The organism is Flavobacterium sp. RSSB_23, from assembly GCF_051547145.1.
In the GTDB taxonomy this organism is placed as follows: domain Bacteria; phylum Bacteroidota; class Bacteroidia; order Flavobacteriales; family Flavobacteriaceae; genus Flavobacterium.
Genome location: NZ_JBPTTO010000002.1, coordinates 230,686 through 288,356, shown reverse-complemented (window position 1 = coordinate 288,356; position 57,671 = coordinate 230,686). Strand labels below are relative to the sequence as shown.

The following is a 57,671-nucleotide window of genomic DNA, read 5'->3' as shown; positions in this document are numbered from 1 at the left end:
CTCTTATAGCTGATGGATAAGGATTACCAACCAAATTCAATTCGTTTGCTCCTACTGCAAAAGAATAGTTCCCATTATTTGGAGTTCCTTTGAAAGCTACCGGTTGTGGATATGTAAGACCTGACCAATTATCGGGTGCTGGTGAACCTGGCTTAGGAACACGAATGATATAACCTACACCAGGAATCATTGTACTAGTAGTTGGATTATTATAAAGAACCCAATCATTTGCTGAACCACTAAATCTAAAATATTTATCCGCCAAAGTATTGGGAGACAATGTAACAATGTTTTGTCCTGTTACTGGCGATGACCAATAGGTGTAATCAAAGTTTTTCATCGGCTTAGAAATACGACGGTATTCTATCGCTCCTGTATTTGTAGCATTGGTGGTTTGTACCAAACTTGCATTGTTTTCAAAAATTAATTGCCCGTTGGTTGTGACTGCATTTGTTATCGTTAACGTAACTCCTGATGGAACCGTAGCAGTAACGCCATTATTAATCGTTAATGCACAACCAGTTAAATTAGCAGCAAAAGGAACCCCTGATGAAGAAGCTATGATAATGTTTTTAGTAGCATCAGGTACACCATTAGTCCAAGTAGACCCATTCCAAGTGGTACTTGAAGCGTCTACAATGGGAACATTTAATGTAGGCGATGAAGTACATCCGCCCCTACTTACTGTAAAAGTATACCCCCCAACTGCTAATCCTGTAACGGTATAACTCGTGCCTGAACCCAAATAAGATGAGCTATTAGTACCACTTTGATTGATTGTCCAAGATCCTGAAGGCAAACCGCTCAATACAACACTACCTGTAGTTGAAGAACAAGTAATATTAGTAATTACGCCAACTGTAGGGGCAGAAACCGATGGATTGGTCGTAATTGCAATTGAAGCTGTACTATAAACACAGGCCGCTGAACTGGCGGTTGACCCAAAAACATTTCTTTTATAATAAATAACAGTTGATGTGCTGGGATTAGTTGCTGGTACCGTGTAATCTTCAGCAGTTGCTCCAGCAATATTCGTCCAATTAGAATTATCTGTCGAAGATTGCCATTGATACTTTACGGGATCAATTGTGTTGTTTCCTTTTGTTGCAACGACTGAACCGTCTAAAAGCGTAGTCGTGCCAACGCAACGATTAATTGGTCCACTAGTTACGATAGTGTTGAGACTAGTTATAGAAGTTGAGGCTGGTCTTATATTGAAATTAGAAACGTTACCTCCATTTTTCTCATAATAATCAAATACCAGTTGACTGGAACCATTCAAATATACCAAGACATTATTATAATTTGTGGTTGATTGTTGTCTCCAAGAATTAAACACCAATACACCATCAATATACAATCGCACACCATCGTCACCCGCAATATTTACTAAATAACAACCTGCTGGATAAACAGTAGGTGTAGTGTTCATTCGGTATCTTACAGCGAAAGTATCAGTTCTGAAAGAATGCGCTGTGCCACCAGCTATAAAAGAATAACAATTATTTTCACCACCGTAGTTATTATTAAATGAAATTGTTGATCCTGAAACTGTATTAGACTGGGTAAAACTTCCCAAATAATTGGCAAAAGCATTAGCATCGCTTGGAGGTACTGGCACGATATCCGGATTATTAGTAAAATCATAAACGTGGCCAATCCATGAATCAGTACCAGCTAAATTGGGATTATCAGCAGTATTGCTACCACCAATAAAAGTAGCTGTTAACGTATCTGTATTGGGATTTGTTTGACAATTTGTAGCTGTAAATTCAATTCTCAAAACACCTGTAAACGAAGCGGTCCAATCCAAAGAGGCGCTACTAGTGGTACTACTAGCCGAACTACTGCTCAATGCTGTAGCTGGAGCGGCATTATTGTATAGCGTTATTTTTTTTACCAACCCAATATCACTCGCAGTAGTAGCTATTCTATACTGCAATCCTTGAATCACATTAAGTGTTACATATCGATTAAAAGGAACTGCTGAAAAAGTAACTCCTCCCACATTTGGGCTAGCTACTTCCCGATTATAACAGATGGTTGCTGTCGAACCAAAAGAAGTGGTTAACGTAGCATTAACTGTGATTATTCCAGTGGCACTAACTGTTCCACATCCACCAACTAATGGAATTGAATAATTAAACGTTCCACTTACCGTTGGAGTACCTGAGATAGTAATCGTATTGGATGCAAAAGTAGCAATTACTCCTGCTGGCAACCCTGAAGGAGTTCCAATATCACTTGCACCTGTAGTCGTGTGAGTTATGTTTGTTAAGACTGTATTAATGCATAAAGTTGGACTTGAAGATGCAGCTGACACAGTATTGACAGGAGTAACTGTAAAAACATCTATAGAACTGGCTGTTCCTACACCATTAGTTACCGAAACTACTCCTGTAGAACCTGATCCTACCGTAACTGCAACACTTGTAGCCGAAGTACTTACAATAGTAGCCATAGTACCTCCAATCGTTACTGATTGAACACCAGCCAAATTCGTTCCATTGATAACCAAATTGGAACCAGAACAACCCGACAAACTTGACAGAGTACTAATTGTTGGTGCACTCTCATCATTTTTAACCCACAAACCAAATCCAACATTATCGTTCACATTTCCTGAAGAAAAAGAAATTTTACGATCAGCATTTACGGGTATCCATGTAAATCCATTACTAGCTCCACACACATGAAAAACACTAGAAGACAAATCATCTAAAAAAGAAGTGGTACATGTTGCATCCTCAATCAACGAAACGGCAGAAGAGCTTCCAATCCAAGAATCATTAATAGTATTATCTGACACCCCTTGATGAAGCGTTTTTCCTTGTTTTATTCTAGATATGAGCGCTGGATTTTTACTTTCTGCACGAACAGCACCATCACTAGATCTTATTACGATAGTAGTAATATTACCTAAATTAGCTAAAACAGAAGTCTCTAATCTTCCTCTTGTACTTGTATTGAGTGAAGATGTTGTGGATAAAACCTGAGACATGGGTGCTCCTACATCGTTAACTATCAACAATTCTCCATTTTCAACAGTAGTAGCAAAACTAGTTCCACTAAAATTAAAATGATAAAAACCATTAGGGGTCGTGTCGGTAACTTGATTGATATTAGTAAAAGGATTTCCAACAGTCCCATCTTGAGCATAAATAGTACTCCCTGCTCCTATAAAAACAAGCAACAATAGGAACACAAACATATTGGAGAAAAATAAATAATCTATTTTTTTTTTATGAAACGGAAGATTAAACCTTAAAATTTTATTCATTTTCATTGTACTGAAGGGTTTACCAAGGATATGGTTAATTATTTGCATGTCAATAAAGAATTAACTAAGTTTTGTAATTAATTCTTTATTCGAATATTTCAAGAACAAAACACGCTATTGTTACATTTTTTCACAAATTTAAAAACTTATAAGCCAAAAAAGTAAAATACTTTTTAATTAAATTTCAAAATTACTAACAGAAGTATTTTTGAGTGTATATTTTATATCAAAAAAATATTACTTATAGGCTAAATACTAAAAATGAAGGTGTAAAAGTTAATCCAAATAGAACGCTAAGTTTTAAATTACTTTCTAATTATTAAAAAAAAAGATTTACTTAGAAATAAAGGTTCAATGGCAAAGTTTTCAATGGCATACATTGAGGTCGCGAAGTTAAAGGCATTGCTTTGTATAGCTTCGTGCCTTCTTTGTGTTGCTTTGTGGTAAAAAAATTTAACCGCAAGGACGCAATGACGCAAAGTTCAATAACATTCCTTTGCGTGTCTTCGTGACTTCTTTGTGTTGCTTAGTGGTAAAAATCAAATCGGATACAGTTTAAACAGTTAACCGATTAAACGATTAACCAATCTATCTGAAAAGAAAAACCCTTTCAAAGCACTTGACTCTGAAAGGGTTTTTAGTTGAAAAGCTATTTCTTTAGTAAATAATCTTATTGTTACTGATGGCGCCGTTGGCCAAAGTAGTTTTCACTATCAAGGTTTGTTCACTCGAAGACAAATTCGAAATTGACCATTCCTGTGCATTGATTTTTGATTTATCGTATACTTTTCTACCCAACAAATCAAATATTTGTACTTGTGTTATCGCTTCTGCTGAAGAAGTAAGGGTGATTTTTTTGTTTTTCACACTTACGATAAGCGATTTATCTGCCACTTCATTATCATCGGTGCCCAAAGTTTTATTGGTGTACTTCAACACAAAACGGTCGTTCTCTACTCCATTAATTGCGGTAAACATATATTTCCCTTTGCTCAACTCGTGAAGCGTATTCGTCTTTTTGTCCTCTAACCAAATCTCTTGACCCGCCAAAGCACCGTCTCTGTTATCGATGCTAATATCGAATGGCCCAGCAATTGTACTTCTGTAACCCAAAGGCACTACATCAGTATCTACGAATGGTAAAGCGCGTCCTTGAATGGTTAAGTTTTTTCCTTGGTTAACACTATAGAAATCTACAAACTCTTGTCCATCAAAAGTTGGTCCATCATACAAATTATCCCAATCGTTGGTTGCTCCTGTAATGTAACCCACTAACAATTGTTTGAAAGCCCCTTTGCTATTGGTCAAGTTCAGCCAAACACGATTTTTCTCTACAGTTGCTGTTTTCTTGGTATTGGCTTGTTTGAAAAACTGTGAATTATTACCTGTTGCACGCATCGCATTGGTAAACTGAAAGCCTCCCGCTATTGAATTCTCTACAAAAAAGGATTGGCCTGCGGCAATTTTTCCAAGTGGTCTGTTGGAGGTAACTTCGAAGGTTGGCAAGTCCAATTTATTATTATTATTCACATCATTCCATTCACCAGATTCAAACACATTATTGTTATTCGCATCAACCCACTCAGGTAGTTTGTCTAGAAAACCATTCCCATTCCTATCTGTAAATTCTCCAGAATCTACAATTTGATTACTGTTAGCATCAACCCATTCAGGAACAAAATTTCCAACTCCAACTCCAGTTCCAGTACCACCGGTTAAGGTATAACTTGCATAATCATCGGCAGTATATTCATTATTTGTAATCGCGGTATTGTGCGTCCAGAAATATAATGCCCCATTAATCATAGGAGCATTATTCGGATTGGTTATAAACAAATCGGCATCAATTGCAGAAGGATATGGATTTCCTATTAAATTAAATTCACCTACCCCTGCAGTAAAGGTATAATCCCCATTATTTGGAGTTCCTTTGAAAGCTACCGGTTGTGAATAAGTAGGTGTATTCCAATTTTCACCATTTGGATAAGTAGTACCTGGCTTAGGTACACGGATAATGAACCCAACACCAGGTGTCATTTCTCCATCATCAAAAACCCAATCACTTACTGCAACATTACCATTAAATCTAAAATATTTATCCGACAAAGTATTGGGCGAAAGATTTTTGGCCGTTTGTTTTGGAACAACAACACCATCTCCCCAAACTGGCGATGACCAATAGGTGTAATCAAAATTCTTCATCGGTGAAGAAATACGACGGTATTCTATAGCTCCTGTATTTGTAACATTCGTGGTTTGTACCAAACTGGATTTATCATTAAAAATTAAAGTTCCACTACCTGCCACTGTGATTTTATCAACCACAGTAAGTGTACGTAAACTATTTATAGTCAAGGAAGCGTTAGCATCTACTTGAAGAGTATTAGCATTTGCATCTGCACTTAAAGTAGTAACAATAGGGTCATTGGTTTCATCTGGAATAACTACACAGTCTGAAACTGTAGGTACACCAATTGGGCTCCAGTTAGAATCTGTATTCCAATCAGTACTGGTTGTTCCTGTCCAAGTTTTAACCTTTTGTGGATCGATAGTTACTAATGTTGGCAATGATATACAGCCTGTAGCATTATCTACAGTAAAAGAATAATCTCCTGGATTAGCAGTTACTAGTCCAGTTCCTGATATACTTAGAATTGCTGGATTAAAAGCATAGGTTCTTGCCGAATCGTAAGCTGTGATTTGAAAACTACCCGTTGCCACTGTACAAGTTGGATGGGTAATTGGACCAATTGTTGGGGCTGAAGGCAATGGATTTACTGTTATTGTACCTGTTGCATTTAAAACACTTCCACAACCTCCATCCAAAGCAATACTATAATTAAATGTCCCAGATGCTGTTGGTGCACCACTAATTGTAATGGTATTTGATGCCCAAGAAGCTGAAACCCCAGCTGGTAATCCTAATGCAGTTCCTATTCCTGTAGCTCCTGTAGTGGTATGAGTAATGCTAGTCATTAAAGTACCAATACACAAGTTAGGTGATGACGAAGGGGATCCAACAGTATTGTTTGGACTTACTGTTACTGTTGTAGATGATGAATTGGCTTCTAAACAAGCGCCACTTTTAACCACCGCTCTAAACTGCGTGGTTTGTGTTAATGTCCCTGAAGTATACGTTGAATTTGTATTAGCAATAGTAGTCCATACAGTAAAAGGACTAACCGAAGACTCCCAACGTTGTACAGTTCCCGTGGCTCCTCCTAAAGTTAATAATCCACTGGTGGAACCAGAACAAATTGTGGTTCCCCCTGTAACAGAACCTCCTACAGTAGTTGGATTTACTGTAATAGTAGCTGAAGCTCCTGTAAATCCTGTGGTGCGAGCGCAACCATTTGATCCTGTTACCGATACTAAGGTATAAGTAGTGTTAGCCGTTACTGGCGTAGTAAATGTCGCAAATGCGGTCCCACTAGTCACATTATTTCGTGTACGATTAGAAACACCATCATTATAAATAACAGTGTAAGGACCCGTTCCTGCTGTTGCTGTCCAAGTTAGTTGTCCAGCCCCTGTCACACAAAAAGGACCATTTGCCGTTAAGCTTCCTTGCGGGGATGGATTTATTACAAAATTTGCAGCGGTTCTACAACCTGAAATTGATGGAAAACCTGCATAAAATGTTGTTGTTCCCGCGGTATTAGTATTGGACAATCCTGATCCTGGAACACCAACTGGATTAAATGGAGAGCCTGTACCAATAGCTGAACCACCAGTTGCTGTAGTGTACCAACTTGGCGCAACAAGATTCCCGCCTGATGGAGGTGTCACAGTCCAAATAAACGAATCATTTGTTGTTGTTGACCAAGTTGTTGTAACTAATGTATAGGTAACACCTGCTGTTAAAGGAACGTTGAACATTGAAGGCTCATCTGTCGTTACTGTTCCGAAAACTCTTGTATCGTCATCACCTCGAATAAAAGTTCCACCACCCGAACAATTTCCTGGCACAAAATTTCCACGATAAATATACCCCATTCCATCATAATTATCATTATTTGTCATAACAAACGAATAATTACCAGTAGTTGTTACCTGAAAACTTGTAGCCACGTAACTACGCACCTGCCCTGCAATAAACAAACAAGTTGTTGTATCATCAAAAGGTCCACTTGTCTCACCTCCTGGCCTAACAGCTGTAGGATTTATAGTGGTGTTCCAACTTCCTGAAATAGTTTTTGTTGCACCTGTAGTAATAGTTGTCCCAGCATTCAAACTACCTGAACCTCCTTGACAAATTGTTGTACCTGTAACAGACAAATTTGAATTGCAACTAACAGTGCCATTAAAAGTAAAATCATTAATACCAAAAGTACCAGCGTTTGACCCTGAACGATAAGCATAAATTCTGAATGTGATTGCTGAAGTAATATTTTGATAAGCGGCACCGGATAGATTTATTGTTGTTCCAGTAGCCGAGGGAGTTACAATATTGGTAGCAAATCCATCAATACTTGAACGAAATGCAAAACGCGTTGGTTGGTTTGTTGCTGAAACTGTACTCGTATAAACAAAACTCGTGAGATCAATTTCATAACCAGCATTTGGAGTTAATGTAAATTCAAAATAATCATTGAGATCAATACCATTACTTGTATTCCATCCTGTTGCATCATATCGATCATTTGTAGCTATAGCGGTAATACCACTTCCTCGACCAATTCCACTAACAGCAATATTAGAATCAACTATTTGCCCTGTTGTATATGGATTAGAAGTACTAGGGTTTGTTCCAGTTATAGGATTTGTCCAAATACTAGTCTGCCCAAACCCAAATTGAACCATCAAAAAAACCACAAAAAGTAAAATTCTTTTCATAAAAAAATGTTTAGCAATTGTAAAAACTAAGTTTAAAAAACGTAAGACCAAAATAAGGTTACGCCTACTTAAAATAGTTCAGCGCAAAAGTAACCAATATTGGCTAAATCACAAGTAAAAGCTTCATTTATAGTGCTTAGAAATTTTTTTTTTACTAACCTATTCCTAACCTAAATTATCAAAGGGAATTATGTGGCTATAAATCGCTATTTTTGTAGGCAAAAGACCTACAAACCCAACAATTACAAGATGGCAGCAGCACTCACCCTTCTTCAAGCCCAACACAAAATAGAACAGTATTGTGCCTATCAAGAGCGCTGTCACGAAGAAGTGGTAACCAAATTGAGAAGTATGCATTTAGAATCCCACGAAATCGACCAGCTTATTGTGCACCTTATCGAACAGAACTTCTTGAATGAAACGCGTTTCGCTTGTAGTTTTGCCCGTGGCAAACACCGCATCAAACACTGGGGAAAAATCCGCATTACCAACGAACTCAAAATGCGCCACATCAATAATACTTTGATTACACTTGCCTTAAAAGAAATCTCAGCCGAGGAATATTTGGAAACTTTTAATACTTTAGCTGAAAGGAATTGGCACTCTATTTCGGAAAAAAATACGCTTAAAAAAAGGAAGAAGTTTTGTGATTATATGCTTCGTCGTGGTTTTGAGAGTAACTTAGTTTATGAGAAAGTAAAAGAATTGGAGCTTGGGAACGCGGATGACGCGGATTTTTTATAATAACAAACCTTTAAAATTTGTGTCTAAAAATTAACCGCAAGGAGCGCAAAGATTTACGCAAGGGACGCAAAGTTTTAAATAATTAACCATTAACCGATTAAACCCTTTTTAAAATCCGTATCATCAGTGAAATCCGTGGCAAAAATTTAACCGCAAGACTCGAAAAGATTTACGCAAGGGACGCAAAGTTTTAAACGATTAAACCCTTTTTAAAATCCGTTTCATCAGTGAAATCCGTGGCAAAATTTAACCGCAAGGCTCGCAAAGATTTACGCAAGGGACGCAAAGTTTTAAACGATTAACCATTAACTGATTAAACCCTTTTTAAAACCCGTATCATCAGTGAAATCCGTGGCAAAAATTTAACCGCAAAGTTCACAAAGTTTTACGCAAGGGACGCAAAGCTTTAAACGATTAACCATTAACCGATTAAACCCTTTTTAAAATCCGTATCATCAGTGAAATCCGTGGCAAAAAGCTTTAACCGATTAAATAGTTAACCAAATTTTACAAACTCAACAACACCGAAACAGCATTACCTCCAAAACCAACAGCGTTAACGAGCACCTTACGAATCGCTCTTGAATCGGAAGTTTGATTAAAAAATGGGGTGGAAATAAACTGCTTGTGTTGCAACATCAAAATAGCCATTTCGACACTTAAGATTCCAGAGGCACCAAACGTGTGGCCTATTTTCCATTTATTGGTAGTAAGTAGTGGCAACTGCTTTCCGAAAATTTTTTCAATGGCACGATATTCTGTCAAATCGCCTTTGATGGTGCCTGGCGCGTGCATTACAATAGCATCTACTTCGGATAAAGGCGTGTTTTGCAAAGCCATTGCCATCGATTTTTGAAAACAAATAGCTTCTGCCGAAATTGAAATGTTATGTTCCAAAATTTCTGTGGCGTAACCTATGCCTTCTATAAAAGCCAAGGCGTTTTCCTTCTTTCCTAATTCTAAACAACATACTGCTGCACCTTCTCCCAAAACCATTGTGTTTTGCTTTTTATCCAAATCCAAAGCACGGTTGGGGTACTCTTCTTTATTTTGAGTATAAATCTTCAAAGCCCGCATCTGACCTATCGTAAAATCAGTCAAGGGTGCTTCGCTACCACCTACCAAAAATTGATTCGCCATTCCCGCTCGCAACCAAGCGACTCCGTTGAGTAAAGCATGCAAAGCAGTAGAACAAGTAATGGAATGCGAAATTTCAGGACCCGTACTTTGCAAATCATGCGCTACCCAAGACGAAATATTCCCCAAAGTAGTCGTGGGAGAAGCTAAAGTTTGGGCTTTCCCCGTGGTTAAATATTCCTGAAAATGTTTTTCGAACAAATCGGTGGCACCTCGAGACGAGCCGATATTGATGCCAAAACTGCCTCCTTTTTCCCAACCTGCCTGCGCCATCGCTTTTCTTGCCGCCACCATAGCATACAACACCGACTTGTCTAATGACTTGTACTTAATATCCGTTTGTTGTAGAGCCAAAACTTCTTGTTGTGAAGCGGCATCCAAAGCAGCCACCCAAGTCTTTTGATGGTCTAAAAATTGCTCCGAAAAACAAGTTGAAGGATGTTGATAGTTTTCCCAAATGGTCTTCGGGTCATTGCCCAAAGGGGAAATGGAGGACAAGGCGGTTATAGAGATAATTTGTGACAAAATAGACAATTGTAATTTAACCGCAAAGGTCGCAAAGAATTACAGAAAGTCCACAAAATAATTAAAAATCTATACAAATTGATTTTAGCTATACGCATAAATGGAACACGGATGATGCGGATTTTTTATTGTACAACACAGATTGCACAAATTTGCACAGATTGAAATTGAAAGACTATCGTGATGGGAACACGGATGACACAGATAAAGCGGATGGACGCGGATTTTTTTTGGTAATGAAGATGATAAACACATATTGCACAGATTTACCTCAAAGAGTAAAACTTTGCGAACCTTGCGTAATCCTTTGCGTGCCTTTCGGTTAAAACTAACAACATAATTGGAACATGGATAACGCAGATATAATTATACCAAAATAAAAATCTGTGAAAATCTGTGGAATCTGTGTCTTTTTTACCTCGAAGGCTCTACAGTTTTAATTTGTGTCAATTCGTGAAATTCGTGTTTAAAAAACTACACTATTTCCAAAGCATTTTCAACTACTTCATAGACTTTTTGCAACTGTGCATCGGTAATAACATAAGGAGGCAAAATGTAAACTATATTCCCAACTGGACGCAGAATTACTCCATTTTCAATAAAAAAATCGTAAAGCCTATTGCGCAATGAGCCGTAATAACTAAAGCTGCTATCTGTCTTGATTTCCAAAGCGAAAATCACCCCAAAAACTCTAGTAGTGCTTACTTTTGGATGTGTTCCGATATGCTTTTGAAAGTCCAAATGGCGTTGATGAATGCGCTGAATGTTGGACTGCATCGTTTCGGTTTGCAACAGTTCGATACTAGCTAGAGCCGCAGCGCAACCCGTTGGATTTGCCGTAAACGTATGGCCATGAAACAAGGCTTTATTGATATCATCATCATAAAAAGCATCAAAAATCGCTGTAGTGAAAGTCGTAATCGCCATAGGAATAGTTCCTCCAGTCAAGGCTTTAGACAAACACATCATGTCTGGCAACGTTTTCAAATAATCGCAGGCAAAGTTTTTTCCGGTTTTCCCAAAACCCGTCATCACTTCATCGGCAATGGTCAATACTTGGTTTTCTTTGCAAATTTGAAGCAAGTTATCCAAAGCTTCAGGTGCATACATCACCATTCCTGCGGCACCTTGTATTAAGGGTTCAAAAATAAAAGCCGCACAATTTTTATCCGTAATTGCTTTTTGAAGAGCTGCTATACTTTCCGCTTCCTTTCCTTCCACAGGAACTGGAATCCTTACGACATCAATCATCATTCCTTGAAAAGCTTCGGTAAAGAAAGAAATCCCACTTGCCGCCATAGCCGCAAAGGTGTCGCCATGAAAAGCATCTTCAAAAGCAATAATTGTTGTTTTTGAAATTCCTTGGTTAAAGTTATACTGCAAAGCCACTTTTATCGCAATTTCGACAGCGGTAGAACCATTATCCGAAAAAAAGAGTTTTTGCTGATTGCTAGGTAAAATTTCGACTAATTTTTCGGATAAAACAACAGCGGGTTCGTGCGTAAAACCTCCAAAAAGTACGTGCTCTAAGGTAGTAAGTTGTTTATAAATCGCATCCGCAATAAAGCGATTCGAGTGACCATAAGGATTGACCCACCAAGAAGCAATGGCATCGATATATTCTTTACCACTTTCGTCCCACAACAACGCCGCTTCGCCACGGACAATTCCAACTGGTAAAGCCGCTGTTTTATGTTGGGTGTACGGATGCCAAAGGTGTTTCTGGTCTCTTTCTGTAAGCTTCATTGTTTCGGAAGAAGGAATATTTGTTGTATTCATAATTATAAACTCAATAATTGCTCTCGAAACAAATCGGCATATTCTGCGATGACGTTCGTATCAAAATAGGGTTCTTGGTCAATTCGTCCAATACATTTCAATCCTGTTTTGCTTAAAATAATCGATTCGGTTGCTTGATTTTCATCTCCAGAAAAAACGATTCCAGCCACCGCAATGTTTCGGTTTTGCAACGCCTCGATAGTCAACAACGTATGATTGATACTCCCCAAATAATGACGGGAAACCACAATCACTTTGTAATCGGGCTGAATCAAATCGGCAATCGTATTAGTTGTGTTCAGAGGAACTAAAATTCCACCAGCGCCTTCAATCACCAAATGATTTTCGGTTACTGGCTCTTTAATCTGAGTTAAATCAATGGTGATTCCATCTATTTCTGCAGCATAATGCGGGCTTGCAGGCGTATGCAAAGCATAACTGTTGGGATGAAAAACAGTCTTTTGATTAGAGACGTATGCCTTTACTTTATGACTATCGGAATTATCTAAATCTCCTGCCTGAATGGGTTTCCAATAATCGGCTTCTAAAGCTTGAGTAATGATAGCGGCTGCAACGGTTTTACCTACATCGGTACCTATTCCTGTAATAAATAATTTCATGTTTTTTGAGCTTATTGAACCGCAAAGTTCGCAAAGAATTCACAAAGTTCACTATGATTGTAACACAAAAAAAGCAACCCGAAAGTTGCTTTATATTTATTCTTCTTTTAACTCGTCTAAAACGGTTCGGATTTCTTTGGCGTATTTACCGTAAAAAAAGTGTACCCACCATTCTAAAGCTACCCCCATAAACAACATACTAAACAAAACCGAAACAAACAGTGCTATACTATTGGTACTATCGGTAAATAATGTCGCGCCATTAGGCAATGTAAAATATAAAACCCCTACCAAAAACAAAATCATAAAGGGCGTTAAGGCAAAACCAAAGGTCTTGTAGAGTTCCATATTCAAGCGAATATCAAAATAGGTTTCGTATAAATTGTCTTTGGTATTCAAAGCTGTTTTGTTTAATCGTTTATAAAAAATAAACAACTTAATTAGATAATAAGCACTAACCGCTACAAACAAACTGAACAACAAATAAAAGGGAGTGATGGCTTGCTCTGGAAATCCATTTAAATAAGGCGCAAATCCTATAAGAACAATTGATACAATTTGATAAATAAATTCATTTTTCAAATTTTTCTTAATCTTATCTAGCGGTGTATTGGCCTGTTGTACTTTCTCTAATTGAGTGGGAACAACCACATTTTTTGTGTTTTCGTTGTTCCAAGCTGATTGTATATCGTTAAAATCCATATCCTTGATTTTTTATAATTTCTTTTAATTTTTCTTTGGCTCTATTCAATTTGACTCTAGCATTTCCTTCTGAAATCCCTAGGTTTTCTCCAATTTCTTTATGTGAAAACCCCTCGAGTTGGTAAAAAATAATCGCTTTGTCTATCTTATCCAATTTTTGAACGGCTCTATAAAAGTGTTCCAATTGCCGCTCTTTGATATCGGCATCCCCTTCTTCGTCGGGAATATTAGTAGATGACAATTCGTATTTGTCTACTTTCTTTTTTTCTTTTTTCAGAAAAACAATAGCAGTATTGATGGCAACACGATACATCCAAGTAGAAAACTGACTTTCTCCTTTAAAACTATCGTTGGCTTTCCATAATTGGCAAATGATTTCTTGAAACAAATCTTCTTGGTCGTCTCGGTTGTCCATATACATTTTGGAAACCTTGTACAAGATGCCTTTATGCTGCTCGATTCGGGATAAAAATTCTTGCTCTTTTGTCTTCAAAGTCAAATTAGTTGGTTATGGGTTGTACCTTATATCCTGCTTTTTGCAATAATTGAATCACTCCTTTTTCTCCACCTAAATGCGCTGCTCCTACCGCAAAAAATACACTTTCATTTTTCATCATAGCTGGCATATCTTTAACCCAATTACTATTGCGATTATCCAACATTACAGGTTTGCTTTTCTCATCCATAAATTTAGGGTCATTAACCATTTCATAAATGGCCTTTAAATCTTCACTTTTATAGGTTTGAGTTAATAAATCGAAATATTTTTTATCATAATTGCTCAACTGCTCTACCATTACTGGCGGTGAAAAAGTAGCATCCATTGCCGCAAACTGTACAGCAACTTTCTCTAAACCTAAAACTTCCATCTTTCTTTTTTGAGCCATTTGAAAAAACTCCAATTCATACATTTTAGGATTGCAATGTAATGCTTTAAACATAACCATACTCATTAAAGTGCTTAAACTTGTATGCTCAAATTGATTCGCTCCTGCTCCAACCCTTTCTTTCAAAAGAACATCTAATTTTTTATAATCTGCAGGAGTCAGAAGAGTACTCAAAGCTACTTTACTAACACTCATTTCTTGCATCGCTTTTAGTTCTGACGGGTCGTCATAGTCAATTTCTAAGGCCAATTTTGATGATGCATCAAATGCTTTTTTTACTTTTTCTTTGATGACAAAATCACTTTCACACATCATGTGTAAGGTTCCGTATACATAAGAAGGACGTGTTAATCCGTTTCCTGAAATTTCCCATAATAAAGAATTTTCATTTGCTTTTTTGGTTTGTGCTTGTTTTGAAAAACTAAAGCTTGTTACCGCTACTAAACCTAAAATAAGTGTTTTAATTGTTTTCATGATTTTTGATTTTTTGATTGATTGATGATTGATTAATAATGATTTGATTGATGTGATTGATTGATTTGATTGATGATAGTTTTTAGCCTTCTATTTATTCTTTGTTGAGGAATTACTGGCTAACAAACAGCATGCAGTGATTAGTAATAAACCGTTTTCTGGTTTGTCAAATACGAACTCTTTTACTAGACTATACCCTAAGCTAATTCCAGCTAAAAAAAGTAATACGTAAAGGACTGGGTTTTGGGATTGTGTTCTTAAATTTTTCATGATTTTTGATTTTTTTTGATTAATGATTGATGATTAAAAACGATAGCTAAATATTTGATTACGACTCGTAAGTAAACAACAACTAAAAACGTTACAAACTTTTTTTATTTTTTTTAAAAAACCCAGAAAACACGAGCCTTATGAAGTGTATTTTTTTTTCAATCAAACACGAATTGCACTAATTGACACGAATAAGCATCTAACTTAACCGCAAGGTTCGCAAAGATTTACGCAAGGTTCACAAAGAAAAAACTCAAATGACCTTAAATGTCTTATATGGTTGAAAATATCCGCAAGGCTAGCAAAGAAAAAACTTAAATGACCTTTTATGACTTATATGGTTCGAAAAAACGCAAGGCTAGCAAAGAAAAACTTAAATGACCTTATTGACTTATATGGTTCGAAAAAAACGCAAGGCTAGCAAAGAAAAACTTAAATGACCTTTTATGACTTATATGGTTCGAAAAAAACACAAGGCTCGCAAAGAAAAACTTACATGACCTTATATGTCTTATATGGTTAAAAAATATCTGCAAGGGTTTATGATTTGTGGTTCATCCAAAATGACTTAGATAAAATTCAATTTAAAAAAAACAAGCACATAAATTCTTTGGCATCAATAAAGATGTGCCATTAAAACGGTCTCTTTTTCGTGAAAATTAGTGAAATTCGTGTTTACTTTTTAATCAATCGCAAAACCCACAAAATTCGGATAGCACTTTTTTTATAGAAGCAATGACAAACAATGCAAAACCTCCGAAATTTGAGTTTCGGTATTGTAACTGTGCAAACAAAAACGCAAGCGCTCTTGCCCCGCGGGAACGGTGGGTGAAAGTATGGGTTTTACATCAAACCCCTTTTCTTGTAATTGTTGTGCAATGCGTTTTACATTAGCATTTCCGGGAATAATAGCCGATTGAATCGCAGATTTGCTTCGAACGAAAAGCGGTTTCAAACTGAAGCGGTTTTTTTCTTGATTAAAAAAATTAATTCGCTCTTTCAATTCACCAATTGCTGCTGCTTTAGTATTCAACGCCTGATAAGCAATACCAATTGTTGCAACGGAATGGGGAGAAAGTCCAGTAGTGTATATAAAGCTTCGGGCAAAATTGACCAAATAACTACTCAATTCCTCAGAACCAAGAACAACAGCACCATGACAACCTAAGCCTTTTCCAAAAGTAACAATACGAGCAAAAAAATAATCTTGCAAACCTAGAAACTGTACTAAACCTTCTCCTTTTTCACCAAAAACTCCCAATGCATGCGCTTCGTCAACCACTAAATAGCAGTTGTATTTCTCAGAAACAGTCACCAACTCTTCTATATTGGGACAGTCTCCATCCATAGAAAAAACACTTTCTGTAACTACATAAATGGTAGTGGAATGCTGATTTTCAGGAGCCTGAAACTTCAAAATAAGTCGTTCCAAATCCTCAAAATCGTTATGCTTGAACTTATACGCTTTCGCATTAGAAAGCTGAATCCCATCTCTGATTGATGCATGACACAATTCATCAAACAAAATAAAATCCGCTTTTTGAGGTACAGCACTAAAAAAACCAACATTGGCATCATAGCCTGAATTAAAAAGCAGGGCAGATGGCGATTGATGAAAATTTGCAATAAAAGCCTCTGTCGTAGGATATAAAGTATGATTCCCAGAAAGCAATCGCGAACCTGTTGCTCCGTTTATCATACTATTATTAGTGACTAAATGATGATGTGTCGCTGTAAAAATAGCTTCGGATTTTGCAAAACCTAAATAATCATTTGATGCAAAATCGATTAATTGGTTGGCCAAGGGCAATTTTCTAAGCGCATTTTGCTCTTGTCTGGTGGCTAACTTTTGTTCAAGTGATTTTGGAAGCTTTTTCATAGTCAACAAAAATAAGGACTTTTTTAAATACACCATTGGCTACGAATAATTAATAAAAATAGGGTTTAAGCAAAAAAATGATTACATATTATCAATATTTTAATAATAAAATTTTACTATCTATTTTTTTAATGTTAAAAAAAACTTAAAAAATACCAAACTATACGCAATCAATCATTTTGTTTTTTACTTTCGGAGAATGATGAAACGTTTGGCATCGGTATTTTTAATTGCCTCCTTATTTTACAATGTAATAGGGTACTATCTTTTATTTCATCAAAAAGAAGAACATCAATGGGTCTCTAGTATGCAAGAAAAAGCAACTTCTGAATACCAAGTTCTTGAAGTAAACGCTTCTATTTATTCCTTTGTACAAGACACAGACTTTGAATACGTAAACCAAAACATAGAAATCAACAATACGTATTATCACGTTTTTAAAAAACGTATAAAAAACAATATCCTGTACTTGTATTATTTACCAAACACGCATCAAGACAAAATAAGTTCTGAACTTACAAACCTTGTAAATCAGCAATTATTTGATGATTCCCCTTCAAAAGAATCGCCTGCAAAAAAACTATTAAAAACGGTTGTAACTGATTATTTGGTTACAAAACCTTTATCAATTAGCACACCTTCTACACATCAGATAGCCAAAGTTTCTTTTCAAAAAACACAAATCACGAAACCAGTTTGTGGCTATTTCAATTTACCCTATTCCCCTCCTGACTTAGTTTAATTAGTTTTTTTATTAGATTCAAAACAAACTAAAGCTCACAATAGTGGCCATATTCTCTCTGGCTACTACTTATCCAATGCAGAGTTTTGACATCAATAAAAAAGAGTTCTTCAGCTCAACACATTTAAATTAAACTAATCCAATCTCTTTTTTCAAAAAAGTAGAGCACAGAAAAACAAGGCTATTATGAAAATTGTTCTTTCAAGAATGATTACATAAAAGTTATGTTTTGCTGTAAAACAAATCATTATGCCTATACTATTACGCAAATTATATATCTATATACCCATAATCAGTTTATTGCTGATTTCTAAAGTCGCTGCACAAGGCTGTGTAGCAGTAAGACAAATGGGAGGACAAAATCTCAATGCTACCAATTCATATAACCTTGAAGAAGGAGAATTTCAAGTAGGCACGAACTACAGGTATTTTCATTCTTGGCGCCATTTTATTGGAAAAGAAGAACAACTAGAAAGACAAACTACCGGTGGCGGACACGATGCAAACGGCAAAGAACTTGGAAACGCTGTAAACATTTATTCGCACGCCATAGATTTGAATTTTTCGTATGGACTAACCAATAGAATCCAATTAAACGCAACAATTCCATACGTACACAACGAACGATCACAAGTTTTGAGACAAACCGCTCCAACAAAAGACACCCTAAGATATAGTGTTTTTGCCGATGGTTTAGCCGATGTACGTTTAAGCGCCAATTTTTGGGCATTCGACCCTACCAAAGTAACCAAAGGAAATATTATGATTGGATTAGGGATAAAACTTAACAACGGCAGTCACGACCGCAGAGATGACGCCCCACAAGCCAACGGCACTACTCAAAACGTAGTGATGGACCAAGCCATTCAACCTGGTGATGGCGGCGTAGGTTATACCATTGAAGTACAAGCATTCCGAAAACTATCGGGAAGACTTTATGGCTTTTTGAACGGCTATTACTTATTCAATCCTCAAGAATCAAATGGCACGTTCAAATCTGCTCCAAAAGCAGGACTAGAAGGCTACGAAATTTACGCCTCACCCGATCAATATTTTGGTCGTTTAGGAGTACTAGCTGCCGTTGATAAAAAAGAAAATCTATCCATTTCATTAGCAGGAAGATTTGAAGGAATACCTGCCTATGATGCCTTTGGAGGTCAAGTAGCTTACAGAAGACCCGGTTATGTTATTGCAATAGAATATGGTATTTCCTATCGCCTAGGAAAACATGGCTTTAGTCTATTTATACCTTATAACATAGTCAAAAACCGCATTCAAAGCGCCGCTGACATCGCTAGTCAAAACTTACAAAATTCGGTAATCACGGACCCAAGTAAATATGTTCACGTGCAAGGAGATGCAGCATTTGCAGATTACTCCATTAACATTGGCTACTCTTACCGTTTTAATTTGAACAAAAAGTTTAGTGCTACAACCACTCCCCACTCGTAAAAACAGTACTAACCCTTTTGATTATTTAAATGAAAAAAATCATTTTAAGTTGTCTATTAATGACATTCTTGCACACAAAAGCTCAAACCGAAATCGACGGTATTATGATGAGCAAAAACAACTTTTGCACAGGAGCAATATACCAATACAGCAGTTGGGACAACTACTGGGAAGGCACTTTCAAAAGAACCAATTTAAATCTTGGAACGGTAAGCACAAAATCACTAGCTGTTATGGGGAATTACGGCATTTCAGATAAATTGAATCTATTGTTCAGCTTGCCCTATGTAAAAACCAATGCTTCTGAAGGCACTATGAAAGGTCAAAAAGGAATACAAGACCTTTCCTTAACTTTGAAATATATGCCCATCGAAAAAACAATTGGAAAAAACACCTACTCTCTTTATTTCATTGGAAGTTATTCCACTCCACTATCGGATTATGCCATCGATTATTTACCCTTGAGCTTGGGTCTTGGAAGCAATACAGGAACCTTACGAATTATGGGAGATTTCCAAAGAGGCAATTTTTTTAGTACACTTTCAGGAGCTTATGTAAAAAGAGCAAACGTTACAATTGAAAGAAATTCCTATTTAACGAATGACGAAATCATCTATTCAAATAAAGTGAATATGCCTGATGCTATTTCGGTTAATTTTAGAATGGGCTATCGCTCTAATCGATTAATTGCTGAATTCATAATTGATAATTGGGTTACTCAAAAAGGAGGTTTTGACATTACCAAAAACAACATGCCTTTCCCGAGTAACACTATGAATGCCATACGATATGGTATAAATACAAAATACACCTTAAAAAGCATCCCTGAACTAGCCATAATTGGCGGGTACAACTATGTAGCAGAAGGTAAAAATGTTGGACAATCCAAAACCGTTTACGGAGGCTTATTTTATATTATCAATTTTGAAAAAAAATCTACCGAAAATGAAAACTAAACTATTCCAATCACTTTTAAATAGCCTTATTATCTGTCTATCTTTATTGATTTTTTCTTGTAGTGATGAGGTTACAGAACGTAATGATAATTTTCAGGCTTTAAACCCAACCAATATCGATGCTAACGGCGGAACTTGGAAACCAATTTTACTAACAGCGCCAGATGAATTCTCTATCGATGTTCCCGTAGCAACAAATACAGCTGCATACACACGAGAAATCAACGAAATCAAAAGCTACCAAGCAGCTATAACCGAAGAACAAAAAAAAATCATAGCCTATTGGCGAGTGGGCGGTGTTTTACGTTGGAATGAAATTATGCGCACCTTGGTTGCTAGACACAACCGTCCGCCCTATCAAAACGAAGACGGAACGTATCCTGCGCCTTCTGCTGCAAATCCATTTGGGTACCCGCAATTTCCTTTTTCAAATCCACCTTATGCAGCAAGAGCCTATGCGTATGTAAGTGCCGCACAATATGACGCATTAATTTCAGCTTGGCATTACAAAAAATTATACAATAGAGCCGCTCCATGCACTGTAGATGCAACCTTACAAGTATTAGTACCTAAAAGCACTTTACCCGCCTACCCTTCTGAAGACGGTGTGCTCTCTGGCGTTACTGTAGAATTACTAAAATTACTTTTCCCGACAGAAATCGCATACATTCAAGAAAAAGCAGATGAAGAAAAATTATACCGAATCATTAGTGGTGCCAATGTCCGCAGCGATGTGGAAGCTGGAATTGCTCTTGGAAGAAAAATTGCTGCTAAATTTATTGCTAGAGCCGCAAGCGATGGTGCCGGTGCAGCGATAGGAACACCAGCAATATGGGCTCAACTAGAATCCAATACTATCGCAAAAGGAGAAACACCTTGGATTTCACTTGATGCACCAAAACGTCCACCAATGCTACCATTATTTGGAAATGTAAAATCGTTCTTAATGACGTCAGCTGATGTAGTAGCGAGCCGTCCTGTACCTCCTCCATCAACGAAATCTGAAGCTTTTGCAAAAGAACTGGCTGAGATAAAAAAATTCAGCACCAACTCGACCAAAGAACAACAACGAATTGTGACTTATTGGGCAGATGGGGTTGGCACCTATACCCCTCCTGGGCATTGGAATGCAATAGCATCCGAACATTTTGTACAACAGAATTACAGTGAAATTCGCTGGGCAAGAAATATGGCATTACTTAACCTTGCTATGATGGATGCCGCTATAAGTTGCTGGGATGCCAAGTACTTCTACTTCAACCCAAGACCTTCCCAAATGGACACCTCGATAAAAACTACAACAGGCATACCTAATTTCCCCGCTTATGTTTCTGGTCACTCCACCTTTAGTGCAGCGGCAGCAAAGGTATTATCGCATCTATTACCTGAATCTAAAGACAAATTCAATGCTTTCGCCAAAGAGGCATCTAATTCAAGACTATATGGAGCCATTCACTATAGAAGCGATTGTGAAAAAGGATTACTACTAGGTGAAACTGTTGGTGCATTCGCAGTTTCAAGAGCTAAAACAGATGGCGCTGAATAAAAAACAAAAGTAAAAGTTGGTAATATAACAATTGGTTATTGCTTTTATTATCAATCAAACCTAACAGGATTGAGCCCCTGTTAGGTTTTTAATTCAATCAAATACTATGGAAACACAACTCAACACCTTGTATGGCCAATTCAGTAGAAAAATAGACGCTTATAGCTCAATACTGCTAAGAGTATCACTTGCTATTGTTTATATATGGTTTGGCGCTTTAAAAGCCTTCGAAACAAGCCCTGCAGAAAAATTAGTTCAAGAAACCGTATATTGGTTGGAGCCCTCCATTTTTGTGCCTTTACTAGGAGTAGCAGAACTAATGATTGGTATTGGACTTTTAATAAAAAAATGGACGCCAATAGTGATACTACTTTTGTTGCTGCACATGTTCGTAACCTTTTTTCCAATAGTTATCGTTCCAAAATTGTGCTTTGATACCACGCTTTTTTGTCCAACATTAATTGGACAATATATTGTCAAGAATTTAGTCTTAATAGCCGCTGCTTTGACGATAATTGGAAAACATCACCAACAGCAATCAAGCATATAAAACAAGAAAGCCCAACAATTGTTGGGCTTTCTTTTCTATTCTATATTCTCTTAGTCTGCTAAAAGAATTAATTTATTGTCTTTCATTTCAATTGTTCCAGACTCGATATCAAGTGTGTATAATTGATTAGAAACTTTTTTAAATTTAGTTTCTCCTTCGCTTATAAAATCAAAACTATTAGCTGCAATTTTTACAGTTCCTTGTTTTAGTAACGAGACAATTGGCGCGTGATTATTCAAGATTTGAAAACTTCCGTCTACACCTGGAAGGGTGATAGAAGTAATTTCCCCATTAAATAATTTTGCTTCTGCTGATACAATTTCTAAAATCATTTTTTTAGTGATTAGTAATTAGTAATTAGTGATTAGCACCATTTGCATACTGCCACCTTCTAATTGCTAACTGATTTTATGCTTCGGCTAACATTTTCTCTCCTGCTTCAATCGCTTGCTCGATAGTACCTTTAAGGTTGAAAGCAGATTCTGGCAAGTGATCCAATTCACCATCAATAATCATATTAAATCCTTTGATAGTATCTTTAATATCAACCAAAACTCCAGGAATACCTGTAAATTGCTCCGCTACGTGGAAAGGTTGAGATAAGAAACGTTGTACACGACGTGCTCTTGCAACTGCTAATTTATCATCTTCTGATAACTCTTCCATACCAAGAATCGCGATGATATCTTGCAATTGTTTGTATTTTTGAAGAATTTCTTTAACTCTTTGTGCACAGTTATAGTGATCATCACCTAAGATATGAGGAGTCAAAATTCTTGAAGTAGAATCCAATGGATCTACCGCAGGATAAATACCTAACTCAGCAATTTTACGAGACAATACTGTGGTAGCATCTAAGTGAGCAAATGTAGTTGCTGGAGCAGGGTCAGTTAAGTCATCCGCAGGAACGTAAACCGCTTGTACAGATGTAATAGATCCTTTGTTTGTAGAAGTAATACGCTCTTGCATCGCACCCATCTCAGTTGCCAATGTTGGTTGGTAACCTACCGCAGATGGCATACGTCCTAAAAGTGCTGATACCTCAGAACCTGCTTGCGTAAAACGGAAGATGTTATCCACGAAGAACAATACATCTTTTCCTTGATCAGAACCAGCTCCATCACGGAAATACTCAGCGATAGATAATCCAGAAAGTGCCACACGTGCACGAGCTCCTGGAGGCTCATTCATTTGTCCAAAAACGAAAGTAGCTTTAGACTCTCTCATTCCTGGCATATCAACTTTAGATAAATCCCATCCTCCATTCTCCATAGAGTGCATGAAATCTTCACCATATTTAATAATTCCAGACTCTAACATCTCACGAAGCAAGTCATTTCCTTCACGAGTTCTTTCTCCTACTCCTGCGAATACAGAAAGACCACCGTGACCTTTTGCAATATTGTTAATCAACTCCTGAATCAATACTGTTTTACCAACACCAGCACCACCAAACAATCCAATTTTACCACCTTTTGCATAAGGCTCAATCAAATCGATTACTTTAATACCTGTGAATAAAACTTCAGAAGAAGTAGATAAATCTTCGAATTTCGGAGCTGGTCTGTGGATTGGCAATCCGTTTTCACCTGTTTTAGGCAATTCACCTAAACCATCAATTGCATCTCCAACCACATTAAACAAACGTCCGTAAACATCTGGACCAATTGGCATTTGAATTGGACTTCCTGTACCAACTACTTCATAACCTCTGCTCAAACCATCTGTAGAGTCCATCGAAATGGTACGAACGGTATTTTCACCAATGTGAGATTGCACTTCTAGTACCAATAAAGTACCATCTTTTCTAGTGACTTCTAATGAGTCATAAATTTTTGGAAGTTCAACATCCTTACCGTTGAAAACTACGTCCACTACTGGGCCAATGATTTGGGCAACTTTTCCTATTACTTTAGACATTACTTATGTATTTATTAAATAGCTATTTAGGTTTGTGAAATTCATCTTCAGAAATCAGGTCTTTCAGATGCTTTTTTCCGTGTGCAAAGATATATTTTTTAAAATACATAATCAACACCTTTTTTTTAAAAAAAATGATATTTTTTGTCAAACTCACAAAAGCACCCCTAAAGTTTCATCAAATTCATTTTTCATCCAAACAAAAAACCACCTGAATTAAACAGGTGGTTCATTTGGTTATTGTCTATTTGGTTATTTATAGTGATGCAGGATATAAGATACGATACAAACCTACATTTACACTTTTAAAATTCGCGCCATATTTAGCATTGACAGCCTCTGTAAACAGATTAGCAATGATTGCATACCCTCTTGGACTTGGATGTACCCCATCTAATGAGAACATTCCACCAGTTACAAAAGTCGATGTTGTAGTATATCCGTTATACACAATTCCAGTTGAAGCCAATTGATCTGTTACTCCTTTCAGCTCAACAAATGCTAACCCTTTTGAATCTGCTACAGACTTAATTGTTGCATTGTAAGCATCTGTTGCCGTTTTTACTTCAAGTATTTCATCTTTCGTCAAAACATCTTTATCCTGTAATGGATAAGTAATTCCAAATTTATTTAAAGGAGCAGGAATCCCTGTAGGCGCAGTGCCTATAACAGATTGCGTAGTTAAAACCACTAAATCGTCTTTTGTTGCTTGTCTGGCTTGACCAAAAATTTGACCATAAAAAGCAGCTGTAGCAGCACCTAAGGTTGGTGTAAATGCCGCTGTCAATTGAGCAGATAAATTAGTTAAAGACTCATCTCTAATCAATAATGGATTTGCCGCTGTTGTAGACATAAGATTAATTCTATCTCCAGCACCAAAAGCTGTTAAAGCCTGTTTTAATGGACCGTACAACTGAGTATTTAAAGCATTTACTGTAGCTTGCCCAACAGCAACATTGCCTCCACCTAAAACAGAATTAGAAAGTGGATTAAAAGGCACAGTAGTAAAATAAGGCAAAGCAGTTACATAAGGCAAATTCGCCACAACTCCTTTTGCTCCTTTTGCTGTCAAAGCATTAACTATTGAAGAATAAGCACTTGCAAAAACATTAGGATCTGTAATATCATTACTCGCATAAGTTGCAGGATTTAAATTACCTGTTTGATTCTTCCCTGAACCTCCAGAAGTAGCATATCCTAAGATGTCATTTCCTCCAATCCACAAAGAAAAGAAAGTTGGATCTTGAGCAACAGCATCAGCAACAACAGTAGTTGAAGCGCTTGTTGCGAATCTAGCAAAATAAGGATTAGCTAAGCCTGCAGCAACTCCAGCAACATTACCATAACCAGGCGCTACCAAATGGTAACTTTTTGCACCTGGAACTCCTAAATTATTAAATGGCCCCGTCAATTTAGTTGTAACTTCAGTGGAAGGTTTTCCGGAAACAGAAACTGGAGCAGAACCATTAAAATACAATCTAGGCCCAGCAATTACATTCCCACCCAATAATAATCCTCCAACATTATCTGCCATCAAAGGGGTTTTGAACTCACCTCCTCCTGCTAAAGCAAATTGTTTTGCAATTATATTCGCATAAGAACCTTCCTGTCCTAATGAAAAAAGAGCATTATCACTATAGCCTGCAGCATATGAATCTCCTAAAGCTACATACTTAGTCACAACAGCAGAACCTGCTGTTAATGGCTTTCCGTCTGATGAATTAGCATCAATTTTAACTTCATCTTCGTTATCACAAGCTACAAAAGCCAAAGAAGCCAATAGTAACCACTTGAAATTTTTTATCATTTTTATATTTTTTAAATAATGAATAATTACGGATTAATTGTCCAAGAAGCGAAGTATTGTTGACCGATTAACCCAGCCCCTAATACTTGACCGTACTCTTTTCCTCCAATGTTTGAAGCTCCAACTTTTAAAGTAGAACGCAAAGAAGGTATATTGTAATTCAATTGCGCATCAATTACAGTAGCGGAAGCGATTACACCATCAGCAAATGTTGATTGCCATAAATATTCACTATTCCATCTTCCACTAACATTAAAACCGAAATTTTTGAATAATTTTTCATTTCCAATAGAAGCTTTCACACGGTGTTTAGGAGTATTAAACCCAGCTTCAAAACTTGGATCTTTTGCTTGATCAAAATCAAATTGAGCATAATTATAATTTACACCTACCTCAAAATCTTGATATACTTTTCTAGATAAACCAACACCAAAACCAAGAGATCTGATTTTCAAGTCAGTATTTGTATACAATTGGAATGCTCTGATATTACCGTTCTGCAACGCATGTAGAGACTGAGTACCCAGATCAGTTGGACCTCCCGCTGCATTAGGAGAATCTTGCGCGGTTCCATATAAAGGCGCAACCACATTCAAGTTTCCTATGAAATTATTATATTCATTATAATATCCATTAATATCTATTGAAGTATTGTTAATGTAAGAACGATATCCTACTTCAAAAGCTCTTACCTCTTCTGGTTTTACGAAATCAACATTAGTTTTTCTCAACAATGCAGTATTCCCAGTTGCACTAAAAGCCGCAATAGAAGAAGCCGTATATGAATTATTATAAGCATTCAAACCATTAATTGTAACTGAAGTCCCACCAGCAAAAGCTTGACCGACAGCAGTTGCTATAGGAAGGGTTTCTGAATAACGAGTTAAATTATCAGGAGCAGACCCCAACAAAATAGCACTACCCACATTAAATCCTATGTACTGATCTTGGGTAGATGGATTTCTGAAACCCGTTTGAAAAGATCCTCTAAAATTGTGATTTTTATTTTGTCCTCCTGAATACACTAATGAAACTCTAGGGGAATAATTCCCTTTGAAGTTTTGAGATTTATCATAACGGATAGAGCCCGTAAACTTTAAACGGTCATCTATAAACTTTTTAGTCACTTGGGTATATGCACCGTATTCATCGTAACGAATTGGACCATCAGCATCTGTGTAAATACGTCCACCAGAATTCAATTGATACTGTCTAAACGAACCTCCAACTTGAATCTCTGCAATTGAAATTAAATCTTTAAAGTTATAATTAGCATCAGAGTGGTAAATTCTCGAATTATCTACCAATTTTGATCCTGTTAAAACGTTTGGATCAGCTATTACTTCATTGAAAGCTTTATTAAAAGCTGCTGTACCTGGAATCAAACGACCAGTATCAGCAGTATTTCTTGCTGCCGCATGGGCTTGTTCAGGAGTTAACCCACCTAAAGTACCGGAAATATAAGCCCCAGCATATTGACCAAACCACGTTCTGTCATCTTTCCATTTACGATTGACATTAATTCCTGCAAACAACATATCGTATGACTGACCACCATCTTCAGTTGTTGTATACCCTCTTACAAAGAAATTTTTTCCTTTGAACTCAATTTTATGTTGTTGCATAAAAAAGTTATTCAAATAGTAACGGTTAGCCCCTTGGTAAACGGTATTTCCAAAACCAAACTTACTTTGCCAGATCACTTCTAATTTTTCATCTCCAAAAGGTCTGTAGTGTAATGAGAAATCGATTTTAGTATTGGATACTTTATTATCCGTCAAATCAACTTCATTGTAACCTGTTCTACTAACATTAGTATTAGGCAACAAATTCACTGCCGAAGCAGGAATTAATCCTTGTGAAGCCAACGCTTGCCCTACTCCTTTAATATTAGTTGCAACTTCATCACCATAAACATTTATACCATCATAATTGATGGTATTACGATCAATACCTTCTCTAGTTTTATCATCATAATTAACCGCGTGCCATTCTGTTCCACGCATGTAAGTAAAATTTACTTTACCTGCTAATTTTGGACTAAAAACTGCAGCCATTCTAACTCCATAATCAACATAATCATTAGTTCCAGCAGCTTTTTGAGTTGTCTGTCCAAATTTAGCATAACCTGTTATTCCAGGGCTTGAAAATGGACTTTTACTATTCATAAACAATATACCATTAAATGCATTTGCTCCATACAATGCAGAAGAAGCTCCCGGTAACAACTCTACACTTTGCACATCAATTTCAGAAACTCCAATTAAGTTACCCAAGACAAAGTTCAACAAAGGAGAAGAGTTATCCATACCATCAACTAATTGCATAAAACGAGTGTTAGCAACGGAAGCAAAACCTCTAGTATTAATTGACTTAAATGACATACTTGAAGTATTCATTTGAACCTCTTTTAAATTCTCCAAACCATCATAGAAAGAAGGCGAAGCTGTTTTTTTGATTTCCGCAATACCCATTCTTTCAATAGTAACAGGCGACTCCAAAACACGCTCAGGTGTTCTTGATGCAGAAACTACAATTTCATCCAATTTAGTTTCTTCATCCAATAACTTTACTACAATTTTCTGATTGTAAGAAGTTACATTTAAAACTTGTGTAGTAAATCCCAAGCTAGAAATTTCAATCTTTACAGGCAAAGACAAAACAGACTTTAAAATAAACTTACCGTCAAAATCTGTAGCAGTACTTGCATCTTGCCCGATGACTTTAACATTGACACCAGGAATTGGCTGGCCATTACGGTCGGAAACAGACCCTGAAATTGAATTTTGAGCGAAAGTTAAGCCACAAAAAAACAATGACAAAAAAAGTAAATAAATTCTCATTAGGTTCGAGTTAATTGGTTTAGGTCGTAAATGTAAAAATATTTTTGATATTAATAAAAATAGGCACAAAAAACTGTTGAAATAGCATTAAAAAGGGGTGAAAAAAGTCATTTTAGAGATGAGTACTTTTTAATAAAAACAAGTATTTAGATTAATTGATTAAATAAAAAATTATGCATGCATAATAAATTATATTAATCGTATTTTTTATAGTCTTTTTTTGAATTTTTAATAAAAATGATATCCTCAACGAAATCGATTGAAAAAAGCAACACAAAAGCATAAAAAAACCCCAAACACTTATGCATTTGGGGTCATTACTATGATTGAAAAAATTATTCTACTGTAACGGATTTAGCTAAATTTCTAGGTTGATCCACATTACAACCTCTTAATACAGCTATATGATAAGACAATAACTGAAGCGGGATTGTAGTAATTAGAGGTGATAAAGCATCTGAGGTCTCTGGAATCTCAATTACAAAATCTGCCAAATCTCTAACTTGCGTATCTCCTTTTGTAACAACAGCAATAATACGACCACTTCTGGATTTTATTTCCTGAATATTACTTACAATCTTGTCATAATGCCCTTGCTTAGGAGCAATAACAATAACCGGCATTTGCTCATCAATCAAAGCAATTGGACCATGTTTCATCTCTGCAGCAGGATACCCTTCAGCATGAATGTATGATATCTCCTTTAACTTTAAGGCACCTTCTAATGCCACTGGGAAATTATAACCACGCCCTAAATACAAACAATTTGGCGCATCTTTAAACGTAGCGGCAATAACTTTTGCCTGTTCGTTAGTTTCTAAAGCTTCTAGAACTTTACTAGGAATAAACTCCAATTCTTGCAAATACGTTCTATAATCAGACTGCGTTAAAGTTCCTTTCGCCTTAGCTAAACGCAAGGCAATCATATTTAAAACTGTAATTTGTGTAGTAAATGCTTTAGTTGAAGCAACTCCAATTTCTGGACCTGCATGCGTATAAGCCCCTGCATGTGTCTCTCTTGATATAGAAGAACCTACAACATTACAAACACCAAAAACAAAAGCCCCGTGCTCTTTAGCCAATTTAATAGCAGCCATAGTATCCGCAGTTTCACCAGATTGAGAAATGGCAATAACAACATCTTTGCTCGTAATAATTGGATTACGGTATCTAAATTCAGATGCATATTCTACCTCTACAGGTATTCTAGTGAACTCTTCAAATACATATTCAGCAACCAAACCTGCATGCCAAGAAGTACCACAAGCCACAATAATGATACGATCTGCATTTAAAAATTTTTCTAAATTATCTTCAACACCCGCCATTTGAATAACACCATCATTAGCATGAAGCCTTCCTCTATAGGTATCTTTTATAACACTAGGTTGCTCATAAATTTCTTTTAGCATAAAATGCTCATAACCACCTTTTTCAATTTGCTCCAAATTCATTTGAAGTTCTTGAATATAAGGATCAACCAAAGAATCATCCATTATTTTTCGAACTTTCATTGGTCTATGCAAACGAATATTAGCCATCTCCCCGTCTTCTAAATAAACAGCATTAGAAGTGTATTCGATAAATGGTGAAGCGTCAGATGCAATAAAGTACTCTCCTTCACCAACACCAATAGCCAAAGGACTACCTAAACGCGCAGCAACAATCTCATTAGGATTTTTTTTGTCAAAAACAGCAATAGCATAAGCACCTACAACTTGATTTAAAGCCAATTGCACTGCTTTTCCAAGTTTTAATTTTTCCTTTTTTTGAACCTCTTCAATTAAGTTTACTAAAACTTCAGTATCAGTATCTGAATGAAAAACATAACCTCTTTTAATTAACTCTTGTTTTAAAGGAGCATAATTTTCAATAATGCCATTGTGAATTATTGTAAGATCACCAGAATTTGAAACATGTGGGTGCGAATTCACATCATTTGGAACACCATGAGTAGCCCAACGTGTATGCCCCATCCCAATCGTTCCATTTATGGTCATCTCTGCATTTGATTTAGTCTCTAAATCAGAAACTTTACCTTTAGTCTTACTAAGTTTAATTTCGTGCCCATCATAGACCATGATTCCAGCACTATCATAACCTCTATACTCTAAACGCTTTAACCCTTTTATAACTATCGGGTAAGCCTCTCTGTAGCCTATATATCCAACAATTCCACACATATTTTAATTAATTAGGTTTGGTATAAATTATCTCTAAACGTAAGCGTTTTTCTTCTGGAACAGAAGGATTTGAACCAAAAAGAACAGTGCCCAAAGGATTAAAAACTGATGCAGTAGGCACTACAGAAAAAAGACTATTAGGTGTTTTTAGTTTGTTGAAAGATGCCACAGCAATATTTTCTGTAACAACAACACCTAATTTAACATTTGTAGAATCCGCATTCTTCATCAAGTTCTTTATTTGATTCGTAATACGTACTTTGTAGGTCAAACCTCTACCATTAGTAACTGCTTCCTTCCTTAAGATACCATCAAAGATAAACTTATTGTTTTTAGCAGTAGATCCTGAAGTATTATCTGTAAGATAATCTAAAACAGCAGTTTTATTAGTCAAATTGTACACATAAATCCTATTGGGCTCTACAGAGTTTTTCATCGCATCAGTATCTATATTAAATACTAAATTTGCTTCATTGATTAACCACCCACTTTTTCTTAAAGCTTCAAGTTTATCTGCAACACCATTATTATCATTGTCTGGTCCAAACAATTCTATAACAGCATGTGAACCGACTCCACCTTTTAAATATAATTTAGAGTCCCCTAATGTGCTATTTGGGCTACTTATTGCTGTTAAATAAGCAGCGTTAGTATTTGATTCTTCGAAAAAATTAACCGTATTGCCTTTTAATTTAAGATCTAACGTTTTATTAACTCTCTTTACTGTAGTAACACCATTTGTAGTAGTCGACTGATCCTCTTTATAATACAATTTAATAGCTCCTTTTGAAAAATCAATACTAGCCATATTTTCAGCTGGAGCTGTCTTTTCCACTTTAAAATACAAACCTCTAAAGTAGTCTTTCAATGCTGAATTAGTTGTTAACTTACCACTAGGAGCATTCAAAATTTTAGAAGTAAAAAAAGAATTACTTAACTTCAATCGCATTGCTGGAGCTGTGCGGGTAGTAGTGGTTTTTTTTGTCTCTTCGTCAGTTGTTTTTTCTGCGATTTCTTTTGGATCAAAGTAAAAAGCGTCATTCTCTTTTACATCTGCTGCATCATTTAGCCTACTACCTATTTTCAAGGCATCAAAATCATTTTTTTGATTGCTATAATAAGCTTGTTTTTCCTTAAAATTAGTTGCAGGATCTAAATCACGCATAAAATAACCAGATTCATAAATACTTAATCGAAATGGCGCTTTCGAAGTTCCATAAATCGAATCCAATTCATAGGTTTTAATACCAGTAGTAGTACTAGTATTTGTAACAGTACTAAAGTAAGGGATATTCAAAACAACACTGTCCATAACAGCATTTGCTCCAATAGTTGGATTAACAGATGCTAACTCTACTTGAGTAGCAAAACTCGCAGTAGTTGTACCAAAAGCGGCATTGGTATACATCCCTAAAGTATTAATAGGTAAATTGTCTGATTGAATAGCACCTGTACTTTGATTATATGCTTTTACAGCATAATATTCTTTCCCTAATTCAAAATTGTTATCGCCAATCAAATCTTCTCCAACAACATTGTAGTCTTTGTCACAAGAAAAAAACATAAAAAAACTACAAATAAAAATTAACTTCTTTAAGAAAGCCGTATTGTACATAAATTGTGTAAAGTTAAATTAAATCACCTCATTTGAATAGAAATTGGTGTACGCCTCAGCGAAACCATCTTTCGGTGTGAAAGGTAAAAAAGGTTTATTGGAAGATTCTATAAATTTTGTTAAACTTGGAGACAAACTATCCGAAGCAATTATTACAGCATCTGAATTAAGAATCGCAGTCTTTAAAATATTTTCATAATTTGGGAGTTCTAAATCCGCAATGGCCTCGTGCGGAACCCCATCAAACTTGACTTTATTAATCATTTCTACATCTAGAGTCTCAGAAAAAGACTCAGAATATACCGAGGTGACGATTTTTGTCTCAGAAAATAACGCCTCGTTTTTATAATAATGTTTCATATAAACCGGCAACATTGAAGCTAACCAGCCGTGAACATGAATAATATCCGGAACCCAATTTAACTTCTTAACAGTTTCTACAACACCTTTGGCAAAAAAGATTGCGCGTTCATCATTATCAGGATACATCACACCATCTTCATCAGCAAAAGTTGCTTTTCGCTTGAAGTATTCATCATTATCAATAAAATAAACCTGAATTCTCTCTTTTGGAATAGACGCAACTTTTATAATCAATGGCATATCTAGGTCGTTAACGACTAAATTCATCCCCGAAAGACGAATAACCTCATGCAATTGATGTCTTCTCTCATTAATATTTCCATATCTCGGCATGAATATTCTTATCTGTCCACCTTGATCATTAATCATTTTCGGAACGTCGTAAGACATCAAAGAGACCTCATTCTCAGCAAGATAAGGAACAACTTCAGATGACACGTATAATATCCTCTTATCTTTCATAGCAGTATTTACTTTTTGTATTGGCAATAAAAACGTTGCAAAATTACAAAATTTTATGCAGTTATGGACTAAAATATTAAGTTTGCACCTAATTTTAATAAAATGACCATGCAAATCTTCAATAAAAACATCGCTTTAAGAGAATTCTTGGCAACTGTTACGACCAACAATTCTACTATTGGTTTTGTACCAACAATGGGAGCACTGCATGATGGTCATTTAGCACTGATGAAACAGTCGTTACAAGAAAACGACTTTACCGTTGTTAGTATTTTTGTAAATCCAACACAATTCAACAATCCAGAAGACCTAGCCAAATACCCAAGAACACTTGAGGCTGATGTAGAAAAAATGAGAATTTTAAATGATAAAATTATCGTTTTTGCACCTACAGTTGATGATATTTATGAAGGAAAAACAACCGCTCAATCCTTTGATTATGATGGACTAGAACATCAAATGGAGGGCCAATTCAGACCGGGTCATTTTGATGGTGTTGGCACAATCGTTAAACGCCTTTTCGAAATTGCAACTCCGACAAAAGCCTACTTTGGAGAAAAAGATTTCCAACAATTACAAATCGTTAAGAAACTTGTTGCCAAATATGAAATTCCTGTAACCATTGTTGGCTGTCCAATTTACAGAGAAGCTAGCGGTCTAGCTATGAGTTCTCGAAACGAAAGGTTGACACCAACCGAAAGAAAAGAAGCAGCTATCATTTATGCCATTTTAAAAGAAGCAAAAAGCAAATTTCAAACACAAGACGCTGAAATCGTGGAAGATTGGGTTAAAAATGAATTCAAAAAACATCCGTTATTCGAATTGGAATATTTCGTTATTGCTGACGAATCTACACTTTTACCTATCACTTTTAAAGAAAAATCCAAAAATTATCGCGCTTTTATTGCCGTTTTTGTTAACAATATCCGTTTGATTGACACGATTACATTAAATTAATTACCTTTGCCGCATGCAAATTCAAGTAGTAAAATCTAAGATTCATCGAGTAAAAGTTACAGGCGCCGATTTAAATTATATCGGTAGCATTACTATTGACGAAGCCTTACTAGACGCCTCTAATATTATTGAAGGGGAAAAAGTTTCTATTGTAAACATTAATAACGGTGAGCGTTTTGAAACCTACGCGATTAAAGGCGAAAGAAATTCAGGCACAATAACCTTAAATGGCCCTGCTGCTAGAAAAGTTCAAAAAGACGACATCATTATCATCATTTCTTATGCGACTTTAGAATTTGAAGAAGCCAAAACATTCAAGCCTTGGATTGTTTTCCCTAACGAAAACGACAATTCCCTTACTTAAATCCTTTTTTAGTCTACTATAGATTACACTATAAAAAGACACAAGACTTGCTTTTATCTATCCTAAAAGCAACTAATATATGCTATTTATTCATCAAATGAATTAAAATAGTATCTTGCTATGCTTTTTTATTTCAACCCCTAAATTAGACTCCCTACATTATGAAAAAGGTATTTTTTTTGCTATTCTTTTCGATAGCCCTTTACGCACAAAACAAAACTGAATCTTTTGACTCAGAAAAACTTTCCGAAAAGCGAGAAATTACGATTAGCCTACCTCCATCATACGAAAAAAACACTTCTAAAAAATATCCAATACTTGTACTTTTAGATGGGGACTTCTTGTTTGACCCCTTCTATGGCGCGATTACTTACGGTAGTTATTGGGATGATTTTCCAGAAACAATAATTGTTGGCATTCATCAAAATCATAACGATGAGCGGGTTGACGATACAGAATATGATGATGCCCAAGGGCTTCCTGCCGAAAAAGGAGCAGCTTTTTATGAGTTTATAGGTCAAGAATTGCTTCCTTATATTGAAAAAAAATACCGTGTAGCTCCGTTCCGAATGATAGCTGGACTTGATACTACGGCTGGTTATTTGAACTTTTTCCTTTACAAAGAAAATCCAATTTTTAACGCTTACATCTCGTTAAACCCTGAGTTGGCACCACTAATGGAAAAAAGAGTAGCTGAGCAATTAAGCGCAGCAAAAAACCCTGTCTTCTACTATTTATCTACAAGTGAAGACGAAATCAAACAAATAGCAGAGCCTATTAAAATGTTGAATGACAACATCAAAAAGGACAACAATCCATTAGTGAATTACAAATTTGAGTCCTTCAAAGGTACGGGTCATTATTCACAGACCTTATATGCTATTCCGAGTGCATTACATCAAATTTTTGAAAGTTACAAACCCATTAGTTCATCTGAATTTAGTAACAAAATCGCCTTATTACCTTCTGGTTACGTAGATTATTTAGAAAAAAAATACAGTGTTTTAAACGAAGCTTTACATCTTGACGTTCCAATAAGAATTAATGATTTCAAAGCTATTGAGGCTGCTATTCTAAAAAACAATGCTTATAGTGAATTGGACCAATTGGCTATTTTGGCCGATAAGTATTATCCAAAATCAATGCTTGCAGAGTATGAATTAGGCTTAATGTATGAAAAACAAGAAGACTACAAAAAAGCAATGAAACGTTACCAAAATGCCTCACAAATGCAAGAAATAGGAGCATTAACCAAAACAATGATGTTAGAAAAGTACGACTTAATGCTAAGCAAAAATGCACCTAAAAAATAATGGCTAAAGTAAAAACTACCTTTTTTTGTCAAAATTGTGGCGCTCAATATGCCAAATGGCAAGGACAATGCAATTCCTGCAAAGAATGGAATACCATTGCTGAAGAAATTGTACAAAAACAAGAGAAAGTTGCTTGGAAAAGTGAACCTGTTGCTTTGAGTAAAGCACCACGTCCGTTGCGCATCAACGAGATTGATTCGACAGCAGAAATTAGACTAGACACGACGGACACCGAATTGAACCGTGTTTTAGGAGGTGGAATTGTACCTGGTTCCTTAATCTTATTAGGAGGCGAACCTGGCATTGGAAAAAGTACGCTTTTACTCCAAATTTCGTTAAAACTGCCTTATAAAACTTTGTATGTTTCTGGGGAAGAAAGTCAAAAGCAAATCAAGATGCGTGCAGAACGCATTACTCCAAATGGAGATAATTGCTATATTTTGACCGAAACCAAAACGCAAAACATCTTTAAACAAATTGAGGCGATGCAGCCTGAAATTGTAATTATCGATTCGATTCAAACTCTGCATACGGATTATATTGAATCGACTGCTGGAAGTATTTCTCAAATTAGAGAAACCACTGCAGAGTTGATTAAATTTGCCAAAGAAACTAACGTTCCCGTTATTCTTATTGGACACATTACCAAAGATGGCACAATTGCTGGTCCAAAGATTCTGGAGCATATGGTAGATACGGTTTTACAATTTGAAGGAGACAGAAACCACGTATACCGCATCCTTCGTTCACTTAAAAACCGTTTTGGTTCGACTGCCGAAATAGGGATTTATGAAATGCTAGGCAGTGGCTTACGCGAAGTTTCAAATCCGTCTGAAATTTTGATTTCTCACAAAGACGAACAACTCTCTGGAACCGCAATTGCTACAACACTAGAAGGCATGCGTCCTTTAATGATAGAAATACAGGCCTTGGTAAGCACCGCAGTATACGGAACACCACAACGCAGCACGACTGGTTACAATGCCAAACGTTTGAATATGATTTTGGCTGTTTTAGAAAAAAGAGCTGGTTTCCGATTGGGCGCTAAAGATGTCTTTTTGAACGTAACAGGTGGTCTCTCAGTGGATGACCCAGCGATTGATTTGGCTGTAGTTGCCGCAATCTTATCTTCAAACGAAGACATTCCTATCCACAAAGATTTTTGTTTTGCAGGCGAAGTTGGGCTTTCTGGTGAAATTCGTCCAGTGAATCGCGTAGACCAACGCATACAAGAAGCTGAAAAACTGGGTTTCTCAACCATATTCGTTTCAAAATACAACAAAATTGCGCTTAAAAATACTGGGATTCAAATTCGTTTGGTGACGAAAATAGAAGATATAGCAGCAGAACTGTTTGGATAAGGAAAGCCCTAGCCCTGATGGGAGCGGCATCCTTTTATACTAGAAACCCTTTCAGTTTTACTAACTGAAAGGGTTTCTAGTATAAAAGATATAGCGTACAGCAGGATAAAGCTCCTAAAAATTAAGCATCTCCTTTATGAAAAGCTTTTTTGTTAAAAACGATTAAGATTCCTACTCCAGTTGAAATGGCAACATCGGCTACGTTGAAAATAGCATTGAAGAACGTAAAAGGTCTCCCTCCGATGAAAGGCACCCATTCTGGCATTGGAAAATCTTTGATAATAGGAAAGTAAAACATATCAACCACTTGCCCATGAAACCAAGTTCCGTAAGGCTCTTCAGAGAACATAACGGCCAATTGCTGATAACTGTCGTTAAAGATAACACCGTAAAAAACAGAGTCGATAATATTACCTAAAGCTCCTGCAAAAATCAAGGCAATCGCCACGATAAGATAATTAGAGCTTTTGTGATTACGCACGGAATCCCATAACCAATAACCGATACCTGCTACTGCAAAAATACGGAAAACGGTTAAAAATAACTTGCCATACTCACCGGGAAGTTTCGTTCCCCAAGCCATTCCTTCGTTTTCTATAAAATGAATTTTGAACCAATTGAAAACGGTCACTTCTTCACCTAATACGAAATTTGTTTTGACATATATTTTAGAAACTTGATCGACAAGTAGCAGAATAAAAATAAGGAAATAAGCTTTGCGTAATGACATTATAGTATTTTTAGTGGGGCAAAAATAGACAAATTCAAAAAAAGAACTCTAAAATAAAAATTAAATTCCAAAAAAGAAATTCCAAATCCCAACGAAGAAGTTTGGAATTTGGAATTTGAAATTTACTATTTTAAATAATTATCGTTGCAAATTCTTAGCTTCGATACTCATTGTTGCATGAGGAACGATTTTTAGTCTTTCTTTGCCAATTAATTTTCCTGTTACTCTACAAATACCGTAGGTTTTGTTTTCAACACGGAAAAGAGCGTTTTTTAAATCACGCAAGAACTTTTCTTGACGAATGGCCAATTGTGAATTGGCTTCTTTAGACATCGTTTCGCTTCCTTCTTCAAAAGCTTTGAAAGTAGGCGAAGTGTCATCAGTACCATTATTTAAATCATTCATATAGGCACTTTTTATCAAGTCAAGATCCGCTTGTGCTTTTTCTATCTTTTCTTTGATTATCTGTTTGAACTCTGCTAAATCAGCGTCTGAGTATCGTGTCATTTCCTCGATCATAGCCTAAATTAATTTAATGGGTTGGTTAATTCTTTTTGGTTGGGTTATTTTGTTATCGTTAATTTTGTTTTAATGTCATCGAATTCAATTTCTATGCCATTCTCTAAGCTTTCAGCAAATAGCAATTCTTCTGTCAATGTTTCTGACTTAATGTAGCTTTCATTGGCTAGAATTGCTTCTTGTAAAACAGCGTGATTTTGAACGTAAACCTTCACTTTATCGGTAACCTCGAAACCAGAATCTTTACGGATATTCTGAATACGATTTACTAACTCCCTAGCAATTCCCTCTTTTCTTAAATCGTCAGAAATGGTAATGTCTAATGCTACTGTAATTCCGTTAGCATTGGCTACTAACCAGCCTTCGATATCTTGAGATGAAATTTCTACATCCTCTAATGATAAAATTACATCTTTTCCTGAAATTACAATACTTAAGCTTCCTTCCTTGTCTAATTGGTTAATCTGTTCAGGAGAAAAAGACTGTATCTCTTTGGAAATCAGATTCATATATTTTCCGAATCGAGGTCCAAGGGCCTTAAAGTTAGGTTTAATTTGTTTTACCAATATGCCTGAAGCATCGTCTAAAAGTTCGATTTCTTTGACGTTTACTTCCGCTTTTATAAGGTCAGCAACCGCTTCGATTTCAGCCTTCTGAACCGCGTCAAGTACCGGAATCATTACCTTTTGCAGAGGTTGACGCACTTTTATCATTTCCTTTTTACGCAGTGACAAAACCAATGAAGATATTGTCTGCGCCTTCTGCATTTTACTCTCTAATGATTTATCAACAAACTTTTCAACTGAAACAGGGAATTGTGCCAAGTGTACTGACTCGAAATTCTCTGTTCCTGTAGCTTGTGTTAAGTCTTTGTACAACTTATCAATAAAGAAAGGAGCGATAGGTGCACTCAATTTTGCAATGCTTAACAAACAAGTATAAAGCGTTTGGTAAGCAGCAATTTTATCTTGAGCATACTCGCCTTTCCAGAAACGACGTCTACACAAACGCACGTACCAGTTACTCAAATTTTCTTGAACAAAATCAGAAATTGCGCGAGCGGCACGGGTTGGTTCATATTCAGCATAAAAAACATCTACCTCTTTGATCAACGTGTTCAATTCTGAAATAATCCATTGATCAATCTCTGGGCGTTCTTCTAAAGGCACTTCAGCTTCTGCATAACTAAAGCCATCAATATTCGCATACAATGCAAAAAACGAATAGGTATTATACAGCGTTCCAAAGAACTTACGACGCACCTCAGCAATTCCTTCAATATCAAATTTTAAGTTATCCCAAGGATTGGCATTGGAAATCATGTACCAACGCGTAGCATCAGGACCATACTCCTCTAGTGTAGTAAATGGGTCAACGGCATTACCCAAACGCTTGGACATTTTTTGTCCATTTTTATCCAAAACCAAACCGTTAGATACAACGTTTTTGTATGCAATTCGATCAAAAACCAAAGCTCCAATAGCGTGCAAAGTATAAAACCATCCGCGTGTTTGATCGACACCTTCTGCAATAAAATCAGCAGGATAATCGGTATTTTGATCAATTTTTTCTTTGTTTTCAAACGGATAATGCCATTGCGCATAAGGCATAGCACCAGAGTCAAACCAAACGTCAATCAAATCCGATTCACGTTTCATTGGTTTTCCTGAAGCAGAAACCAAGGTGATTTGGTCCACTACATTTTTGTGTAAATCAATCAAATCATAATTGGCTTCGGACATATTTCCAATTTCAAAACCTGCAAACGGATTGTTGGTTTGTACACCAGCCGCAATAGCTTTTTCTATTTCGTTGAATAATTCTTCAACCGAACCAATTAAAATTTCTTCTTGTTTGTCTTCTGTTCTCCATATTGGCAAAGGGATTCCCCAATAGCGAGAACGTGAAAGGTTCCAATCGTTGGCGTTTTTTAACCAGTTACCAAAACGTCCTTCACCAGTAGCTTTTGGCTTCCAATTGATGCTGTCGTTCAGGTCGAACATACGTTCTCTCACCTCGGTAATTTTGATAAACCAAGAGTCTAATGGATAATATAAAATAGGCTTGTCTGTTCTCCAACAATGTGGATAACTGTGCACGTATTTCTCTACTTTGAAGGCTTTGTTTTCTTCTTTTAAACGAATAGCAATTTCTACATCTACCGAACGCTCTGGTGCTTCTCCTTCGTTGTAATATTCGTTTTTAACGTATTTCCCTGAATAATCTCCAAGACCTTGAATGAATTTTCCTTGCAAATCAACCAAAGGAACTGGCGTACCATTTTCATCTAAAACTAACATTGGTGGCACTTCTGGAGTAGCTTCTTTGGCTACTTTAGCATCATCTGCACCAAAAGTAGGCGCAGTATGTACAATACCCGTACCATCTTCAGTAGTTACAAAATCACCAGCAATCACTCTAAAAGCATTTTCTGGATTTTGATAAGGCAAAACAAAAGGCAATAATTGCTCATAACGAATATCAACTAAATCTTGACCTTTACATTCGGCTACGATTTGATACGGTATTTTTTTATCACCTGCTTTGAAAGCTTCAAAATCTGCAGCATCATCAGAAGCAAAGAATCCTTTTGCAAATTGTTTTCCCACTAAATTTTTGGCCAAAATCACATGGATAGGCTCAAAAGTATACTGATTAAAGGTTTTTACTAAAGCATAATCAATTTTCGGTCCAACCGTCAACGCTGTGTTCGATGGCAAAGTCCAAGGTGTTGTCGTCCAAGCCAAGATGTGAATAGCTCCAAAACCTTGTAAAAATGAAGGTAATGTTTCTGGTAATGTCTTGAATTGAGCTACAATGGTCGTATCCGTTACATCGCGGTAACTTCCAGGCTGATTTACTTCGTGAGAAGACAAACCAGTACCCGCTTTTGGTGAATACGGCTGAATGGTGTAGCCTTTGTACATCAAATCTTTGTTATAGATTTGTTTTAGCAACCACCAAACCGATTCCATATACTTTGGTTTATAGGTCACATATGGGTCTTCCATATCTACCCAATACCCCATTTTTTCAGTCAAATCGTTCCAAACATCGGTATAACGCATTACGGTTTTTTTACACGCTTCGTTATAATCCTCGATGGAAATTGTTTTTCCAATATCTTCTTTGGTGATACCTAACTCTTTTTCAGTACCCAATTCTACTGGTAAACCGTGAGTATCCCAGCCTGCTTTACGCTTTACTTGGAAACCTTTTTGGGTTTTATATCGGCAAAAAATATCTTTAATTGCACGTGCCATCACGTGGTGAATTCCTGGTAATCCGTTGGCCGAAGGAGGTCCTTCAAAAAACACAAAAGGCGTGTTGCCTTCGCGTGTAGTTACACTCTTTTCAAATATATTTTCGTTCTTCCAAAAATCAAGCACTTCTGATGCCGCTTTTGGCAAGTCAAGTCCTTTGTATTCAGTAAATTTTGTACTCATTGTATCCTTTTCTTAATCGAGGTGCGAAAGTAATAAATAGTTATGAATTATGAGTAAGTAGTACAGAGTTTTTAAAATCTCATGAAAAAATTTCTTTCAAAATTTCTAAGGATTTTGGCTTTTTAAAACCATCTAAATGAAAACTATAGTAATCAATTAGAATTTTGAGTAAAATTTGACGTTCTATAACATGAAAAACTTTTTGGTCCGAGTCTAATCTCAAATCAATTAGTTTTTTTAGCAAAAACGATTCGTGTTCAGATAAACAACTAATTGCCTGAAAAAGGGAAAAAACACCTTCATTCATTTCAAAAAAAGGCAAATCTTGTTCAGAAGTATCCGGATAAAACCCTAAAAATTTAGTGATTTCGAGCATTAAAATCAAGTGAAAATTACTGGTTTCATTATGTGTATCGAGCCACTGTAATGCAGTTTCTAAATATTTAAATAAATCTTCATTCTGTTCTTCTTCATGAATAGCATGATGCAAAATTTCAGACAGAAAAAGCACCATAGTACTTTTAACAATATCCAAATGAATCGTTTGAAATGGAATAGCCGTTTTAATTTCTTTAAAATGCTCTAACGTCCCTTTATTTTTATGCACTGCTTCAATTTCTAAAATTGATAACGGCTGAAAATAGGCAATTTTTTGATTGTTTTTCTTTCCAGAAAATGCATTTCTAACGAAATAGGATTTTAGACCATGCGATTGTGTAAAACATTTTACAATCAAGCTCTTTTCTTGAAATTTTAATATCGAAATAACGATGGCTTTGGTTTTTACCAACATGAGGATTGGAATTTGGGATTTAGGATTTTGAGATTTGGGAATTTGGAATTTGGGAATTTGGAATTTAAAAATTGAAATCTTTATCTGACAATCATCACTTTCTTCACCTTGGTTTCGATGCCATCTTCAGCAGAAATGAAAATCATATACACACCCGAAGCTACTTTGTATTTTCCAAAAGCAGTAGTATCCCACTCTATGGTTCCTCCTTCAGAAACTGCTTCGTGCACTAAATTGCCTTCGATGTCGGTTATTTTGACATTGGCACGATTTAACAACCCTGCTATTTTGACTGTACCGTTAAATTCAGGACGTACCGGATTAGGATAAACATAGACGTTGTTCAAAGAATCACTAGCGGCAGTAGCCACTCCTTTAAACGAAATCATCCCTTTGGTTGTAGCAATATAAACTTCTCCAGTAACCGCATTAATCCCTATATCATTTATAGTGTTACTCGGTAATGGTGAATTATTGGTGGTAAAATGATACAGCGTTTTTTGCCCATTGGATGACAATAAAAAAACACCTGAATCTGCCGTTCCCACCCATTTGTTATTCGCTCCATCTACTACAATCGCATTGATAAATTGCTCGAACAGCAACTCCTGAGCCACCTCATCTTCTAGAATAATAATGGGTTTGGTAGTGAGTGCCGTTGTGTTTTGAAAGTTATTCACATTCGACACTACTCGAAGCCCTTTAGTAGTACCTATCCAAAGTTGGTTATTTGTATCTATTGCTAAAGCTCGCACGTCTGTAGTAGGCAGGTTTCCTTTGTCGGACCCAAAAGTAATTTTCTTAAAAGTGGGTGTTGCACCTGATTCGTTAAAAGCGATTACACCATCGGTATTAGAAGCAATCCACTTGGTGCTGTTTTTATCGATAACCATTCTTCCCATACTCACATCGATACTTTTTTCGGCGATGGAATTCAAGGAATAACTTTGCCATTGTCCATTACTTCTCAAGACTTTCAAGCCATTTTCGATTCGGGAATTGGTCACCCAAAGATTCCCTGATTTGTCAAACGCTGTTCCGTTGATACGAACATCGATATAAGTTGGCCCTAGAAAAGCAATCGATTCCAAACCCGAATTGGTTTGATTGTACAACAAATTTGGCACTTCGTTTTCTATGCGTAATAATCCCGAAAAAAAAGAACTCGCATAAACTTTAGTCTCGTCATTTGGATTAATCGTTACTCTCGAAATAGATTTAGCTCCCAAAACCTCATCTGCAGGAATTGATAACCAACCCTCAGTGTTGAGTCGGCTAATGCCATATAAATTAGGCCCGCTGTTGTTATAAGAATAAGGATTATAGTCCCCTGTATACCCTCCATATACCGCCCAAAGCGCATTTGGAGTAACTTGAAAAGAAAAAATGGCATTTCTGAGTGGTCCTGGAGGTGTACTATCGCTTATTGGCGCGCCAACAGACAGTGTCGTTGCTAGTAAACCATTTTCTTTGGTGCCCAAAAACAAATTAGTATTGACAATAGTCGCACAAGTAAAAACAGAATTTTTATCCAAAATCTGATTGCTATTTACTTGTTTTATCAAAAGAAATCCCGACCCAAAGACCGAAATTTGACTGGGAGTGGTTACTAATAAATTGTTTGCATCAGAACGCAAATCGACAATTGGCGCTCCAAAACTTTGAACGACAGAGAATGAATTGAGTCCATATTTGTAAATCGTACCAGCTGTGGTTGAAGCATACAAATCTGTTCCAAAAGCAGTGATTCCCGACCAATTATCAGACAAAAGCATTGTCCACTGCTGATAATCGATTAAGTTTGGATTCGAAACAGCTGCTCTTCGAATTCCATTTTCTGTGGCAGCATAAAGATTTCCTTCAAAAACAGCCGTTTGCTTCACCGAAATTTCCTTTCCTAAATCTCCAATAAAGTAAGTATCTCCGAAAAGTTGTGTATTCAAATTGAATTGCACTATACCAAAATCACAAGAAATATAAAGAATACCCTGATGTTCCAAAAAATGATTGATTTTTTTGATATTGGCAGGCAATTGTTTGTTGATAATATCGACCACTTTCAATAGCGTCCCATCGGTTTCATTAATCACAATTAAAAGACCATTTTCATAGCCAACAATAGTTTTATTGAAAGCGACACTATGATACAAAGCTGATATCGTCAATCCAGAAAGTCCGTCGATAGTCGTGGTAGTTTTTAAAGTGTTTGAAAGCGTGTTTTTTGAGAACAACGCATTCTCAGCAGCAGCAAAAAGATTGGAATTGGATTGTGCTACATCTTTGATTTCGTTATAAGAAAAATAACCTTGCCAAGACAATTGGCTTTGTGAAAAACCAACATTAAGGACTAATAAACAACAAAAAAACACGACTATTCTTCTCATGAGTTTTTTTCAAATGAATTACAAATATAGTACAAACGAAAGTTTTTGATTTTTGTTCTTGCCGAATAAAAAAAGCCTCCTTCTGTTTCCAGAAGAAGGCTTTAACTAATTAACTTACTACTACTATACTACTCCTTGAGCTAACATAGCATCCGCTACTTTAACAAATCCAGCAATATTAGCACCTTTAACATAATCAACATATCCTGTTTCATCTGTACCATATTGTACACAAGAAGCATGAATATTCAACATGATATTGTATAATTTTTCATCTACTTCTTCAGAAGTCCAGCTTAAACGCAATGAGTTTTGAGACATCTCCAAACCTGAAGTAGCTACACCACCTGCATTAGAAGCTTTTCCTGGTGCGAACAAAATTTTAGCTTTGTGGAACGCAATAACAGCTTCTGGTGTAGAAGGCATATTAGCACCTTCTGCAACAGCAATACAACCGTTAGCTAATAAAAGAGCCGCTTCTTCTCCGTTCAACTCATTTTGAGTTGCACAAGGCAACGCGATATCACATTTTACTTCCCATGGACGTTTTCCTGCCACATATTTAGCATTTGGATATTTAGTAACATATTCACTAATTCTTCCACGTAATTCATTTTTCAATTCCATTACGAAAGCTAATTTTTCAGCATCAATTCCGTCTGCGTCATAAATATACCCCGCAGAATCAGATAAAGTAACTACTTTACCACCTAATTGAGTCGCTTTTTGAGTGGCATATTGAGCAACGTTTCCAGAACCAGAAATGACAACTGTTTTTCCTTCAAAAGAATCACCTTTTGTTTTCAACATACTTTGTGCGAAGTATACTGTTCCGTAACCAGTTGCTTCTGGGCGGATTAAAGAACCTCCGAAAGAAATTCCTTTACCAGTTAATACTCCTGTAAATTCATTTCTTAATCTTTTGTATTGACCAAATAAATAACCTACTTCTCTTCCTCCAACACCGATATCTCCTGCAGGAACATCAGTATCAGCACCAATATGTCTTTCTAATTCAGTCATAAAACTTTGACAGAACTTCATAATTTCGTTATCTGATTTTCCTTTAGGATCAAAATCAGAACCACCTTTTCCACCACCCATTGGCAAAGTAGTCAAGCTATTTTTGAAGGTTTGTTCGAAAGCTAAGAATTTCAAAATACTTAGATTTACAGATGGATGAAAACGTAATCCCCCTTTATATGGGCCTATAGCTGAGTTCATTTGTATACGGTATCCTCTATTTACTTGAGTTTGACCTTGATCATCAATCCAAGTAACTCTAAACATGATAACGCGTTCTGGCTCTACCATACGCTCTAAAAGCATTTTGTTTTGGTATTTTTTATTTTCTTCTATAAAAGGAATTACCGTTTCGGCAACTTCTAATACTGCTTGCAAAAATTCTGTTTCGTTCGGATTTTTTTTAGTTACCGAATCAATAAAATTAGTAATACTTTGTGACATGATCTTAATGATTATAAAAACGTTAGAAACACACTGTTAATTGCTCACAAATATACGCTTAAAACGTTAATTTGACCTATTTTTTTGCAATAAAAAGAAAAATTATCTTTTATTTAACCATTTATAAGGAAATACAAACATTAAACAATAAAAGTTACGAAAACGTTATAGTATTTGTAACAAATATCCATTTTAAATAATAATAATTGGTTTAACTTTTTGGGTATAATTTGTGTTATTTGTTTTTATATATTTGCGCGCAATAAATAGGCTATCAAATGTTTAAAAAAATACCACTCCTCTTATTCCTTTTAATAAGTACCCATTACAATTTACAAGCGCAATTTAATTTAGCACATGAAATAGGAATTACCTTTGGCCCGGTTGCATTTCAATCCGATTATGGCGAAAGACATGACATTGAAACCAATGCTGGTAATACAGGATTTGGAGTTGGTCTTGTGCACTATATCAATTTTTCATCAAGAGCTAATTATGGTAATTATTTTAATGATCATTTTAAAGTTCGAACGGAGCTTTCTTATAACTCTACAAGTTTCAGGCACTTTGGGAAATGGGTTGATCAGAGCTCTAACTCATTAGGAAAGCAGCAATTACGCGCCATGAGAGGCTCTTCAAAAATGGTAAATCTTGGATTTCAAGGTGAATTTCACCTTGTAAAAATACATGATTTTGAGAACACTATAGGTGCATTTGGTCCTTATGCAAGTTTAGGTGTCCTTTATAGTTTTTATGACGCTCAAGCTACTTCTACAATGGGGCCTTTGGGAACATCAGCAACCACAATACCTAAATACCTAATGCCATCTGATGGTCGTCCAAATGGATTTTCAAATGAATCCAAAGGAGTACTCTCAGTCGTTGCAGGATTTGGTACGAGATACAAGCTTACTACTATGAGTGACCTATTGGTAGATATGCGCTTTCAATACTTTTCTTCGGACTGGGTAGATGGTTTAAATCCAAACAAACAAGTATACACAGAGAACAAAGCAAATGATTGGATGGTTTGGTTTAACATTGGATATATTCAATACTTAGAGTTTTAATACTTAACCTAAAATTCATAAAAAAGGGCTCAATGTAAACTATTGAGCCCTTTTTTATGAGTATACTTTTTATCTAAGATAAAGCTTGTTCTAGGTCGGCTATCAAGTCGGCAGCGTCCTCTACTCCTACACTTAATCGCACTAAATCATCAGTAATTCCGACTTCTTTTCTTTTATCTTCCGGAATAGAAGCGTGGGTCATCAAAGCAGGATGATTGGCTAAAGATTCAACTCCTCCTAAAGATTCAGCCAAAGTAAACACCTTTAACTTTTCTAAAAATGCAATCGCATCTGATTTTTCACCTGATTTAAAAGTAAAAGAAACCATTCCACCAAAACCACTCATTTGCTTTTTGGCTATTTCATGAAACGGATGCTCTGGCAATCCAGGATAATAAACAGTTTTAATCTTTGGATGTGAATTTAAAAAAGCCACAACTTTTTCGCCATTTTCACAATGTCTTTGCACACGTAAATGCAAAGTTTTAATACCTCTTAACACCAAAAAACTATCCATTGGTCCCAAAGTTGCACCGGTTGCAAATTGCTGAAAATGCAATTGATTACCCAATGCTTCATCTTTTACAATCAAAGCTCCAGCAATTACGTCTGAATGACCTCCTAAATATTTGGTCGCTGAGTGCATGACAATATCAGCTCCTAAATCTAAAGGCTTTTGCAAGTATGGCGTTGCAAAAGTATTATCTACCGCAAAAAGGATATTGTTTGCTTTCGTTATTTGAGCAATTGCAGCAATATCCGCCAGTTTCATTAACGGATTGGTCGGTGTTTCTACCCAAACCAACTTCGTATTTTCGTTGATTAAAGATTGGAATTTCTCCAAATCATTCATATCAACAAAATGGAATATAATGCCAGATTCTTTATATATCCTAGTAAACATTCGATAAGTTCCTCCATACAAATCATCCATAGCGATAATTTCGTCACCTGCTTTAAAAGAACGCAAAACGCAATCTGTTGCCGCTAATCCAGATGAAAAAGCCAATCCTCTGGTTCCATTTTCAATACTTGCCAAAGCGTTTTCTAGCGCAGTTCGAGTTGGATTTGCAGCTCGGCTATATTCGTAGTCAGGATTCAAAGGCTTACCTGGACTCGTTTGTACAAAAGTGGATGTTTGATAAACGGGAGGCATTACAGCTCCAGTGCTTGCATCATGGTGTTGTCCTCCATGAATAACTTTAGTATTAAATTTCATGTGTATCGTTTTTTTGAATGACTACATTTATTGGAAATGCAAATTTACCGTTAAATATTGATAAAGCAACGTTTGTCTAGTCTACCTTTGTATACAATTAACACATTTGAGTTATGAAACGATACATCCAAAGCCTATTGTTGCTCGTAGTATTGAGTAGTTGTTCCAATGAAATACGCTTTGAAAATAAAGAATTCAGTAAAAAAAGTAACTTGCTGTGCAAAGAAAACTGTCCAGAAATAAAAGTGAGTATTCCCTATGCCACAAACAACAGTACTTCGGCAGATAGCATCAATAAAAAAGTGTTTTCTAGAATAAAAGAATTGGTCTATCTTGATGAAAAGCCAATAGAAACCGAGGATTATCAAGTCCTTCTTTCATCATTTATAAACTCTTATGAAACCACCAAAGAAGAAATACCTGATGCTACTTTTGGATGGGAAGCTGCAATAGAAGGAACAGTTAAATATCAATCTGAACATATTATCAATTTAGAGATTGACCATTACACTTTTACTGGGGGCGCTCACGGTTATGAAGGCCTTCAATCACTAATATTTGACTCAAAAACCGGAAAAAACATTTCAAATGAATCGCTTTTCAAAGATATTTCTGGGTTGAAAAAAATGTTAGAAATCAAGTTCCGAAAAAAATATCAAATACCACTAAAAGGCAACATCAATCAAACGGGTTATTTATTTGAAAATGACCAATTTCAATTACCTAAAAACATTTTTTTTACCAATGATGGTCTTTTGTTTCACTACAATCAATACGAAGCCGCTGCTTATGTAGAAGGACCTAAAACTCTTTTTATTCCTTATTCTTCTCTAAAAAAATACCTTGTTTTAAAATAAAAAATGCTTCAAAATCAAATCAGATTTCGAAGCACTTTTTTCTATTTGTATCGTGTTCTTTAAACGAACTTACGAAGACTCATAAGGATTCCGATATGTAACCCTTCATGAAAAGCATTGAATTGGATTGCTTCTTCAACAGTATGTAAAGTAAAACCTGTAGAGGTAGGATACTCATTAAAATTTTGAAAAACCTTGTTTTCGTAATCGGTTCTCATTTGCTCTACGGTTGAAAAAAGTAAACTCTTAATCAAATCCACTTCTTCTTGTGTAGCATCTTGTTCAGGCTTGGTTCCTTTTCGGTATTTTTCTACCAAATCATCAGAAACCTGCATTGGTAAACCAGATAATTTATAAACTAATAACTGTTGCGTCACCACGATATGAGCAATGTTCCAAAAGATAGTATTTGAAAAACCCTCAGGAATGGTATTCAATTGTTCTAGAGTATATTTTTCAAGATAAGGAGCAGCCATTTTTCGGCTTGTTGTTGTCAATTCAAATATTGCATTCATTTTTTTTATTTTTTGGATAAAAATACTCATTTTCGATGTAAATGGATTTTCTTTGCAGCACAAAAAAGCATTCCAAATGAACAAAATATATTACCTAGCTTCTTGCGATACCTGCAGAAAAATCATAAAAGGATTACCTGCAAACCACAATTTGGCTTTTCATGACATCAAACAAGACCCAATTACTGTTGATGAATTAGAAAAAATGGTGGAACTTTCAGGAAGTTATGAAGCTCTGTTTAGCAAAAAAGCCCAATTGTACAAATCGTTGAATCTAAAAAATCAAGCACTTACAGAAGCCGATTTCAAAAAATACATTTTGGAACATTACACCTTTTTAAGCCGACCTGTATTTATCATTAATGGTAAAATCTACATTGGTAATAGCCAACAAAACATTCATCAAGTTCATTTAGCATTGGCCCATGTCTAAAAGAAAGCTTGCCTTAATTGGCGCAACCATCGTTTCGATTATCTACGGCGTAACTTTTACCATTGCCAAAGACGTAATGCCTGCTTACATTGATGCTTTCGGGTTTATCTTACTTCGAGTGGGCGGTTCAGTGCTGCTTTTTTGGCTAACGTGGCTTTTTATGCCCAAAGAAAAAATTGCTTTGGGAGATTTTCCTAGAATTATTGCTGCTGCTTTTTTTGGAGTAGCATTCAATATGCTCACTTTTTTTAAAGGATTAAGCCTAACTTCACCTATTTCTGCTGCAGTAATTATGGTTTCAACACCAATGATTGTGCTGGTTTTATCAGCAATAATAATGAAAGAGCGCCTTAAAAAAAGAAAGGTTTTTGGAATTGTCCTAGGCCTGTTCGGTACTGCTTTATTGATTCTTTATGGCAAATCGATTGGAAACGCTAGCAATGCTGGATTGGGTAATTTTTTAGTATTAGTAAATGCAATCTCTTATGGTTTTTATCTCATCATTGTAAAGAAATTAATGCATACCTATAATGCCTTTACCTTTGTAAAATGGATTTATCTTTTTGGTTTCTTGATGGTTCTTCCCTTTGGATGGAGTGAGTTTAATGCAGTCAACTGGTCTTTAGTGCCTACTTCAATCTACTGGAAAATAAGTTTTGTTGTAGTTGTTTCGACTTTCTTAACTTATTTATTAAATTTACTTTCGATGAAAGAATTAAAACCTACTACGGTGGCTGTTTTTATTTATTTACAACCTCTTTTTGCGACGATTTTTGCTATTAGTTTAGGGAAAGACGAACTGAATTGGGTCAAAATAGGAGCTGCTATTTTAATTTTTACAGGGGTTTATTTGGTAACACAAAAAAACTCAAAAAGTCATAACTAATCATTGCTATACTACTTATTGCGTTAATTTGTATCCTTAAAGTACAAATTACTTTACTTATATTTACAGCCTTTTATACAAACATATGATACAATCCATGACCGGTTTTGGTAAAGCAACACTTCAATTGCCTACCAAAAAAATAACAATAGAAGTAAAATCCTTAAACAGTAAGGGTTTAGATTTGAATGTAAGAATGCCCTCTTTATACCGTGAAATGGAATTGGGATTGCGCAATCTAATTGCTTCAAAATTGGAAAGAGGAAAAATTGATTTCTCTATTTATATTGAAAGTACCGCTGAGCAAACCTCTACTCGAGTGAATGTTCCAATTGTAAAAGCCTATATCAATCAATTACTTGAGGTATATCCTGACGCCGACACAACTGAATTGATGAAAATGGCCGTTCGTATGCCGGATACTATGAAAGTAGAACGCGAAGAAATTGACGAAAGTGAATGGGCTACTATCCAAAATGTAATCGAAGAAGCACTTCAAAACATTTTGAATTTCCGTAAAGACGAAGGCGAGTCTCTCGAAAAAGAATTCCAATTGCGTATTGCTAATATCAGACAATTCATGAACGAAGCTTTGGCTTTAGACCCTGAGCGTGTTCAAGCAATTAAAGAACGCTTACAAACCGCTATTGCTGAACTTCAAGTAAATGTAGATGAAAATCGTTTTGAACAAGAGCTCATTTATTATCTAGAAAAGCTAGATATCACCGAAGAAAAAGTACGTTTAACCAACCATTTGGATTATTTCCTAGACACCATCAAAGGAACTGAAGCTAATGGTAGAAAACTAGGTTTTATTACTCAAGAAATGGGTAGAGAAATCAACACTATGGGTTCTAAATCCAATCATGCTCAAATGCAAAAATTAGTCGTTCAAATGAAAGATGAATTGGAGAAAATCAAAGAGCAAGTGTTGAATGTATTGTAGCTCCTAGGAAAAATTATAGTATAAAATGAAAAAAGGAAAATTAATAGTTTTTTCAGCTCCGTCTGGTTCGGGAAAAACAACAATCGTTAGGCATTTATTAGGTAAAGAAGATTTGAATTTGGAATTTTCAATTTCGGCAGCAACCCGTTTACCTCGTGGCGAAGAAGTAGATGGCAAGGATTACTATTTTATGTCATTGGAACAATTCAAAAAACACATCAAAGCAGAAGAGTTTGTTGAATGGGAAGAAGTGTATCGCGATAATTTCTATGGTACCCTAAAAAGCGAAGTGGAACGCATTTGGGCCATGGGTAAAAATGTGATTTTTGATATTGATGTAGCTGGTGGATTGCGCATTAAACACAAATTCCCAGAAGAAACCTTAGCTGTTTTTGTGAAACCTCCAAGCGTTGATGAATTGAAAAGAAGACTCAAAGAACGCTCTACCGAAAGCGAAGACAAAATCAATATGCGCATTGCCAAAGCCTCAGTAGAATTGGCTACGGCTCCACAATTTGATGTGATTATCAAAAATTACGATTTGCCTGTTGCACTTGAGGAAGCGTATCAATTGGTGAAGGATTTTGTAAAATAAGTAATTAGACAAAGGTTCATAAAGAAAATTTAGAGAAGTAAAAAAATTAATGCTTCTTGGTGAAAGTTTTGTAAACCTTTGCATAACTAGAAAAATGAAAATCGGACTATATTTCGGTACTTTTAATCCCATTCATGTGGGCCATTTGATTATTGCCAATCATATGGCAGAACATACCGATTTGGACCAAATCTGGATGGTCGTGACGCCTCACAATCCGTTAAAAAAGAAAAGTACGTTGCTAGATGATTATCATCGGTTACATATGGTACATTTGGCTACAGACACCTATACAAAAATAAAGCCTTCGGATATCGAATTTAAATTACCGCAACCCAATTATACAATTACTACACTGGTACATTTACAAGAGAAATATCCAGAAAACGAGTTTGCTTTAATCATGGGCGAAGACAACTTAAAATCGTTGCACAAATGGAAAAACTACGAAGCCATTTTAGAGCATTATTCCATTTATGTCTATCCGAGAATCGAAGCCATAGAAAACAATCAAAAAGCAATTGATACTGGAGCCGAAAACCCCTCTTTTGCCAATCATCCCAAAATCAAAATCATAGATGCCCCAGTAGTTGAAATTTCGGCTACTTTTATTCGCAATTGCATCAAAAAAGGCAAAAACATTCGCCCTTTATTACCGCATAACGTGTGGGAATATCTAGATCATAATAATTTTTACAAAAAATAATTACTCTAAAACCTCTTTTACAACAATAGCTATTTCTTGAGCAATAGCGTTTAAATTATCATTCTTTCCTGACAATAAAAATAAAGGTGTAGTAGGCATTTTGGGACTGTCCCATACCAACTGTAACTCTTTGTCCTGAATCTTTGATGCAACATTACAGTCCCAAACCACACTTATACCCGTGTTTTGAGCAAGAATTGCAATCATTTCATTTTCTGATGGAATGATATAATTGGCTATGATGGCAGGTCTTTTTTTATTAAAAACATGTAACCAAAATAGCTTAATGTGTGGTATTCCAGAGTCATGACTGTACCACTTCTGATCGTTCATCCAATGTTCTATAGCCACCAAATCATTGACAGTAATATTTTCTTTTACGATTTGAAGATCAATATCTGGAGTAGCCACAACGACTTGTTTTATTTCACCTAATTGCTGATGTAGCGTGTCAAAAGTATCGTACTGTTTGGTTACTATCGCAAAATCTATTTTCTTGGAATTTACTAAATCAAATAACTCCTCGTTGGTCCCAAAAGTGAAGTCAATAAAATCAAATTTTGATACTAATGAACTACCAAAACAGCCCAACAAATGCTTAGAAATTCCAATAGACAATAACCGATTAGTATTGAAGGCCTTAGCCCTAAAACCGTTTTCTACATTTTCTAAGCGATCCAAAGCATCAATGATTAAGTTATTGAGTAACTTTGCGTATTCCGTAGGCACCACCCCTTTTGATTTACGGTTGAATAATGTATATCCTACATGGGCTTCAAGCATAGCAATTTGCTGACTGACTGCAGGCTGACTAATGAACAACTCCTTAGCGGCTAACGAAAAATTTCCATTTTTGTATACTGATTTGAACGTACGATACCATTCTAAATTTACCATTGCTATAAATATATTTATCACAAACATAATTTAAATTATTTTTACTAATACCATATTCGCTATAAATTTGCAGTCTCAAATTAAAACAAGCGATGAAAAAAAGCACCTTATTATCGATTCTATTAGTAACCTTGAGTTGCTTTGTAGCAACTGCACAAAAACAAAATAAAAAGATGAAAAAAGTATTATTTGTAGTTACCAGCCACGATCAATTGGGTAACACAGGAGAAAAAACAGGATTTTGGACAGAAGAATTTGCTGCTCCCTATTATGCATTGGCCGATAAAGGTGTTCAAATTGATATTGCTTCACCTCTTGGAGGACAACCACCAATTGATCCAAAAAGTGCCGATCCAGCATCAGCAACTGAGGATACTAAACGATTTGATGCAGATGCTGTAGTTTTAGAAAAACTAAAAAACACCAAAAAACTAGCCACTATTAATCCTGCAGATTACGATGCTGTTTTTTACCCTGGAGGTCACGGTCCATTATGGGATTTGGCCGAGGATACAACTTCTTCAGACTTAATTGCTGCTTTTTACACACAAAATAAACCAGTAGCATTTGTATGTCATGCACCTGCTGCCTTAAAAAACGTAAAAGTAAATGGCCATTTCTTGGTTAAAGGTAAAAAAGTAACTGGTTTTACGAACTCCGAAGAAGCAGCCGTGGGATTAACCAATGTCGTACCTTTTTTGGTGGAAGATATGCTACAAAAAAATGGTGGTTCTTACAGTAAAGCTGGCGATTGGCAATCCTACGCCGTAGAAGATGGTTTATTGATTACAGGACAAAATCCTGCTTCATCAAAATTAGTTGCCGAAAAATTATTGGCTCAATTGCATTCAAAAAAATAAGAGAACGTCTCTAAAACGCTGAGAAGCTAAGTTACTAAGGTTTAAATGTGCTTTAAAAACTCAGAATCTTAGTATCTTAGTAACTCTTTTAAAAAAAACATCATGTTAAACTTCGAATTATACAATCCTACGAATTTAATTTTCGGAAAAGGACAAATAGAAAAAATAGCGACCTTGATTCCTGCAGAAGCAAAAATCCTGATTGCTTACGGAGGAGGCAGTATCTTCAAAAACGGTATTTATGACCAAGTAAAAGCAGCGCTTCCAGATCGTAATATTGTTGAATTTGGTGGTATTGAACCCAATCCTCATTACGAAACATTGATGAAAGCCGTAGCGGTAATCAAAGAACAAAATATCGATTTTATTTTGGCAGTAGGTGGCGGTAGCGTCATTGATGGCGTGAAATTCATATCGGCAGCTGTACATTTTGAAGGCAACCCGATGGATATTTTACAGAAACGCTTACTCATCAAAGACCTTAGCAAAGTAGTTCCTTTTGGTACGGTCCTAACAATTCCAGCTACAGGATCAGAAATGAATTCAGGCTCTGTTGTAACGATTGAAGCTACACAAGAAAAATTGGCGTTTGGCGGAAGTGCTTTGTTTCCTAAATTTTCCATTTGTGACCCAACTGTAATTGTTTCATTGCCAAAGCGTCAATTACAAAACGGCGTTGTAGATGCCTACACTCACGTATTAGAGCAATACTTGACCTATCCACATGAAGGTTATTTACAAGACCGTATTTCCGAAAGTATTTTGCAAACCCTAATCGAAATTGGACCAAAAGTAGTAGAGGATCCTACAGATTATGCTTTGGCCTCAAACTTTATGTGGAGCTGTACTATGGCACTCAACGGACTAATCCAAAAAGGAGTTCCTAGCGACTGGGCTACACACATGATTGGACACGAATTAACGGCTTTGTATGGAATTGATCATGCTAGAACATTGGCGATAATTGGTCCTAACTTATACAAGGTAATGTTTGAAACGAAAAAAGCCAAATTGGCCCAATATGGTCAACGTATTTTTAATCTAACTGGAAGCGAAGACGAAATTGCTAAAGAAGCTATCAACAAAACTGTTGCCTTCTTTCATACAATGGGAATGCAAACCCAATTATCTGACTACACCAAAGATTTCGAAAAAACAGCCGATTTTATAGCAAAAAGATTTGAAGAAAGAGGTTGGAAGGGCTTGGGAGAAAAACAAAACATTACTCCTGAGAAAGTTAGAGAAATTGTTACTGCTAGTTATTAATTCAAAAAAGCATCAATAAAAAAAGGCGTTTTACCAATGGTAGAGCGCCTTTTTCAATTACTAAAAAACAAAACTAACTAAACCAAACATAATTTTAATCACTAAAAATCTAATTATTAATTACTTACAACGTAAAGCATAATTATTTATTGTGTGAAATTTATTTTTTTTTTCAATAATTTAAAAAAGCCTTTCAAATCAATACCCGAAGCACTAAAAGGAGCTCGAGAATCGAAATTAATTTGTGTAATTACTAGTATTTTGAGTACTTTTGATGAAATTTAATAAAAAATGGCCGATAAATTAAAATTTGCAGTAATTGGTGGTGGAAGCTGGGCAACTGCTATTGCTAAAATGTTATGTGTGAACCAAAAAGAAATTTGCTGGTACATGCGGAACGAAGTCGCTATCGATCACATTAAAACTTACAAACACAACCCAAATTACTTGAGTTCGGTTGAATTTGACACAAACAAGCTTATCCTAACTTCGGATATTAATGAAGCAGTAGAATA

The 57,671-nt window shown here is 36.0% G+C and carries 45 protein-coding genes (2 of these 45 only partly in view); 20 read left to right on the top strand and 25 right to left on the bottom strand.

Features of this window, described 5'->3' with window-relative positions; genetic code table 11:
- Window positions 1-3,286 carry the 5' portion of a T9SS sorting signal type C domain-containing protein gene (locus ACSVH9_RS04795; RefSeq protein ID WP_438062712.1) on the bottom strand. Its footprint begins 1,028 nt before the window's first position, so the window shows 3,286 of its 4,314 coding nt (coding positions 1-3,286); its start codon is at window positions 3,284-3,286; its stop codon lies beyond the left edge, outside the window.
- A gap of 651 nt (window positions 3,287-3,937) precedes the next feature.
- On the bottom strand, window positions 3,938-8,116 hold the full coding sequence (locus ACSVH9_RS04790) for a T9SS sorting signal type C domain-containing protein (protein WP_438062711.1): 4,179 nt from the start codon (window positions 8,114-8,116) through the stop codon (window positions 3,938-3,940).
- 249 nt (window positions 8,117-8,365) lie between these two features.
- On the opposite strand from ACSVH9_RS04790, the gene ACSVH9_RS04785 reads away from it, so the two are divergent.
- Window positions 8,366-8,860: a regulatory protein RecX gene (locus tag ACSVH9_RS04785; protein WP_438062710.1), complete on the top strand. Its 495-nt coding sequence runs from the start codon at window positions 8,366-8,368 to the stop codon at window positions 8,858-8,860.
- A 507-nt stretch (window positions 8,861-9,367) separates the two neighbouring features.
- On the opposite strand, the gene ACSVH9_RS04780 is transcribed toward ACSVH9_RS04785, so the two are convergent.
- From ACSVH9_RS04780 to ACSVH9_RS04750, 7 genes are all read right to left on the bottom strand, one after another.
- Window positions 9,368-10,522: a beta-ketoacyl synthase N-terminal-like domain-containing protein gene (locus ACSVH9_RS04780; RefSeq protein WP_438062709.1), complete on the bottom strand. Its 1,155-nt coding sequence runs from the start codon at window positions 10,520-10,522 to the stop codon at window positions 9,368-9,370.
- Between the two features lie 474 nt (window positions 10,523-10,996).
- Window positions 10,997-12,268, bottom strand: a complete 1,272-nt coding sequence (bioA, locus tag ACSVH9_RS04775; RefSeq protein WP_438063031.1) for an adenosylmethionine--8-amino-7-oxononanoate transaminase — start codon at window positions 12,266-12,268, stop codon at window positions 10,997-10,999.
- Between the two features lie 35 nt (window positions 12,269-12,303).
- Window positions 12,304-12,921: a dethiobiotin synthase gene (bioD, locus tag ACSVH9_RS04770; RefSeq protein ID WP_024979841.1), complete on the bottom strand. Its 618-nt coding sequence runs from the start codon at window positions 12,919-12,921 to the stop codon at window positions 12,304-12,306.
- Between the two features lie 96 nt (window positions 12,922-13,017).
- Complete coding sequence (locus ACSVH9_RS04765) at window positions 13,018-13,623, bottom strand: hypothetical protein (protein ID WP_064716075.1); 606 nt, start codon at window positions 13,621-13,623, stop codon at window positions 13,018-13,020.
- Window positions 13,613-14,116 (bottom strand): RNA polymerase sigma factor, encoded by a 504-nt coding sequence (locus ACSVH9_RS04760; RefSeq protein ID WP_024979839.1) that lies wholly within the window; start codon window positions 14,114-14,116, stop codon window positions 13,613-13,615. The genes ACSVH9_RS04765 and ACSVH9_RS04760 overlap by 11 nt, the downstream gene beginning before the upstream one ends.
- A 7-nt stretch (window positions 14,117-14,123) precedes the next feature.
- Window positions 14,124-14,984, bottom strand: coding sequence for a TraB/GumN family protein (locus ACSVH9_RS04755; RefSeq protein WP_438062708.1), 861 nt, complete (start codon window positions 14,982-14,984; stop codon window positions 14,124-14,126).
- A 994-nt stretch (window positions 14,985-15,978) separates the two neighbouring features.
- Window positions 15,979-17,133, bottom strand: a complete 1,155-nt coding sequence (locus ACSVH9_RS04750) for an aminotransferase class I/II-fold pyridoxal phosphate-dependent enzyme (protein ID WP_438062707.1) — start codon at window positions 17,131-17,133, stop codon at window positions 15,979-15,981.
- Window positions 17,134-17,332: 199 nt separating this feature from the next.
- Between ACSVH9_RS04750 and ACSVH9_RS04745 the strand changes: the two genes are divergently transcribed.
- The 5 genes from ACSVH9_RS04745 to ACSVH9_RS04725 all read left to right on the top strand — a co-directional run bounded on the left by ACSVH9_RS04745 (window position 17,333) and on the right by ACSVH9_RS04725 (window position 22,379).
- Window positions 17,333-17,875, top strand: coding sequence for a hypothetical protein (locus tag ACSVH9_RS04745; protein ID WP_438062706.1), 543 nt, complete (start codon window positions 17,333-17,335; stop codon window positions 17,873-17,875).
- A gap of 249 nt (window positions 17,876-18,124) precedes the next feature.
- Entirely contained in the window at window positions 18,125-19,327 is a 1,203-nt protein-coding gene (locus ACSVH9_RS04740; RefSeq protein ID WP_438062705.1) for a hypothetical protein, read from the top strand.
- A 59-nt stretch (window positions 19,328-19,386) separates the two neighbouring features.
- Window positions 19,387-20,283: a hypothetical protein gene (locus tag ACSVH9_RS04735; protein ID WP_438062704.1), complete on the top strand. Its 897-nt coding sequence runs from the start codon at window positions 19,387-19,389 to the stop codon at window positions 20,281-20,283.
- A complete protein-coding gene (locus ACSVH9_RS04730) occupies window positions 20,273-21,829 on the top strand; it encodes a phosphatase PAP2 family protein (RefSeq protein ID WP_438062703.1) in 1,557 nt (518 codons plus the stop codon). Before ACSVH9_RS04735 ends, ACSVH9_RS04730 begins: the two co-directional genes overlap by 11 nt.
- 106 nt (window positions 21,830-21,935) lie before the next feature.
- A complete protein-coding gene (locus ACSVH9_RS04725; protein ID WP_438062702.1) occupies window positions 21,936-22,379 on the top strand; it encodes a DoxX family membrane protein in 444 nt (147 codons plus the stop codon).
- Between the two features lie 50 nt (window positions 22,380-22,429).
- On the opposite strand, the gene ACSVH9_RS04720 is transcribed toward ACSVH9_RS04725, so the two are convergent.
- The 7 genes from ACSVH9_RS04720 to ACSVH9_RS04690 all read right to left on the bottom strand — a co-directional run bounded on the left by ACSVH9_RS04720 (window position 22,430) and on the right by ACSVH9_RS04690 (window position 33,572).
- Window positions 22,430-22,711, bottom strand: a complete 282-nt coding sequence (locus ACSVH9_RS04720) for a F0F1 ATP synthase subunit epsilon (protein WP_024979835.1) — start codon at window positions 22,709-22,711, stop codon at window positions 22,430-22,432.
- 76 nt (window positions 22,712-22,787) lie between these two features.
- Window positions 22,788-24,299, bottom strand: a complete 1,512-nt coding sequence (gene atpD / locus ACSVH9_RS04715; protein WP_438062701.1) for a F0F1 ATP synthase subunit beta — start codon at window positions 24,297-24,299, stop codon at window positions 22,788-22,790.
- A 256-nt stretch (window positions 24,300-24,555) separates the two neighbouring features.
- Window positions 24,556-26,106, bottom strand: coding sequence for a G-D-S-L family lipolytic protein (locus ACSVH9_RS04710; RefSeq protein ID WP_438062700.1), 1,551 nt, complete (start codon window positions 26,104-26,106; stop codon window positions 24,556-24,558).
- A 26-nt stretch (window positions 26,107-26,132) separates the two neighbouring features.
- Window positions 26,133-28,949 (bottom strand): TonB-dependent receptor domain-containing protein, encoded by a 2,817-nt coding sequence (locus ACSVH9_RS04705; RefSeq protein WP_438062699.1) that lies wholly within the window; start codon window positions 28,947-28,949, stop codon window positions 26,133-26,135.
- A gap of 335 nt (window positions 28,950-29,284) precedes the next feature.
- Window positions 29,285-31,132: a glutamine--fructose-6-phosphate transaminase (isomerizing) gene (gene glmS / locus ACSVH9_RS04700; RefSeq protein ID WP_438062698.1), complete on the bottom strand. Its 1,848-nt coding sequence runs from the start codon at window positions 31,130-31,132 to the stop codon at window positions 29,285-29,287.
- A gap of 7 nt (window positions 31,133-31,139) precedes the next feature.
- Window positions 31,140-32,696: a DUF4270 domain-containing protein gene (locus ACSVH9_RS04695; protein WP_438062697.1), complete on the bottom strand. Its 1,557-nt coding sequence runs from the start codon at window positions 32,694-32,696 to the stop codon at window positions 31,140-31,142.
- A gap of 69 nt (window positions 32,697-32,765) precedes the next feature.
- Window positions 32,766-33,572, bottom strand: coding sequence for a glycogen/starch synthase (locus ACSVH9_RS04690; RefSeq protein WP_438062696.1), 807 nt, complete (start codon window positions 33,570-33,572; stop codon window positions 32,766-32,768).
- 108 nt (window positions 33,573-33,680) lie between these two features.
- On the opposite strand from ACSVH9_RS04690, the gene panC reads away from it, so the two are divergent.
- The 4 genes from panC (at window position 33,681) to radA (ending at window position 37,567) form a co-directional block, all read left to right on the top strand.
- Window positions 33,681-34,529 carry a pantoate--beta-alanine ligase gene (panC, locus tag ACSVH9_RS04685; RefSeq protein WP_438063030.1) on the top strand — a complete coding sequence of 283 codons (849 nt, stop codon included), beginning with the start codon at window positions 33,681-33,683 and terminating at the stop codon, window positions 34,527-34,529.
- A gap of 13 nt (window positions 34,530-34,542) precedes the next feature.
- A complete protein-coding gene (panD, locus tag ACSVH9_RS04680) occupies window positions 34,543-34,893 on the top strand; it encodes an aspartate 1-decarboxylase (RefSeq protein WP_159689466.1) in 351 nt (116 codons plus the stop codon).
- Between the two features lie 161 nt (window positions 34,894-35,054).
- Window positions 35,055-36,206 (top strand): alpha/beta hydrolase, encoded by a 1,152-nt coding sequence (locus ACSVH9_RS04675; protein WP_438062695.1) that lies wholly within the window; start codon window positions 35,055-35,057, stop codon window positions 36,204-36,206.
- Entirely contained in the window at window positions 36,206-37,567 is a 1,362-nt protein-coding gene (gene radA, locus ACSVH9_RS04670; protein WP_438062694.1) for a DNA repair protein RadA, read from the top strand. The genes ACSVH9_RS04675 and radA overlap by 1 nt, the downstream gene beginning before the upstream one ends.
- A gap of 121 nt (window positions 37,568-37,688) precedes the next feature.
- On the opposite strand, the gene ACSVH9_RS04665 is transcribed toward radA, so the two are convergent.
- The 6 genes from ACSVH9_RS04665 to gdhA form a co-directional block, all read right to left on the bottom strand.
- Entirely contained in the window at window positions 37,689-38,297 is a 609-nt protein-coding gene (locus ACSVH9_RS04665) for a lipoprotein signal peptidase (RefSeq protein ID WP_438062693.1), read from the bottom strand.
- 138 nt (window positions 38,298-38,435) lie between these two features.
- Window positions 38,436-38,816 carry a TraR/DksA family transcriptional regulator gene (locus ACSVH9_RS04660; protein WP_159689452.1) on the bottom strand — a complete coding sequence of 127 codons (381 nt, stop codon included), beginning with the start codon at window positions 38,814-38,816 and terminating at the stop codon, window positions 38,436-38,438.
- Between the two features lie 44 nt (window positions 38,817-38,860).
- Entirely contained in the window at window positions 38,861-42,262 is a 3,402-nt protein-coding gene (gene ileS / locus ACSVH9_RS04655) for an isoleucine--tRNA ligase (RefSeq protein WP_438062692.1), read from the bottom strand.
- Window positions 42,263-42,341: 79 nt separating this feature from the next.
- Window positions 42,342-43,055, bottom strand: coding sequence for a DNA repair protein RecO (gene recO / locus ACSVH9_RS04650; protein WP_438062691.1), 714 nt, complete (start codon window positions 43,053-43,055; stop codon window positions 42,342-42,344).
- 80 nt (window positions 43,056-43,135) lie between these two features.
- Window positions 43,136-45,439: a two-component regulator propeller domain-containing protein gene (locus ACSVH9_RS04645; protein ID WP_438062690.1), complete on the bottom strand. Its 2,304-nt coding sequence runs from the start codon at window positions 45,437-45,439 to the stop codon at window positions 43,136-43,138.
- 123 nt (window positions 45,440-45,562) lie between these two features.
- Window positions 45,563-46,906, bottom strand: a complete 1,344-nt coding sequence (gene gdhA / locus ACSVH9_RS04640) for an NADP-specific glutamate dehydrogenase (RefSeq protein WP_438062689.1) — start codon at window positions 46,904-46,906, stop codon at window positions 45,563-45,565.
- Between the two features lie 278 nt (window positions 46,907-47,184).
- Between gdhA and ACSVH9_RS04635 the strand changes: the two genes are divergently transcribed.
- A complete protein-coding gene (locus ACSVH9_RS04635; protein ID WP_438062688.1) occupies window positions 47,185-47,976 on the top strand; it encodes a THC0290_0291 family protein in 792 nt (263 codons plus the stop codon).
- A 73-nt stretch (window positions 47,977-48,049) separates the two neighbouring features.
- Here ACSVH9_RS04635 and ACSVH9_RS04630 read toward each other — a convergent pair whose 3' ends face one another.
- Window positions 48,050-49,195, bottom strand: coding sequence for a cystathionine gamma-synthase (locus tag ACSVH9_RS04630; RefSeq protein ID WP_438062687.1), 1,146 nt, complete (start codon window positions 49,193-49,195; stop codon window positions 48,050-48,052).
- A gap of 113 nt (window positions 49,196-49,308) precedes the next feature.
- Here ACSVH9_RS04630 and ACSVH9_RS04625 point away from each other — a divergent pair, with 113 nt between their 5' ends.
- On the top strand, window positions 49,309-50,052 hold the full coding sequence (locus tag ACSVH9_RS04625) for a DUF3298 domain-containing protein (RefSeq protein ID WP_438062686.1): 744 nt from the start codon (window positions 49,309-49,311) through the stop codon (window positions 50,050-50,052).
- Between the two features lie 59 nt (window positions 50,053-50,111).
- Here the strand turns inward: ACSVH9_RS04625 and ACSVH9_RS04620 are convergent, their stop codons facing one another.
- Window positions 50,112-50,567, bottom strand: a complete 456-nt coding sequence (locus ACSVH9_RS04620; protein WP_438062685.1) for a DinB family protein — start codon at window positions 50,565-50,567, stop codon at window positions 50,112-50,114.
- Window positions 50,568-50,643: 76 nt separating this feature from the next.
- Between ACSVH9_RS04620 and ACSVH9_RS04615 the strand changes: the two genes are divergently transcribed.
- From ACSVH9_RS04615 to nadD, 5 genes are all read left to right on the top strand, one after another.
- Window positions 50,644-51,000, top strand: a complete 357-nt coding sequence (locus ACSVH9_RS04615; protein WP_438062684.1) for an arsenate reductase family protein — start codon at window positions 50,644-50,646, stop codon at window positions 50,998-51,000.
- Window positions 50,993-51,886, top strand: a complete 894-nt coding sequence (locus tag ACSVH9_RS04610; RefSeq protein ID WP_438062683.1) for a DMT family transporter — start codon at window positions 50,993-50,995, stop codon at window positions 51,884-51,886. The genes ACSVH9_RS04615 and ACSVH9_RS04610 overlap by 8 nt, the downstream gene beginning before the upstream one ends.
- An 85-nt stretch (window positions 51,887-51,971) precedes the next feature.
- Window positions 51,972-52,832 (top strand): YicC/YloC family endoribonuclease, encoded by an 861-nt coding sequence (locus ACSVH9_RS04605; RefSeq protein ID WP_438062682.1) that lies wholly within the window; start codon window positions 51,972-51,974, stop codon window positions 52,830-52,832.
- Window positions 52,833-52,857: 25 nt separating this feature from the next.
- Window positions 52,858-53,427: a guanylate kinase gene (gmk, locus tag ACSVH9_RS04600; protein ID WP_438062681.1), complete on the top strand. Its 570-nt coding sequence runs from the start codon at window positions 52,858-52,860 to the stop codon at window positions 53,425-53,427.
- 94 nt (window positions 53,428-53,521) lie between these two features.
- Window positions 53,522-54,133: a nicotinate (nicotinamide) nucleotide adenylyltransferase gene (nadD, locus tag ACSVH9_RS04595; RefSeq protein WP_024979806.1), complete on the top strand. Its 612-nt coding sequence runs from the start codon at window positions 53,522-53,524 to the stop codon at window positions 54,131-54,133.
- Here the strand turns inward: nadD and ACSVH9_RS04590 are convergent, their stop codons facing one another.
- Window positions 54,134-55,057 carry a LysR family transcriptional regulator gene (locus ACSVH9_RS04590; RefSeq protein ID WP_438062680.1) on the bottom strand — a complete coding sequence of 308 codons (924 nt, stop codon included), beginning with the start codon at window positions 55,055-55,057 and terminating at the stop codon, window positions 54,134-54,136.
- Between the two features lie 65 nt (window positions 55,058-55,122).
- Between ACSVH9_RS04590 and ACSVH9_RS04585 the strand changes: the two genes are divergently transcribed.
- From ACSVH9_RS04585 to ACSVH9_RS04575, 3 genes are all read left to right on the top strand, one after another.
- Window positions 55,123-55,890 (top strand): type 1 glutamine amidotransferase domain-containing protein, encoded by a 768-nt coding sequence (locus ACSVH9_RS04585; RefSeq protein WP_438062679.1) that lies wholly within the window; start codon window positions 55,123-55,125, stop codon window positions 55,888-55,890.
- Between the two features lie 102 nt (window positions 55,891-55,992).
- On the top strand, window positions 55,993-57,156 hold the full coding sequence (locus ACSVH9_RS04580; protein ID WP_438062678.1) for an iron-containing alcohol dehydrogenase: 1,164 nt from the start codon (window positions 55,993-55,995) through the stop codon (window positions 57,154-57,156).
- Window positions 57,157-57,447: 291 nt separating this feature from the next.
- On the top strand, window positions 57,448-57,671 hold the beginning of the coding sequence (locus tag ACSVH9_RS04575) for an NAD(P)H-dependent glycerol-3-phosphate dehydrogenase (RefSeq protein ID WP_438062677.1). 772 nt of this gene lie beyond the right edge of the window; only the first 224 of its 996 coding nucleotides appear in the window; the start codon lies at window positions 57,448-57,450; its stop codon lies beyond the right edge, outside the window.

Coding starts and splice junctions, on each gene's coding strand:
- bioD (WP_024979841.1), bottom strand. CDS start 12,921: ATGAAATTATTTATTACAGGAATAGGTACCGATGTAGGTAAAACCGTT.
- ACSVH9_RS04610 (WP_438062683.1), top strand. CDS start 50,993: ATGTCTAAAAGAAAGCTTGCCTTAATTGGCGCAACCATCGTTTCGATT.
- ACSVH9_RS04675 (WP_438062695.1), top strand. CDS start 35,055: ATGAAAAAGGTATTTTTTTTGCTATTCTTTTCGATAGCCCTTTACGCA.
- ACSVH9_RS04750 (WP_438062707.1), bottom strand. CDS start 17,133: ATGAAAAAGCTTCCAAAATCACTTGAACAAAAGTTAGCCACCAGACAA.
- ACSVH9_RS04755 (WP_438062708.1), bottom strand. CDS start 14,984: ATGAAAACAATTAAAACACTTATTTTAGGTTTAGTAGCGGTAACAAGC.
- glmS (WP_438062698.1), bottom strand. CDS start 31,132: ATGTGTGGAATTGTTGGATATATAGGCTACAGAGAGGCTTACCCGATA.
- bioA (WP_438063031.1), bottom strand. CDS start 12,268: ATGAAGCTTACAGAAAGAGACCAGAAACACCTTTGGCATCCGTACACC.
- ACSVH9_RS04645 (WP_438062690.1), bottom strand. CDS start 45,439: ATGAGAAGAATAGTCGTGTTTTTTTGTTGTTTATTAGTCCTTAATGTT.
- nadD (WP_024979806.1), top strand. CDS start 53,522: ATGAAAATCGGACTATATTTCGGTACTTTTAATCCCATTCATGTGGGC.
- ACSVH9_RS04725 (WP_438062702.1), top strand. CDS start 21,936: ATGGAAACACAACTCAACACCTTGTATGGCCAATTCAGTAGAAAAATA.
- ACSVH9_RS04585 (WP_438062679.1), top strand. CDS start 55,123: ATGAAAAAAAGCACCTTATTATCGATTCTATTAGTAACCTTGAGTTGC.
- ACSVH9_RS04740 (WP_438062705.1), top strand. CDS start 18,125: ATGCCTATACTATTACGCAAATTATATATCTATATACCCATAATCAGT.
- panD (WP_159689466.1), top strand. CDS start 34,543: ATGCAAATTCAAGTAGTAAAATCTAAGATTCATCGAGTAAAAGTTACA.
- ACSVH9_RS04710 (WP_438062700.1), bottom strand. CDS start 26,106: ATGATAAAAAATTTCAAGTGGTTACTATTGGCTTCTTTGGCTTTTGTA.
- recO (WP_438062691.1), bottom strand. CDS start 43,055: ATGTTGGTAAAAACCAAAGCCATCGTTATTTCGATATTAAAATTTCAA.
- ACSVH9_RS04660 (WP_159689452.1), bottom strand. CDS start 38,816: ATGATCGAGGAAATGACACGATACTCAGACGCTGATTTAGCAGAGTTC.
- ACSVH9_RS04615 (WP_438062684.1), top strand. CDS start 50,644: ATGAACAAAATATATTACCTAGCTTCTTGCGATACCTGCAGAAAAATC.
- gdhA (WP_438062689.1), bottom strand. CDS start 46,906: ATGTCACAAAGTATTACTAATTTTATTGATTCGGTAACTAAAAAAAAT.
- ileS (WP_438062692.1), bottom strand. CDS start 42,262: ATGAGTACAAAATTTACTGAATACAAAGGACTTGACTTGCCAAAAGCG.
- ACSVH9_RS04620 (WP_438062685.1), bottom strand. CDS start 50,567: ATGAATGCAATATTTGAATTGACAACAACAAGCCGAAAAATGGCTGCT.
- ACSVH9_RS04630 (WP_438062687.1), bottom strand. CDS start 49,195: ATGAAATTTAATACTAAAGTTATTCATGGAGGACAACACCATGATGCA.
- ACSVH9_RS04735 (WP_438062704.1), top strand. CDS start 19,387: ATGACATTCTTGCACACAAAAGCTCAAACCGAAATCGACGGTATTATG.
- panC (WP_438063030.1), top strand. CDS start 33,681: ATGCAAATCTTCAATAAAAACATCGCTTTAAGAGAATTCTTGGCAACT.
- ACSVH9_RS04580 (WP_438062678.1), top strand. CDS start 55,993: ATGTTAAACTTCGAATTATACAATCCTACGAATTTAATTTTCGGAAAA.
- ACSVH9_RS04785 (WP_438062710.1), top strand. CDS start 8,366: ATGGCAGCAGCACTCACCCTTCTTCAAGCCCAACACAAAATAGAACAG.
- radA (WP_438062694.1), top strand. CDS start 36,206: ATGGCTAAAGTAAAAACTACCTTTTTTTGTCAAAATTGTGGCGCTCAA.
- ACSVH9_RS04765 (WP_064716075.1), bottom strand. CDS start 13,623: ATGGATTTTAACGATATACAATCAGCTTGGAACAACGAAAACACAAAA.
- ACSVH9_RS04705 (WP_438062699.1), bottom strand. CDS start 28,949: ATGAGAATTTATTTACTTTTTTTGTCATTGTTTTTTTGTGGCTTAACT.
- ACSVH9_RS04790 (WP_438062711.1), bottom strand. CDS start 8,116: ATGAAAAGAATTTTACTTTTTGTGGTTTTTTTGATGGTTCAATTTGGG.
- ACSVH9_RS04690 (WP_438062696.1), bottom strand. CDS start 33,572: ATGAAAGATAAGAGGATATTATACGTGTCATCTGAAGTTGTTCCTTAT.
- ACSVH9_RS04665 (WP_438062693.1), bottom strand. CDS start 38,297: ATGTCATTACGCAAAGCTTATTTCCTTATTTTTATTCTGCTACTTGTC.
- ACSVH9_RS04635 (WP_438062688.1), top strand. CDS start 47,185: ATGTTTAAAAAAATACCACTCCTCTTATTCCTTTTAATAAGTACCCAT.
- ACSVH9_RS04730 (WP_438062703.1), top strand. CDS start 20,273: ATGAAAACTAAACTATTCCAATCACTTTTAAATAGCCTTATTATCTGT.
- atpD (WP_438062701.1), bottom strand. CDS start 24,299: ATGTCTAAAGTAATAGGAAAAGTTGCCCAAATCATTGGCCCAGTAGTG.
- gmk (WP_438062681.1), top strand. CDS start 52,858: ATGAAAAAAGGAAAATTAATAGTTTTTTCAGCTCCGTCTGGTTCGGGA.
- ACSVH9_RS04720 (WP_024979835.1), bottom strand. CDS start 22,711: ATGATTTTAGAAATTGTATCAGCAGAAGCAAAATTATTTAATGGGGAA.
- ACSVH9_RS04590 (WP_438062680.1), bottom strand. CDS start 55,057: ATGTTTGTGATAAATATATTTATAGCAATGGTAAATTTAGAATGGTAT.
- ACSVH9_RS04745 (WP_438062706.1), top strand. CDS start 17,333: ATGATGAAACGTTTGGCATCGGTATTTTTAATTGCCTCCTTATTTTAC.
- ACSVH9_RS04695 (WP_438062697.1), bottom strand. CDS start 32,696: ATGTTTTTTTCTTGTGACAAAGACTACAATGTTGTTGGAGAAGATTTG.
- ACSVH9_RS04625 (WP_438062686.1), top strand. CDS start 49,309: ATGAAACGATACATCCAAAGCCTATTGTTGCTCGTAGTATTGAGTAGT.
- ACSVH9_RS04605 (WP_438062682.1), top strand. CDS start 51,972: ATGATACAATCCATGACCGGTTTTGGTAAAGCAACACTTCAATTGCCT.